The sequence below is a fragment of the Actinoallomurus sp. NPDC052308 genome (assembly GCF_040679195.1).
Lineage (GTDB): Bacteria > Actinomycetota > Actinomycetes > Streptosporangiales > Streptosporangiaceae > Actinoallomurus > Actinoallomurus liliacearum.
In genome coordinates this window covers 114,946-169,441 of record NZ_JBFAUM010000013.1, presented here as the reverse complement: position 1 = coordinate 169,441, position 54,496 = coordinate 114,946, and the positions used below count along the sequence as shown (strand labels likewise).

Genomic DNA, 54,496 nt, shown 5'->3' with positions numbered 1-54,496 from the left:
ACACCGCCATCAGGTGCCGGCGATACCCACGCGGCAGCAGCCGCGACGCCACCGGGAAATTCTCCCGGCGCGCTTTGTATATGACGCCCTCTGCCGATGACACGGCTTCACGATTTCCCTGGAGAGACGACGTAAACGACTAGGCGGCCGATATCAGCTAAGCAAACCGTAGATCCACGATGATTTGACTCTCCGGAGATCTTTAGGTTGCCCCGAACAGGGAGAACTTATACTGACGACCCCGCCGCCCAGCACGGAAAAGACCCGCCAACAATGACCCACGGAACCACAATGGGAAGCGCAGATATAGACCGCGATCAGGGCACGGAAAATGAATCCGAAAGGGGCCGCCGAGTGCTGCTCCTCAGCGCCGGGATGGGCGCCGGCCACGACGCCGTCGCCGGCGAACTCGCCGGGCGGCTGACGGCCGCCGGGCACCGCGCCGACGTCGTCGACGTGCTCGAGCTGCTTCCGCTGCGCCTCGGGCGCGCCCTGCGGTGGTGGTACGGCTGGATGATGCGGCGCGAGCCCTGGCTGTACGCGCTGATCTATCGGGTGTTCTTCGTGCCCGGCCGGGCGGGCGCCGCGGCGGGCGGACGCCGTCCGGCGTCGCCCGCGTCCCCGCGTCCGGCGTGGCTCGCGTCCCCGCGTCCGGCGTGGCTCGCGTCCCCGCGTCCGGCGTGGCTCGCGTCCCCGCTGACCGTGCTGGCCGCCGCGCGCCTGCACCGCCTGCTGCGACGGCACGCCCCGGACCTGGTCGTCTCGACGTTCCACCTGGCCGCGCAGGCGGCCGGGCACCTGCGCCGCACCGGGCGGTCGCGGGCGCCGGCCATGGTGCTGCTCACCGACTTCGCGGCGCATCGACTGTGGCTGCATCCGGGCACCGACCGCTACCTGTGCCCCTGCCCGGAGACGGCGCGGGAGGTCGCCGCCGCGTCCGGCCGTCCCGCCGTCTGCCACGCCCCGCTGACGCGCCCCGTCTTCCGGAGCACGCGGGCCGACGCGGCGGCCGTGCACGCCCGGCTCGGCATCCGGCCGGAGGACCGCCTGGTCCTGGTCTCGGCGGGCTCGTGGGGCGTCGGCGCCGTCGAGGAGACCGCCCGGGTGCTCGCGCGCTCGGGCCGGTACGTGCCGGTCGTGCTGTGCGGCCGCAACGACGCGCTGCGGGCCCGGCTCGGCGCCGTAGAGGGGACCGTCGCGCTCGGCTGGCGTCCGGATCTGCCGGAGCTGATGGCCGCCGCCCACGCCCTGGTCGACAACGCGGCCGGGCTGACGTGCCGGGAGGCGTTCGCGGCACGGCTGCCCGTCGTGTCGTACCGGCCGATCCCCGGCCACGGCCGGGACGGCGTCCTGGCGATGGCCCGCGCCGGGCTGAGCGTCCACGCCGCCGACGCCGAGCGCCTCCTCGCCGAGCTCGACCGGCTCGGTGACCCCGCCGCCCGGAGCGGTCCGGTCGCCCGCGCGGCGGCGCTGTTCGACGCGGCCCCGGCCGAGGACCTGCTCTTCGGTCCGTACGCGACGCCGGTCAGTGACCCAGACGGCTCTCGCTCTCCGGACCGGGCGGGTTGACCTGGGCGTGACCGCGGACCGGCGGTGACTGGGCCAGCAGCCTGCTGCCATAGAGGAGCAGGCCGACGCCGAGGAGCTCCAGGACCACCCACCCGCCGAGCCGGATCTCCTCACCGAACAGGCCGACCCCGTAGGCGATGCTGGAGACGGGATCGGAGACGTTCAGCGCGGGCTGCACGGCGACGAGCGTGCCGCTGTGCAGGGCGTTCTGCAGGAGGAACAGGCTGCCCAGCCCGGCCGCCACCATCGCCCACACCGCCCAGGAGGTCAGCAGCGCGACGGGACCCGCGGAGATGACCTCGGTCGCCTCCTTCATCAGCGCGGCGGTGAACGCGAACCCCAGACCCGAGGCGACGCCGAGCAGCACCGCGCGGCTCGTCCCGCTGGTGACCTTCGCCACCGAGACGAGGTAGCCGACCAGTCCGAGGGTCACCGCCGTCGCGATCGCCCACTCGATCCGGTCCGGGTGCCGGTGCCCCGGAGACGGGGCGGCGGAGGCCAGGAGGGTGGCCAGCCCGACGGTCAGCGCGCCGACGGCCCGCCAGGACTCCGTGCCGAGCCGGATGCGGAAGAGGCCGGCGAGCAGCAGCATCGTGATCGGCAGCTCGGTGACGAGGATGGGCTGTACCAGGGACAGCTCTCCGGTGGTCAGCGCGGCGGCCTGGAACAGGAAACCGAACATCAGCGCGACGATGCCGCCGAGCCACTCCGGGCGCCGGACCAGGTCCAGGATCAGCGCGAACCGGAACGCCTCATCCTCGGGCGCCGATCGTGCCGCGTGCCGCTGCAGCACGGACGCGAGGGCGTTGCTCGCCGCGGCGAGGACCGCGAACAGGACGGAGATCATCCCGACCCGCCGTCCTGCCGCACGGCCGATCCCGGCTTGTCGAGGAAGGACGAGCGGCCCAGCACGCCGATGCCGGTGACGATCATCAGCAGGCCGATGACCTCCGCCGTGATCGCGGCCCCGGTGAAACGGAGGTTCTCGGCGAAGACGAGCATCCCCAGGACGATGCCGATGATCGGCTCGACCGCCGTCATCGCGGGCAGCGAGATGCCGATCGGCGCGGCGTCGAACGCGCTCTGTGCCAGCAGCAGGGACAGCAGGGCGACGATGATCAGGGCGTACGGCTGCCAGCTCCGCATGGCGACCGGCAGCCCCTGGCCGAGTTCGAGCAGCGAACTCCGGGTCAGGGCGTCCTGGACGCCGAACAGCATCCCGGCCGCCGCTGCGAACAGCATCGCCTTGGTCCGCAGCGAGCGTGGAAGAGCGACCAGCACGAACCCTGCCGCGACCACCACCACGGCGCCGGCCGCGAGCCAGCGGGGCGAATCCGGTGCCGTGGTCCGCCCCCCGTGCGGCTGCCCGAACGCCAGAAAGATCACCGCTCCCCCCGTGACGAGCAACCCGCCCCACCAGACCTCCCGGCTGAGCGGCTCCTTGTAGACCGCGTGGGCGATGACGAGCGCGAAGATCAGGTTCGTCGCCAGCAGCGGCTCGACCCGGCCCAGGTCCGATTCGTCGAGCGCCACCGCACCCAACACCTGCCCGCAGATCATGGCGGCGATGCCCAGCAGCCACACCGGCTGGCGGATGAGGTGGGCGAGCAGCTTGAACCGCAGCATCTCGTCCAGCGGCTCGCGGTATGCCACGTGCTGCTGGGCGACGAAACCGATGCCGATGAAGCAGGCCGCCGCGAGAGCGAGGAACGTCTTCACCGGCCGCCCGCCGGACTCACGTAGGGGGTGGTACCCCTACGCCCCGCCTCCTACCGGCTGACCTGGGATTCCGCGGGTGGGTAAGATCGTCCGCATGAAGCGATGACCTCGGCGCACCGATTCACCTGACGCCGTCCGAGCCCTCTGCTCCGGCGTCCGCGCGGTGTGCCCGCGGCGCCCGTCATCCACTTCTCGCGATCGGATCCCCATGACCGACGAAACGTTCCTCGACCTCCTCGCCGACCGGCTCGCGGCCCTGCCCGCCGTACGGGCCGTCACCCTCGGCGGCTCGCGCGCTCAGGGCACCCACACCCCGGACAGCGACTGGGACCTGGCCGTCTACTACCGGGACGGCTTCGACCCGGCCGAGCTGCGCGCCGTCGGCTGGGACGGCGAGGTCTCCGAGATCGGCGGCTGGGGCGGAGGGGTCTTCAACGGCGGGGCCTGGCTCACGATCGACGGCCGGCGCGTCGACATCCACTACCGCGACCTCGACGTCGTCGACCACGAACTCGCCGAGGCCCGGCAGGGCCGCTTCCACTGGGAGCCGCTGATGTTCCACCTCGCGGGTATTCCGAGCTACCTGGTGGTCGCCGAACTCGCCGTCAACCGGGTGCTGCGCGGCACTCTGCCGCGCCCGGAGTACCCGCAGGCGCTGCGCGCGGCGGCCCCGCCGGTCTGGCGCGGCCGCGCGGCGATCACGCTGCAGTACGCCCGGGGCGCCTACGCTCGGCGGGGCCAGGTCACCGAGGTCGCGGGCGCGCTGGCCACCGCCGCCATGAACACGGCGCACGCGGTGCTGGCGGCACGCGGCGAGTGGATCACCAACGAGAAGCGGCTCCTGGAGCGCGCCGGCCTACGCGCCATCGACACGATCACCGCCGGCCTGCGGCCGGAGCCCGACGCACTCACGCAGGCGATCACCCAGGCGGAGGAGTCGTTCGACGCCGCCGTCTAGCGCGGGGGCGGAACGTTCGGTGAACGCGACGCACCATAAGTCGCAAAGTGGGATGAAACCGGCAACCAGGGCACGAATTCCGAGACTTCTGTACGGGCCACCGTTACCGCCCTGGATTTTCGTTGCTCACGGCACCGAAATCCTCGGCACAAGCCCAGGCGGAGATGCTCCCGGCCGGCGGGGCCGGGACGATCATTCCGTTCGGGGGTTATCCACTCGACATCGGCGTGGATCTCACCGCAAAGTAGTACGCATGCGCATCGCGTTAACGGGGATCGGAATCATCGGCGCGGGTCTGTTCATCTACTGGATCACGGGCCCGTACGGCGCCGTGGCGTTCACCTTCTTCGGCCTGTGGGCCCTGCTGCTGACGCTGTCGGCCGCGTTCGTCTCGGGGGCGGCGCTGGCGGACGAGGTACCGAGCGAGGAGCCCGCCGAAGAGGGGAGCCGCGTGACCGGCGGGTCGTGACGGGGGCTGCCGCGCCTCCGCGAGTCGGGGGCGCGGACGCTCAACCGCCGTGCCGCGACGTTCCGAAGGAGATCACCAGGTAGTCGTCCAGGGGCTGGAAGCCGATGCGCCGGTGGATCGCGTTGATCCCCGGGTTGGCCAGGTCGGCGAAGACCACGACGTCCTGTGCCCCTGCGTCGACCACGTCCCGGCCGACCGCGGCCGTCGCGGCCGCGCCGTACCCGTGGCGCCGGTGCTCCGGCGGCGTGTAGACGGGGGCGATCCGCACCATCCCGGCGACCATCCTGGTCCGGCCCGCGAGCGCCACCGGCACTCCGTCCCGCTCCCACAGCGTCAGCCCGCCGTACGCGATCCGGTCGTCGACCGCCGCTCCGTGGTCGCCGGGCCGCTCGCGGATCTCCCGCTCGGCGTCGTGGTACCAGCCGAGGAGCAGGTCGCGGTCGGCCGGCCCGGCGAGACGGGCGCGGCCGGGCGTGTCCGGGACGCACACCTCCTCGAGCCGGTAGAGCCGACGGCGCTCCCAGATCGTGAAGTCGGAGCCGGTCGCGGCCCGCCAGCGTTCGGCGAAGGACTCGGCGAGCTCGCGGCGGCCGGTGACCCCTCGCAGCCGCCGCCCCTCCCCGGCCAGGGTGTCCGCCAGCTCCGTCGCGGCCTTCTCCGACATGGCGCTGAGCAGCAGCGGGAACGGCGGCGTGTGCACGAACGCCCCGGCCACGCATCCGGTGGACAGCCAGGCCCCCATCGCCGCCGGCGCGTTCCCGTACGAGGCCGACCCCCGCGCCCGCAGCGACTCGACCACGGTGATCAGGACGGTGTTCTCGACCGGCCGGGACCGAAGGAAGCAGCCAGCGGTCGCGTCATATTCCGCAATATCTTCGGTCATAACCCAGCCCATGGGCCTCATACTGCCCAGTATTCAGCCAGGTGTGCAGGTCAACCGGCGATTGTGACCAATGCGTCACGCTCAACAACGGCGACCTCGACGCACGCACCGCCCTGATTCGTACTCCGGCTGCTCTTACGCCATGGCGAACTCATCACATGACCTCCATGATCTGTTTGATCATGTCCCGCGACGCACTCTCGGGCAATGCCTGGGATCCGATCCGCTCGTAGCGCAGGTCGAATGACGTCACTTCATCGGCATTCGGGACGAGCCGCCCTCCCCCCGGCGCCTCGACGTAGGCCACCTCACCGAACGGATCGGCCAGCCTGAGAATCATGAACGCCCCGTCGAGGCCCGGATGGTGCCCGACGGTCTTCGGGACGACCCGTACACCGATGTTGGGGCGTTCGGACAGATCGAGGATGTGGGCGAGTTGCGCTCGCATGACGTCCCGCCCGCCGCAGGGCGACTCCAAGAGTGACTCCGACAGCAGGGCCCACAGAACGGGGGCGTCTTCCTTGTCGAGGACGGCCTGGCGAGCCAGCCGGTGTTCGAGTGCCGCGTCCACGTCCTTGACTCCACCAGACGCGAGACCGGCCCTCGCGTAGTCGGCCGTCTGGAAGAGCCCGGGAACCAGGCTGAGTTCCCAGATTCGGATCACCTTGGCGCGGGCTTCGAGGTCTAGATACTGCTTGAACCAGTCCGGATCATGGCCGAGTGTGGCATACCAGACGAGGAGGGAGAATATCCCGCCAGTCTGCCATTTACGGTCGATCGCCTTGGCCCTCGTTTCGTCGAGTCGCATATCGCCGGTTTCCAGCCGTGAAACTGTCGCCTTGGAACCGCCGAGCACCTCCCCCATCAGCTCGCCGGTGAGCTTGCGCTGCTGGCGGCAGAACCGCAGGTAGTAGGCGATGAGCGCCCACATCGACGACTTCGGGTCGGGGGATTCCCGAAAACTCATGGCCTTCCTCCGGCGTTTCGCTGACTTGCAGGACTTGTCGGCAACCGAGACGACTTTAGGTCGAGAAAGGCACGGTGTTAACAGGAACACAGAAATTAACGACCAGCGAGGGCGGTAAAAATGGCGCATACCATGCAACCCGGATATATGGCCGCCGCAGAAATCGCCGAGGGCGGTGCGGTCGCGTGGCGGCTACCACCGGACCCGCGCTGCGCCTCGGTCGGCCGGTCCCTGGTCCACGACACCCTCACGGCGCTCCGGCTACCCGGCGACCTGGTCGACGCCGCGGTGCTGACCGCCAGCGAACTGACCACGAACGCCCTCAAGCACGGCCTCCGCGCCGGCCCGTACGAGCCCATCGTCCCGGCCGAACTCTGGATCTGGAGCCGTACGACCCCACGCCCGGAACTCGTCGTCGCGGTCTTCGACGTATGCCGGACCGCCTGGCCCGCCACGAGGCCGGGCGACCTGCTCGCCGAGCACGGCAAGGGCCTCGACATCGTCGGTACGGTCACCGGAGCCTGGGGCGCGTACCTGTCACGGTCCCGGCTGGACGCGAGGCCGGGGAAGGCGGTGTGGAGCGCCTTCCCCCTCGCCGAGGCCCGGCGGTTCGCCGCTCGGCCCGTCGCCCCTTCCGCCGCCGCGCAGAGCCTCGCCGCGGCGCTGTCCGCGCGCGGGATCGAGCACGTCGCCCACCGTCACGAGGCACGCGTGTCCCTGATCGGCGTCTCATTGTCCAGGAGCTGCACCCTGAACGTGTGGGTGCGCGCCGAGGGCTTCGACTTCGCGGCGCCCGGCGGCGTCCGCGTCCATCGCCCCATCACCGACCTGCAGGATGTCACCGAGTACCTCGTACGGCGCGTCGAGGAGCACGCCGCGCCGCGATGACGGCGCCTCGGCGCACGAACCGGCGTGATGCCTCCCGGCGCCGAAACCCTCGCCGGGGCGGGGCCTTGGCCCGGGTCGGTGACGGGATGGTCGCCGTCCGCCGGTCAGGTGATGCGGGAGGCGCGGGGAACCCCGTGGTGGTCACTCCTCCGGCGGAACGTCTTCGGTGTTGCCGTACATCGCCACCTGGTAGAAAGCCGCAAGCGCATCGTCGATGGGGTGCGGCCGCGGCCGGCCCGAGGAGCCGAGTCTGTTCCACCTCTGGAGGTTCACCGCGAGGGACATCTGCCGCTCGCCGTCGGCACGGGTCATGGCCAGCGCGCCGGCACCCCAGACCGTGCCGCCGTGGCCCCAGAAGGTGCTCTGACCCGGGGCCTTCATCGGGTGCAGGCCGAGGCCGTAGTCGATGGTCTTTCCCTCTTGGGAGATGACCGGGACGGTGCGTTGCATCTGCGCCAGCGACGACGGGCTGACGATCTCGCCGGCGAGCAGCATGCCGAAGAAGCGGTTGAGGTCCGCGACGGTCGATATCAGCGAGGCCGCCGGCCCCACGAATGACATGTCGAAGACGCTGTAGTCGCGCGGCGGGTCGATCATGCCCAACCACGCCTCGTACATCCGCGAGTGCGGCCCGTTGACGTACGGCCCGACCGGGAGTTCGGTGTCTCGGAGCCCGGCACGCTCGATGACGTTCTGGGTGATGTACTCCTCGGCCGTGGTGCCGGTCACCTGTTCCAGGAGCTGGCCGAGGAGCAGGTAGTTGGTGTTGGAGTACACCCCTGGAGTGCCGCCCGGGGCGCCGACCGCCGGTGCGGCGACCCCCATCTCGATCAGTTCGGCGGGGTGAAACCGCGTGAACCGGTTGTCGTCCATGCTCTGGGGGCCGGTGTTCGCGAGGGCGGGGAACGCCTTGAACGAGGGGTAGGCATACGGGAGGTACTCGGCGAGCCCGCTGGTGTGGTTGATCAGCATTCGGATGGTGATCGCGTCACCGCGTTCGCCGGGGACCAGCCTCGGCAGGTAGCAGCCGATCGGCGTGTCGAGACCGATCTGGCCGCTCTCGACCTGCTGCAACACCGCGGCGGCGGTGAAGGTCTTGGTGATGCTGCCGACGCGGTGCCGCATGTCGGCGGTGACGGGACGACCGGTGGCGACATCGGCGACCCCGGCGGCGCCGCGCCAGACCTGGTCGCCGTCACGAACCTCGGCGAACAAGCCGGGCATCCCGGCGCGGTGGACATCTTCCAGGGCGGCGTTCAGCGCCGCGGAATCCAGCGGGTTCTCCACGACCCATGTCCTTTCGTGTTCCCTACGGTGAGCTTTGACGTCCTCATTATGCACGCGGCGCGTGCAACGGCAAGTGCATAGGTTATGCTGAGTCCGGGTGAGAGGAGCGAGATGACAGGTCGAAGGCGCTGGTCGACCGAGGAGATCCTGGATGCGGCGGCGGAGCTGCTGCGCACGAGCGACGCCGAGTCGTTCAGTGTGCGCAAGCTCGCCGCGGCGCTCGGGACCGACTCCTCCAGCCTCTACCGGCACTTCCGCACCAAGACCGAACTGCTGCGGGCGGTCGCCGACCGGATCCTGCTGGCCGCCATGGACGGCTACCACGCCGAGGGTGACTGGAAACAGCGCGTCACCGCCCTGGCCCTGCGCTTGAGAGAGGCCTTCGGCCGGCAGCCCCAGCTCGCCGTGATCTGGGGACGCTATGCCTCAGGCGGCGCCGGTTCCCGGCTGGTCATGGAAGAGCTCCTGCAGGCCCTGCGGGCCTCGGGCCTGCCGGACGAGGAGATCCCGGCGCGCTATCACCGGATCATGATCCTCATCGCCGCGCTGATCGCCTCCGAGGCCGGCATCAGCACCATCACCCCGAAGGAGTACGAACAGGGCATGGAGCTGTTCCGCGTCGCAGTCCTGGGCGCGGACCCCGAACGCTTCCCCGCCCTGACCCACTTCGCCCGCGACCTCCGCCCCCTCGGGGCGGACCGCCGCGCCGCGTTCGAAGAGCTCCTCGCCGCCCACCTCGCCCAGATCGAGGCCGCGATCCCCTGACGCGCGCAAGCGGCTGTGCCGATCCGAGGACGTCGACGGCCCGTGGCCGGTGAACGCCGGGGATCAGCCGGGTTCGCACGGGGAACGGATTGAGCATGCGGCTGAGTGGGGCGCGGGTGCTGATCACCGGGGCGTCCTCGGGGATCGGGGCGGCGACCGCGCGGGAGATGGCGCGGGCCGGGGCCCGGCTCGTCCTGGCGGGGCGGGACCGGCAGCGGCTCGACGCCGTGGCCGCCGAGACCGGCGGGCGGGTGATCGCAGGCGATCTGGCCTGGGACGTCGCCCGGCTGGCCTCGCGCGCCGGACCGGTCGACGTCCTGGTGAGCAACGCCGGGGCGGGCTGGGCGGGGCCGCTGACGCGTATGCCGGGCAAGGCCGTCGATCGGCTCGCCGCCGTCAACCTCACCGCGCCGATCCAGCTGACCCGGCTCCTGCTGCCCGGCATGGTCGAGCGGGGCGGCGGGCACGTGGTGTTCGTCTCCTCCATCGCGGGTGCCGTCGGTGTACGGGAGGAGGCCGTGTACTCGGCGACCAAGGCCGGGCTGATCGTGTTCGCGGAGGGGCTCCGTCACGAACTGCGCGACGTCGGGGTGTCGGTGGTGCTACCCGGCGTCGTCGACACGCCGTTCTTCGTCCGGCGCGGCCGGCCGTACGCCCGCCGGTGGCCCCGGCCGGTCCCGCCCGAGCGGGTCGCGCGGGCGGTGGTGGCCGCGGTCGAACGGGACCGCGCGGAGTGCTACGTGCCGTGCTGGCTCCGCCTGCCCTCCCGGCTCCGGGGCGTGGCGCCGGGCGTCTTCCGCTCGCTCAGCGGACGGTTCGGCTGAGCGGCCGATCGGGCTGAAGGTGCGCTCGGCCGAGCGGTGCGAGGGTTTCGCGCGGCACGCCCGACCTGATAGGCCAGAGGGATGCAGAAACCCGCCACCGTTCTCCGTCGCCTGACCGTCGCGCTCGCGGCGCTGCTGACCGTTACCGCCGTGTCACCGGCGGCGCACGCGCGTACGGAGCCGAAGGCTCCCCAGGAGTTCGTCGCGCTCAGCGACGTCGATCCGACGATCATCCAGGAGATGCGCTACCCGACGAAGCACAACTTCGTCGGCCGGCCCATCGACGGATACCGCCAGCCGATCTGCATCCTGACCAGGCCGGCCGCCCAGGCCCTGCACAAGGTGCAGGGGAAGCTGCTGCGCCGGGGCTACTCGCTGAAGGTGTACGACTGCTACCGCCCGCAGCGCGCGGTGAACGACTTCTTCAAGTGGGCCGAGGACCCCAAGGCCACCCAGATGAAGGCCGAGTTCTACCCGCGCGTGGACAAGTCGCGGCTGTTCGCGGACGGCTACATCGCCGAGAAGTCCGGGCACAGCCGGGGCAGCACGATGGACCTCACGGTCGTGAAGCTGCCCGCGCGGCCGACGCAGCCGTACCACCCCGGGCAGCGGCTCGTGCCCTGCTACGCGCCGCAGCCCGAGCGGTTCCCCGACAACTCGATCGACATGGGCACCGGGTTCGACTGCTTCGACACGCTCGCCCACACGCTCGACCCGCGCGTCCAGGGCACACAGCACGCGAACCGGCTGCTGCTGAAGAACGCCATGGAGGCCGCCGGATTCGTCAACCTGGCCGAGGAGTGGTGGCACTACACCTACCAGCCCGAGCCGTTCCCGAACACCTACTTCGACTTCCCGGTCTCCCGCGCCTCCCTGGCCGGACGGCGCTGAGCGGCGCCCGTCAGACGGCGCAGCGCAGCGGGCCGCCGTTGTAGGCGATGGCGTCGGTGAAGGCGGCGATCAGGTCGAGATCGCCGCCTTCGGCGTCCGCGTACGCGCGGTGCAGGTTGAGGACGACGCGCTCGCGGTCCGGCCATCCCGCGAACGGGCCGAGGTCGCACGTACGGGCGGCCTCCAGAGGAGTGAGTCCCTCCGCCCGGCCGCGCCGCGCGGTGTCGAGGATGAGGCGGTAGTACGCCTCGTGCGCCGCCAGGACGGGCGCGAGGTCACCGGTGATGAGCGCCCCGTGGCCGGGCACGACCGTACGGGCGCCGAAGCCGGCCAGCCACTCCAGCGAGCGCAGCGCCCCCTCGACGGACCCCATGAAGACCAGCGGCGTCACCTCGTGGAAGATCAGGTCGCCGGTGAACAGCACCTGCTCCTCCGGCAGCCACGCGACCACGTCCCCGGCCGTGTGGGCCCGGTGTCCCGGGTGCCGGAGCTCGATCCGCCGCTCGCCCGTGAAGAGCGTCAGCTCGTCGTCGAGGACGACGGTCGGCGGCCGGATGTCCGAGACGCCCCAGTCGGGGGACGGCGACCAGATCGGCGGCGTGCCCTTGAGGATGAAGTCCGCCAGCAGCCCCTCGCGCGTCGCCCGGTGCCCGACCACCACGGCGGAGTCGGGGAGCAGCGCGTTGCCGTACGTGTGGTCCCCGTGGAGGTGCGTGTTGACCGCCATCCGTACCGGGTCGCCGCCGGTCGCCGCGTCGACCGCGGCGAGGAACCGCCGGGTGCGCTCGGCGGTCGCGCAGGTGTCGACGAGGATCACCCCGTCGGCCCCCCGCACCGCCCCGGCGTTGTTGATCCACCAGGAGCCGTCCGGCTGCACCCAGGCGTGCACGCCCGGCGCCACCTCGGTCAGTCGCGGCTCGGCGCCGTGGGCCATCGTCGTCTCCCCGCTCCGCACCCGGCCGATCTTAGAGGTGTCAGCCGATCCGGCGGTCGCGGCCCGCGACGAGGCCGGCCACGAGTTGCAGCACCATGAGGACGGCCATGAGGGTCAGCGGCGTCCGCCAGCCGCCGCTGTGCTGGTAGAGCACCCCGACGAGGACCGGCACGGGGATCGAGATGAGGTAGCCCGTGCTCTGCGCGAAGGCGGACAGCCGGGCCACCGTGGCGCCGTCCTGCCCCCGCATTCCGATCATGGCCAGGGCCAGCGGGAAGGCGCAGTTGGAGAGTCCGAGCAGCATCGCCCACAGCCAGGGCGCGCCGGCCGGCGCGGCCCAGAGCCCGGCGAATCCGGCCAGACCGCACACGGCGAGGCCCGCCGCCAGGGCGCTCTGGTCGCGCAGGCGGCCCGCGAGGGCGGACAGCGGGTAGGACAGGGGCACGCTGAGCAGGGAGGTGCCCGCGAACAGCAGGCCCGCCGTCTCCGCCGACAACCCGGCGTCGCGGAACATCTGCGGCAGCCAGCCGATGATGACGTACGCGCCGCCGGCCTGCAGGCCGAAGAACACCGCGAGCGCCCAGGCGGTGGGGTTCCGGCTGATGCGCACGCCGGACCCGCCGTCCGACACGGCAGGCCCCGGCGCGCGGACGGCGGACGCGCTCCGGCGGCGGCCGAGAACCAGCCACGCCGGAACGGCGGCGACGGCGAGCACCGCCCAGGAGCCCAGACCGGCCTCCCAGCGCCCGCCGAACGCCCGGACCAGCGGAACGGTGCCGGCGGCGGCCGCGCAGGCGCCGACGTTGAGCGCCGTCGAGTAGACGCCGGTCATCGCGCCGACCCGGTCCGGGAAACGCTGCTTGACCACCACCGGCAGCAGCACGTTGGTCGCCGCGATGCCGGCCAGCGCGACGGCGCTCAGCGCGATGAACACGAGGGTGCCCGACGCGAAGGGCCGCGTGACCAGGCCCGCCGCGAGCGCCACGGCGCCGATGGCGATGACTCCGTCGGTCCCGTACCGGCGGGCGAACCGGGGCGCGGCGAACCCGACGAGCGCGAAGCACACCTCCGGCAGCGAGGTGAGCAGCCCGGCGACGGTGGCGCTCATCCCGAGTGTGGAGCGCACCTCTTCGAGCACCGGGCCCAGGCTCGTGACGGCGGGGCGGAGGTTGAGCGCGGCCAGGACCAGGGCCACGGCCGCCAGCCGTCGGCCGGCGACGGGGGACGCGGTGAGGTCCTGCGGCGGTTCCGCACAATGCGGACGAACCGCCTCATGATTCGACATAGCGCTAATCGTAGAATGATGGGATGAATATCGCACCGGTCCCCCGTCGGGCCGCCCTGTCGGACCAGGTGATCGCGCGGCTGCGGCAGCAGATCACCTCCGGCACCTGGCCGGTCGGATCCCGCATCCCGACCGAACCGGAGCTGGTCGAGCAGTTGGGCGTCGCCCGCAACACCGTCCGGGAGGCCGTACGGGCGCTGGCGCACAACGGGATGCTGGACATCCGCCAGGGCTCCGGGACCTACGTCGTGGCGACCAGCGAGCTGTCCGGCGTGATGCAGCGCCGCTTCGCCGAGGTCGGCCGGCGCGACGTCATCGAGGTGCGAGGCGCGCTGGAGGCCGCGGCGGCCGGGCTGGCCGCCGAGCGGCGCACGGACGAGGACCTGCGGCGGCTCGACACCCTCCTGGAACGCCGGGAGAAGGCCTGGACGTCCGGCGACCGGGACGCGTTCGTCGACGCGGACGCGGCGTTCCACCTGGCGGTCGTCGCCGCGTCCCACAACGAGGTGCTGGCCGAGCTGTACGCGGACCTCGGACAGGTGATCCGGGAGTCGCTGCGCGAGCACTTCGGCGCCGAGCTGTCCCCCGAGGGCTACATGGACCATTCCCGGCTGCTCGCGGCCATCCGGGCCGGGGACGCCGCCACGGCCGCCGCCGAGGCCGCCTCCCACACCGCCCGCCGCTCCGGCCCCTGACCCCGGCCCGCCCCCCCGGATCTCGCCTTCGCCATACCGCGCCGCTCCCGGCGACGCCCTCGCGCCGAAGCCTCGGAAAAGGACCGCCGCACCCGCCCGGGCCGACCGATTTTCGCCCCTTTGAGGGCTGACGCGCCCGGCATTGACCGAGCGATACGCACACCCGACCTCGGCTCCGGCCATCCACGGGCCGCAGCCGTCCGGGGGCGGCCGAAACCGACGCCCGGTCGCTGCGCCTGCCGGACCGGCCGTTCCGCGTGGTGTCCAGCCCGCCGTACGGCATCTCCGGTCAGGTCATGCCGCCGTCGACGGCGATGCTCTGGCCGGTGATCCACCGGGCCCCGTCGGAGGCGATGAAACCGACGACATCGGCGATGTCCTCGGGCCGACCGATCCGGCCCATCGGGATCCTCCGGACGAGCTCTCCCGTGGGAGGACCTACGGTCGCCCTCAGTCCGTCGGTCTCGGTCAACCCGGCCAGCACGCTGTTGACGGTGATACGCCGGGCGGCCACCTCGCGGGCGAACGTGCGCGCCAGTTGCTCTCCAGCCGCCTTACTGGCCGAGTACAGCGCGGGCGGGTTGCCCGTGCGAGTGATCGACGAGGAGACGAACACGATCCGACCGCCGTCACGGACTCGGGTCGCGGCCTCCCGGAACGCCACGAACGTCGCGCGGGCGTTGGCGCCGAACGTGCGCTCGTAGTCATCGTCGCTCGCCTCGGCGATGGTGCCGAAGGCGGCTCCGTAGGCGTTGTGCACGAAGACGTCGAGTGCCCCATAGCGCTGTTCGGCGGAGTCGAACAGTGTGCGCAACTGGGCGGGATCGGTCACGTCGGCCTGCACGATGGCGGCCTTCCCGCCGGACTTCTCGATGGTCGAGGCGACATCCTCGGCGGCGCCGAGATCGCTCTTGTAGTTGATGACCACCTGCATTCCGTCCGCGGCGAGTCGCGAGGCGATCGCCCGGCCTATTCCGCGTGAACTCCCGGTGACGATGGCGACCTTGGCGGCCATGGCATCCTCCCTAATACGAGAACCATATTATATGACTCAGATACAATATCAGCCGCAGCGTGCGGTACGCGATGTGGGTGGTGTTCGGGCCGCGGCGCTGTATAGTCCCGTGGCGGAACGAACGCGAGGAGGTGAGCCCGATGACGATGACCGGTCCTTTCCGGGCGCTCCTCGCCGTCGCGGCCGTCTGATCCGCGCCGAGGGGTGTCCGTCCGTACACACTCCTCAGTGAAGGAAACATGACAGTCACGCCTTTCCAGATCTCCGTTTCCGACGACGTCCTCGACGACCTGCGCGCGCGTCTCGCGCGTACGCGGTTCACGACGGCGTCCGACACCACCTCGTGGGCGGCCGGCACCGATCCCGGCTACCTGCGCGAGCTCGTCGCGTACTGGGCGAACGAGTTCGACTGGCGTGCGGCCGAGAAGGCGCTGAACGCCTTCCCGCACTACCTCGCCGAGGTGGCCGGCCGGCGGGTGCACTTCGTGCACGTGCGCGGCGTGCGCCCCGAAGGCGGGCCCGAGCCGCTCCCCCTCGTGCTGACGCACGGCTGGCCGAGCAGTTTCGTCGAGATGCTGGGCGTCGCCCGGCGCCTCGCCGACCCGGCCGCGTACGGCGGCGACCCCGCCGACGCCTTCGACGTGGTCATCCCCTCGCTGCCCGGGTTCCTGTTCTCCGAACTGCCGGACGGTCCCTTCACCCGCCAGGGCACCGCCCGGATCTGGCACTCGCTGATGACCGAGACCCTCGGCCACCGGCGGTTCGGGGCGTTCGGCGGGGACATCGGGGGCGGCGTCACCCAGTGGCTGGGCGCGCTGTTCCCGGAGAGCCTGGTCGGCGTCCACGTGACGTCGGCGGTGGTCACCGCCGACTTCGGCGACCGGCCGCCGACCGCCGAGGAGCAGGCGTTCCTCGACGACCTGCGCGCGTACGACGAGCAGGACGGCGGATACAGCGAGATCATGTGCACCCGGCCGGACACGGTCGCCGCCGGTCTCATGGACTCCCCCGCCGGGCTCGCCGCCTGGATCATCGACAAGTACCGGGACTGGAGCGACTGCGGGGGTGACCTCGAGACCCGTTGGGACAAGGACACCCTGTGCACGATCGCGACCCTCTACTGGGCGACCGGCACGATCGGGTCGTCGTTCCGGCAGTACTACGACTACCCGTCCAACCCGCCGGTCCCGCGGGTCACGGTTCCGGGAGCGGTGACCCTGAGCAACGAGCCCGCGTTCCGGACCCTGCCGAAGAGCCTCGCGGAGCGGCTGTACGCGGACCTGCGCCACTGGCACCGGCCCGAACGGGGCGGGCACTTCATGGCGCAGGAGGAGCCCGAGCAGGTCGTCGATGACCTGCGTGCCTTCTTCCGGCCGCTGCGGACCGAGGCCTGACGTCCGCCGCCGTCAGCGGGGCGCCTGGGCGCGGATCAGGACCTCGCCGGCGGCGGTGCGATCGTAGAGGACGGCTCGTCCGGCGCGTCGGCGCCGGACGAGCCGGGCGTCGAGCAGGATCCTCAGATGACGGCCGACCGAGCCGAGCCCCTGGCCGGTCAGGGCGACCAACTGCGTCGTGGTCTTGGGCGTGTCCAGGAGGACGAGGACGCGCGCCCGCGCAGGCCCCAGCAGGGCGCCCAGAGCATCGGGTACCGGGGCGGGGTCGGGTTCGGCGAGCACGCCGGAGCACGGGTACATCACGGCGTACCGGTCGGCCGCCCAGGAGACCCAGCCGACGCCGGGCGTCACCGGGACGAACAGCAGCCGCGCTCCGGAAAGGTCCCGGGGTGGGAAGTCGTACCGGTTGACCTGCAGACGGCCCTCCCCCAGCCAGCGCATGCCCGGACGCATCGCGTCGAACGCGGCGGCCCAGCCCGCCTGGCCGAGCTGCGCGGTCCGCGCGACGACGTCGGCCTCGATGACGCGCCGGCGTCGCGCCCAGTCCGGCCGGACCAGCTCCATCCACAACCACTCGAGCAGGTCGGCGAGGCGCTCGGCCAGATCCGGCCGACGCAGTCCTGCCGGGACGGGGCCCCGCAGCGCGACCTCGAGGTCCGCATGGACCTGGTCGGCGGGTGTCTCGCGAATCGGTGCCAGTTCGTCGTGGAAGGCCGGAGCCGCCGCGCCGGAGGCCGGGGGGACCACGAAGTCCGCGATCCAGCCCGGGCGCAGCGCGGACCACACGAGCAGCGCGGTGATCGGGTCGGCGGCCAGCCGCGCCCGGTAGGCGGGAAGGCAGGCGTCGAGCCACTGGCGCTCGCCGGGGTGCGCGGCCACGTCCTTGTGCAGCGCCAGGAGGCACGCGGTGGTCTCGGCCAGCGCCGAGATCACGAACCGGCTCTCCGCCAGCGTGTCCGTGCTGATCCGCCACCAGCTCATGTTTCGCCTCCCCGCGAAACATTACCGGCCTCGTTCCGCCGGGCGTGAGACTCCCGACCATGCCGACCACCTACCGCGGGCTCTTTCGCACGCCCGAGTTCACGCCGCTGTTCGCGACCGCGTCGACGCAGGTCGCGGCGTCGACCGTCAGCGGCCTGGCCCTGGGCACGCTCGTCTACACGGCCACGGGCTCGCCGCTGTTGTCCGCGCTCAGCATGTTCGGCCCTTCTCTGGCACAGGTGATCGGGGCGACGGCGCTGCTGTCGGCGGCCGACCGGCTGCCGCCCCGCGCCGCGACGACGGGCCTGGCGCTGGCCTTCGGGCTCGGCACCGCCGTGCTGGCCGTCCCGGGCCTGCCCCTGTGGGCCGTCTTCGTCGTGATCATGTTGCTGGGGCTGGTGGGTTCGGTGGCCGGCGGGGTGCGGTACGGGCTGCTCAGCGAGATCCTTCCCAGTGAGGACTACCTGCTCGGCCGTTCGGTGCTGAACATGTCCGTCGGCGCCATGCAGATCTGCGGGTTCGCCGTGGGAGGCGGGCTGGTGACGGCCCTGTCCCCGCGCGGCACGCTGCTGACCGGCGCGGCCCTCTACCTCGCCACGGCGGCCGTCGCGCGGTTCGGTCTCGGCGACCGCCCGCCGCGGACCGCGGGCCGGCCGTCGATCGCCGCGACCTGGCGGACGAACGCGCGGCTGTGGTCCTCACCGCCCCGCCGGTACGTCTACCTGGCCCTGTGGGTGCCGAACGGCCTGATCGTCGGCTGCGAGTCGCTGTTCGTCCCGTACGCGCCCCGGCACGCGGGACTGCTGTTCGCGTTCGCGGCCGGGGGGATGCTGCTCGGCGACACGCTGACCGGCCGGTTCGTCCCCGCAGGCTGGCGGCGGCGGCTCGACGCCCCGCTGCGCCTGCTGCTCGCCGCGCCGTACCTCGTCTTCGCCGCGCACCCCGGCCTGGGCCTCGCCGTGGCGGCGATCACGCTCGCCTCGATCGGGTACTCGGCCACGCTCCTGCTGCAGGACCGCCTGATGACCCTCACGCCGAAGGACGTGCACGGGCAGGCACTGGGCCTGCACTCCGCCGGCATGCTCACCATGCAGGGCGTCGGCGCCGCCCTCGCCGGCGCGGTCGCCCAGCGCGTCTCCCCCGCGACGGCCATGGCCGTGATGGCGGCGGGCTCAGTGGCGGTCACCGCCCTGCTGGCCCCCGGGCTGCGCGGCGAGCCGGAGCCCGTACCGGAGCCGTCATCGCCGGAGCCGGCGGCCATGACGTCCGGCGATCGACCGTGAAACCGCATGACGGCGCTTGGCGGGGGCATGGACGACTCCGACCGGTACGGCGGAGGATGGGGCGATGAGCGGTGACGGCGAGCAGCGGGACGGCGTGACCCTGACCAACCTGGACCAGCCCCTCTTCGAGGGGGCCGGGGCGACGAAGCGCGAACTGGTGGACTACCTCGACGCGGTCGCCGACCGGATCATCCCGAACCTGCGGGAGCGTCCGCTGTCGGTGATCCGGGCGCTGCGCGGCCAGGCGCCGTTCATGCAGAAGAACCTTCCGAAGTACGCCCCGTCGTGGATACCGGCCGTACGGGTGTGGGCGGAGGCGTCCCACCGCCAGGTGACGTACGCGGTCTGCGAGGACCGGCGGACGCTGCTGTGGTTCGCCAACCAGCGCGCCGTCGAGTACCACCCCGCGCTCCTGCGCGGCGAGCAGGTCACCCACCTGGTGCTGGACATCGATCCGCCGGACGCGGGCGCGTTCGGCCTCGCCGTCCGCGCGGCCCGCCTCGTCCGCGAGGTCCTGACGGACGCCGGCCTCACCGGCGTGGTCAAGACGAGCGGCGCGAAGGGCGTCCACGTGTTCGTCCCGGTCGAGGGGCGGTTGACCGCGGAGGAGGCCGCCGCGGCGACCCGGGCGATCGGGGCGCGCGCCGAACGCCTGGACCCGGCGCTCGCCACCACGGCGTTCATCCGTGAGGACCGGGGCGGCAAGGTGTTCATCGACTCGACCCGGGCGGGCGGGGCGACGGTCGTGGCCGTCTACAGCCCGCGCGTACGGCCCGGGGTGCCCGTCTCGTTCCCCGTCGCGTGGGACGACCTGGACGAGGTGACGCCGGCGGACTTCACGATGCGGACCGCGCGCCGCCTGCTCGCCGAGGGCGACCCCTGGTCCGCGTGGATGCCCGGTCCGCAGCCGCTCGATCCGGGACTGGTCGCCGAGGGCCGTACGATCCCGGTCGCCCGGGTGCAGGCGATGCACGAGGGCAAGCGCCGCGCCCGCGCCCGCCGCGCCGGCTCCTGACACCGGAGAACGGCGCGCCCCGCCCCGCGAAGGTGACGGGGCGCGGTTGAAGGCGTTCGCCCGGTTCAGCGGACTGCGACCCGCGCGCGCCGGCGACGGGGCGTCAGACTGGGCGCATGAGCGATGCCGACGAGCCGTACGGTGATCCGTCCGCCGGGGACTCCGACATTCCGCGTTCTCTCGACCGCGTCCTGGCGGACGTCGCCGCCGAGCGCGCGGCGCAGGACGTGATGTGGGGTGTGCAGGACCTGCCGGACGGCACCGGGACCGAGCACGCCGCCGCGGCCGACGCCGCCAAGCGCGACTGCCGGGTGGCGTGGGCCGGGGCCCGGCTTACCTGGCGGCACATCCTCGCCGAGGAGTTCTGCGAGGCGCTGGCCGAGACCGATCCGCGGGCGCTGCGGACCGAGCTGATCCAGACCGCCGCCGTCGCGGTGAAGTGGGTGCAGGCGCTCGACCGGCGCGACGGGAATCTGACCCATCGGGGCCGGACCGGCCCCGGCCGCCTGGAGAAGCTCGTACGGGACCGCGTGCCCGACCTCATCCGCGCCGATGGCCGCGACCCCGACGTACGGACCGCCGGGGACGGCGAGTACCTCATGCTGCTGCGCGGGAAGCTGTACGAGGAGGTCGGCGAGTTCGCCGCGTCCGGTGACGTGGCGGAGCTCGCCGACGTCCTCGAGGTGGTCTACGCCCTCGCCGCCGCGCGCGGCGTCGACGCCGAAGAGCTGGACCGGATGCGCGCCGCCAAGGCCGCCCGCAACGGGGCGTTCACCCGCCGCCGGGTCCTCCGCCGCCCGGACTGATCACGGCACCCGCCCCGGCGTCCCCCTTCTCAGTCGTCGTCCCGGTGCCGCGAGTCCTCGGCGAGCTCGTCGACCGCGACGGCCACGGCCAGCACGAGCGGGACGTCGGGGTGGTAGACCTCGATGCCGTACGTGTCGCGGATCCGGAACCACTTGCGGGACGTCTCCGCGACGACGCCCTGGTCGCCCTCGATCCGGTAGTTCTTCTCGATGAGGTCGCCGGTCGCGGTCCACTCCTGCCCGTCGGCCAGCTCGATCTCCATCTTGTGCCGGAGCGGGCTGAACAGCTTCTTGTGCACCTTGGCGACGGTGCCGCCCTCGGCCTCGATGAGCATGGTGTCGCGGATGCTGACCATCTTCTTCCGGATGACGGCGAAGATCTCCCCGCCCGGTCCCTTCAGCTCGAACGTCTGGCGCAGTCGCAGCGCCTTGCCGTCGACGAGAAATACGCGCTGCCCCGCTTCATCCTCGATCCAGAAATCGTCGCCGATGCTGAACATCCGCTCGCGCATCACGAACTTCACGCCGCCTCCTCGGTCCGTCGTCGCGGGGAGGATCCCCGGCTTCACCATCCATCATTCCTCTAAAAAAGAGCGACTTTTCCGGCGGTGCGCCTATCGTGAGGTCGTGCTCACGGTCGGACTGGATCTCGCCGCGGAGGCCGGGAACACCGCGCTCGCCCGGCTGGAGTGGCACCGCGGCGGCTGCTCCGTTCGCGGGATCCAGCAGGCGTGCGAGGACGAGATGATCGTCGACGCGCTGCTGACGGCGGACAAGGCCGGGATCGACTGCCCGCTCGGCTGGCCGGTCCCCTTCGTCGAGTTCGTCGCCGCCCACCGGTCCGGGAACGTCGCCGTGCCGGTCGGTACCCGCGGCCGGGACTGGCGCCGGAACCTCGCGCTCCGGCTGACCGACCGGGTCGTCCACGAGCGGACCGGGCTGACCCCGCTGAGCGTCTCCGCGGACCGGATCGGCCACGCCGCGATGCGCTGCGCCGCGCTCCTGTCCCGCCTCGCGCGGGAGGGCCGCCCGGTGGACCGGTGCGGCACGGGCGTGGTCGTCGAGGTCTACCCGGCCGCCTCCCTGCGGCTCTGGGGCCTGCCGTACCGCGGATACAAGCGGGCGCACGACGTCGCGGCGCTCGGGCGGCTGGTCGACGGCCTCCTGACGGCCGCGCCCTGGCTCGACCTCGGAGCATGCGAGTCACTGTGCCGCCGCTCGCACGACGCGACGGACGCGGTCGTCGCGGCCCTCACCGCCCGCGCCGCCTCCCGCTGCCTCGCCACCTCCCCGGAATCGCATGAGCTCGAAACGGCGAGGTCGGAAGGATGGATCGCCCTCCCCACCGGCCCCCTCGACGACCTCCGGCCACCGGTTGTCAGAAAGTGAAGGTATCCGGATCGGCTGCGGACCACCCGTTGTCTCGGACGACGGTCACCAACGGTGAATCGTACGCCGCGAGGGAGGACACAATCGCACTTGCCCTGAAGTGCGCTCTAGGTGCTTGGGTGCAGACATGGACTACGTACAGCTGGGACGGACCGGGCTCAAGGTCAGTCGGCTGGTGCTCGGCACCATGAACTTCGGCCCGCAGACCGACGAGCCCCACAGTCACGAGATCATGGACGCCGCGCTCGACGCAGGGATCAACTTCTTCGACACGGCGAACGTCTACGGTGGGGCCCCGCACAGGGGCCGTACCGAGGAGATCGTCGGCACCTGGTTCGCCAAGGGCGGCGGCCGGCGGGACAAGACGGTCCTGGCCACCAAGGTGTACGGGAACATGAGCACGGACGGCGGCGTCTGGCCGAACCACGACAAGCTGTCCGCGGTGAACATCCGCCGTGCCGTCGACGCCTCCCTGCGCCGGCTCGGCACGGACCACATCGACGTCTACCAGTTCCACCACATCGACCGCGCGACGCCGTGGGAGGAGATCTGGCAGGCGATGGACGTCCTCGTCCAGCAGGGCAAGATCCTATACGTCGGGTCGTCCAACTTCCCCGGCTGGGGCATCGCCCGCGCGAACGAGCAGGCCGCCCGGCGCGGCTCCCTCGGCCTCGTCAGCGAGCAGTGCCTGTACAACCTGATCGAGCGGCGGGCCGAGATGGAGGTCATCCCGGCCGCCGAGGCGTACGGGCTGGGCGTGATCCCCTGGTCGCCGCTGCAGAGCGGGCTGCTCGGCGGGGCGATCCGCAAGGAACGCGAGGGCGGTGGCGCCCGCTCGACGTCCGGACGCGAGGCCGAGACGCTGGCCGACCCGGCCCGGCGCGAGCGGATCCAGGCGTACGAGGACCTGTGCGAGCAGCACGGTTTCGAACCCGGTGACGTGGGCCTGGCCTGGCTGCTGACCCGGCCGGGCGTGACCGGGCCGATCGTGGGACCGCGCACGCGGGAGCATCTCGACTCGGCCCTGCGGGCGCTCACCCTGGAGCTGTCCGATGAGTTCCTGAAGGCGCTCGACGAGATCTTCCCCGGGCCCGGCCCGGCTCCCGAGGCGTTCGCCTGGTGAGGACGCGCGGGGCCCGACGGTGACTCTCCCGCCGTGGACGGAACGTCCCCGTCCACGGCGGGAGGCCCGGTCCGGAGTGGGCTGGCCCTGACGTCGCGTCATGGAGGTATTTTTCCGGTTGCACGTGCTCGGAGTGGTTTGCCACCGTAGAGCCGCTGCGCCTCCTCGTCGCCGTCCCCCCGCAGAGAGAGTTCCGTGTGCTGATCCGACTTCTGCGCGCCCATCTGCGCCCGTATCGCTGGCCGCTCGCCCTCGTGGTGGCGTTCCAGCTGGTGCAGACGCTGGCCACGCTCTATCTGCCGACCCTCAACGCCGACATCATCGACCAGGGGGTGGTGAAGGGCGACACGGGTTACATCATGCGCACCGGTGGTGTCATGCTCGCCGTGTCCGTCGTCCAGATCGTCTGCTCCATCTGCGCGGTCTACTTCGGCGCTCGTACCGCGATGGCCCTCGGCCGCGACATCCGGGCCGCCATCTTCGCCCGGGTCCAGTCCTTCTCGGCCCGCGAGGTGGGCCGGTTCGGCACGCCGTCGCTGATCACTCGGACCACGAACGACGTGCAGCAGGTCCAGATGCTGGCCCTGATGACGTTCACCATGATGATCGCGGCGCCGATCATGGGCGTCGGCGGCATCGTGCTGGCGCTGAACCAGAACGTCACGCTGTCGTCGCTGCTGGTGGTCATCGTGCCCGTGCTCGGCACGGTGATCATGTTGATCATCAGGCGGATGCGGTCGCTGTTCCGGTTGATGCAGGACCGCATCGACACCATCAACCGGGTGCTCCGCGAGCAGATCACCGGCGTGCGGGTCATCCGGGCCTTCGTCCGCGACCTCCCCGAGCAGCGACGCTTCGCCACGGCCAACACCGAACTGCTCGACGTGTCGCTGGGCACCGGCCGGCTGATGGCGCTGATGTTCCCGATCGTGATGTTCGTGATGAACGTCTCCAGCGTCGCCGTCCTGTGGTTCGGCGGCCACCTGATCAACAGCAACTCGATGCAGGTCGGCGCGCTGACCGCGTTCCTCACCTACCTGATGCAGATCCTCATGGCGGTCATGATGGCGACCTTCATGTTCATGATGGTGCCGCGCGCGGAGGTGTGCGCCGAGCGCATCCACGAGGTCCTGGAGACCGACTCCAGCGTGGTCCCGCCGGCGGACGCGGTGCGAACGCTCAGCGTGCACGGCCACCTGGAACTGCGGGACGTGGAGTTCCGCTACCCGGGCGCGGAGGAGCCCGTCCTGTCCGGCGTCGACCTGACCGCCCGGCCCGGTGAGGTCACGGCGATCATCGGCTCGACCGGCAGCGGCAAGAGCACGCTGCTCAACCTGATCCCCCGGCTCATGGACGCGACCGGCGGCGCCGTGCTCGTCGACGGCGTCGACGTGCGCGAGCTCGATCCCGTGACGCTGTCGGACGCGGTCGCGTTCGTCCCCCAGCGGCCGTACCTCTTCTCCGGGACGGTCGCTTCCAACCTGCGGTACGGCAAGCCGGACGCCACCGACGAGGATCTCTGGCACGCCCTGGAGATCGCCCAGGCCAAGGACTTCGTGGAGCGCATGGAGGACCGCCTCGACGCCAAGATCGACCAGGGCGGCACCAACGTCTCCGGCGGCCAGCGCCAGCGGCTCGCCATCGCCCGCGCGCTCGTCCGCCGGCCCGAGATCTACCTGTTCGACGACTCGTTCTCGGCGCTGGACTACGCGACCGACGCGGCCCTGCGGGCGGCGCTGACCGCCGAGACCGCCGAGGCGACCGTGGTCATCGTGGCGCAGCGGGTCTCCACCATCCGGCACGCCGACCGCATCATCGTCCTCGACGAGGGCCGCGTCGTCGGCACCGGCACCCATCACGAGCTGATGGCCACCAACGACACCTACCGGGAGATCGTGCTCTCCCAGCTCACCGAGCAGGAGGCGGCGTGACATCCCCTTCAGGAGAACGCGCGGTACCGAGCCGAGGGCCCGGGCCGGGCGGGCCGGCCCACGGACCGGCCCGGTTCATGGCCGGGCGGTCGACCGAGAAGTCACTGGACTTCGGCGGGTCGAGCCGGCGGCTGCTGCGGATGCTGCGGCCGGAGCGGCCGCTCATCGTCGTGACCCTGCTGCTCGCCGTCGCGAGCGTCGCGACGACCGTGGTCGGCCCGCGGATCCTCGGCCACGCCACCGACCTGATCTTCGCCGGGGTCACCGGCCGCCGGTTCCCCGCCGGCACGAGCAAGGCCGAGGTGGTCGCCGGCCTGCGGAGCAGCGGCCACGGAACCCTCGCGGACATGCTGAACTCGATCGACTTCGTGCCCGGCCACGGCATCGACTTCGGCAAGGTCGGGATGGTGCTGCTGATCGCCCTGGCGCTGTTCGCGGTGGCCGCGGTCCTCGGCCTGGTGCAGGGACGCCTCACGACGACGATCGTGCAGCGGGCGATGTTCCGGCTGCGCGAGCAGGCGGAGCTGAAGCTGGCCCGGCTGCCGCTGAGCTACTTCGACCGCCAGCCGCACGGTGAGGTGCTCAGCCGGGTCACCAACGACATCGACAACCTCGCCCAGACGCTGCAGCAGACGCTCAGCCAGATGCTGACCTCGCTGCTCACCATCGTCGGCGTGCTGACCATGATGATCGTCATCTCGCCGCTGCTGGCGCTGATCGCGCTGGTGACCGTGCCGGTCTCGGTGCTGGTCGCGGCCAGGGTCGGCAAGAAGGCACAGCCTCAGTTCATCAAGCAGTGGGCCACCACGGGCCGGCTTAACGGCCACATCGAGGAGATGTACACCGGGCACTCCCTGGTCAAGGTCTTCGGCCGGCAGGAGGAGTCCCTGGAGACCTTCCGGGAGCACAACGACACGCTGTACACGTCGAGTTTCAAGGCGCAGTTCATCTCCGGCATGATCCAGCCGGCGATGATGTTCATCGGCAACCTGAACTACGTCCTCGTCGCGGTCGTCGGCGGCCTGCGGGTGGCCTCGGGCTCGCTGTCCCTGGGCGACGTGCAGGCGTTCGTGCAGTACTCCCGGCAGTTCACCCAGCCCATCACGCAGGTGGCCAGCATGGCGAACCTGCTGCAGTCGGGCGTCGCCTCCGCCGAGCGCGTGTTCGCGCTGCTCGACGCGGATGAGCAGGACCCGGACCCGCAGACGCCGGTCCGGCCCGAGGGCGTACGCGGGCGGGTGGTGTTCGAGAACGTGTCCTTCCGCTACAACCCGGACGCGCCGCTGATCGAGGACCTGTCCCTGTCCGTCGAGCCGGGCCAGACGGTCGCCATCGTCGGCCCGACGGGGGCCGGCAAGACCACCCTGGTCAACCTGCTGATGCGGTTCTACGAGGTCACGGGCGGCCGGATCACGCTCGACGGCGTGGACGTCGCCGAGATGACCCGCGAGGACCTGCGGTCCAAGACCGGCATGGTGCTGCAGGACGCCTGGCTGTTCGGCGGCACCATCGCCGAGAACATCGCGTACGGGGCGGCCGACGCGACCCAGGAGCGGATCGTGGAGGCGGCGCGCGCCACCCACGTCGACCGGTTCGTGCGCACGCTGCCCGACGGGTACGACACGGTCCTCGACGATGAGGGCTCCAACGTCAGCGCCGGTGAGAAACAGCTGATCACGATCGCCCGGGCGTTCCTCGCCAGGCCCACGATCCTCATCCTGGACGAGGCGACCAGCTCGGTCGACACCCGCACCGAGGTCCTGATCCAGCGCGCGATGAACTCCCTGCGCAAGGGACGGACCAGCTTCGTGATCGCGCACCGGCTGTCCACGATCCGCGACGCGGACCTGATCCTCGTCATGGAGTCCGGCAGCATCGTCGAGCAGGGCACCCACGACGAGCTCCTGAAGGCCGACGGCGCCTACGCCCGTCTCTACCAGGCGCAGTTCGCCCAGGCCGTCGCCGAGGTCGACTGAATAACACACTGCGGCCCTCCCCCGTTGAGAGGGAGGGCCGCCGCTGAGGGAGGGACCGGCCCTAAGCCGGTCCCTCCTTACCGCCGCTTACTCGGACCCCTTCCTGGTGTTGGTCACGGTGTGGGTCCCCTTGAACCGGTCCTGGTCGTCGTACTCCGGAGTGGCCCACGTGGCGCCGCCCCTCGCTGACAGTTCCTCCCGCACCCGCTGGACCTCACCTGTGGGGATGCCTGTGCGCTTGCTCTCGTGGTTGCCGTCCGAGTCGCCGGACTCGTGCACTCGCATGTGTTCTCTCCTTCGGATACAACGCCGCGATTTACCACGACGTCGGTGCGTACAAGATAACGTCCGGGAAATCCGTAAAACGGCCACAGGCGAAGACGACGAGCGCGTCACGGCAGCAGGACGATCTTGCCTCGGGTGTGACGCTTCTCCAGCTCGCGGAAGGCGTCCCGGACCTGGTCGAGCGGGTAGGTGCGGGCGATCGGGATCTCCAGCTCGCCCTTGTCGACCAGCGCGGCCAGCTCGGCGACCACCTCGGCGGTGGCCGCCTCCGCGTTGGCGTCGGTCTTGACGCCGTACTTCGCGGCGGCGTCCCAGTCCTTGATGGTGTCGATCCGCTCCGGAGCGACGCCGAGCCCGATCGCCAGGTCGACGTAGCCGTCGCCGAACGCGTCGACGAACGCGTCGGCCTTTCCGCCGGGAGCGGCGGCCCGGATCCGGTCGGCGACGCCCTCGCCGTACGCGACGGGGATCGCCCCGTGGTCCGTCAGCCACTGGTGGTTGGCCTCGCTCGCCAGCCCGATCACCGTCGCGCCGGCACGCCGCGCGAGCTGGACCGCGATCGTCCCCACTCCCCCGGCGGCGGCGGAGACCACCACCGTGTCGCCCGGTCCCGGGGCGACGGCCCGCACCGCCGCGTACGCCGTCGTCCCCGCGACGTACAGCGACCCGCCCTGCTCCCACGAGACGTTCGCCGGCCGGGGCATCAGGTTCGCGACCTCGACGAGGACGAACTCGGCGTGGCTCGCCCGGTCGTCGGTGAACCCGATGACCTCGTCCCCGGCGGAGAAGCCGGTGACGTCCGCGCCGACCTCCTCCACGATCCCGGCCAGATCGCTGCCCTCGCCGGAGGGGAACGTCGCGGGCCACTTCTCGTGCAGCACCCCGGTGCGGATCGATACCTCACCCGGGTTGATCGACGCCGCCTTCACCCGTACGAGGACCTGACCGGCCCCGGGGACCGGCCGGTCCACCTCCACGACCCGCAGCACCTCGATGGCGCCGTACTCGTCGAATCGCACTGCCTTCATCGCGCACTCCCTGAGCTGGAAGCCGGCCGCCGTTTCGGCCGGACACCGATGAGACTGCCAACGTGCCGCGGCGGTGACGAGCGGAGCGCTTTCCCTAGGATCGACGATCCCTGGCTGGGCATTCGGACGCGGTACGGGTCTCGGCGATGATTGGGGACATGCAGATGGACCGCCGTGAGCTCGCCGACTTCCTGCGTCGTTCCAGGGAACGGCTGCGCCCCCAAGAGGTCGGCCTGCCGGCCGGGCCACGCCGCCGTACGCCCGGGTTGCGGCGCGAGGAGGTCTCCCAGCTCGCCGGGATGTCCGCGGACTACTACATGCGCCTCGAGCAGGCCCGCAGCCCGCAGCCGTCGCCGCAGATCCTCGCCTCACTGGCGCACGCGTTGCGCCTGACCGAGGACGAACGCGACCACCTGTACCTGCTCTCGGGGCACCGGCCGCCCGCGGGCCGGCCGGCGGGCGACCACGTCCGGCCCGCCCTGCTGTACCTGCTGGACCAGCTCAAGGAGACCCCGGCCCACATCACGAGCGACATCGGCGACCTGCTCGCCCGCAACACCATGGCCGAGGCGCTCCTCGGCTGTATCTGCTCGGTCCGCGAGCAGGACCGCAACTTCATCTGGCGCTGGTTCACCGACCCGACGCTCCAGCCGATCTACCCGGCCGAGGAGCGCGAACCGCAGAGCCGCGCCTACGTCGCCGACCTGCGGGCCTCGGTCGCCCGGCGGGGCAACGACGCCGCCTCGACCCGCCTGGTCGCCCGGCTGCGGGAGGCCAGTCCCGAGTTCGCCGCGCTGTGGGAACTGCACGAGGTCGCCGTGAGCCGGAAGAGCCGCCTGCGCGTCGACCACCCCGTCATCGGCCCGATCGAGCTGGAGTGCGAGACGCTGCTGAGCCCGGCCGAGGACCAGCGGCTCACCATCTTCACCCCGCCGCCGGGTACCTCGAACATCGACCATCTCAGCCTGCTGCGCGTCCTCGGCCACGACGACTTCGTCCCCGCCGGGCCGGAACGCCGCTGAGCGATACTTGAGTCAGAGTTCCAATTCACGCTAGGTTGAGGGAGTGGCACGCACCAAGGGATTCGACCCGGACGCCGCCGTGGACAAGGCGATGGAGGTTTTCTGGGCCAATGGCTACGCGCACACCACGCCCCGGCAGCTGGGCGAGGCGCTCGGCATCGGTCCCGGCAGCCTCTACAACGCCTTCACCAGCAAGCACGCGCTCTACGAGCGGGCGCTGCGCCGTTACTACGAGCGGGAGACCGTCCGGCTGATCGAGTTCCTGGACGGGCCCGGGTCGCCGCGGGAGCGGATCCGGACCGCCATCGACCTGATCGTCACCGCCGCCCTGGACGACCGGGAGCGGCGCGGATGCATGGCCGCCAACGCCGCGATCGAGTTCACCGACGAGGACGACGTCGTGCACCACCTCGTACGACGGATCTTCGACCGGCAGGAGGCGGCGTTCCGCAGCACGATCGAAGAGGGCCAGCGCGCCGGCGAGATCGACCCAGCGGCCGATGCCGCCGCGCTGGCGGCCCTCCTGCTCGCGACGATCAACGGCATCCGGGTGCTGGCCAAGGCGGACCCGAGCCCGGCCCGGCTGTCGGCGATGGCCGACACCGCGCTGCGCGCACTCTGAGAAACCCCCGACGCGGCATGCCGTAAGCATGCCCTGATTCTGTATCTGTAGCTCAAGAATGGAGCGATCGTGGATCTGCGACTGACCGGAAAGGTCGCCGTCGTCACCGGCGCCAGCAAGGGCATCGGGCTGGCCATCGTGCGGTCACTCGCCGGCGAGGGCGCGCGGGTGGTCGCCGCCGCCCGTACGGCCGGCCCGGAGCCGACCGGACCGGCCGGCACGGTGACCGCGGTGCCGGTCGACCTCACCACCCCGGACGGCGTCGCGGCCCTCGCCGAACACGCCGGCGACGCCGACATCCTGATCAACAACCTCGGCGGCGTCGCCGAGGAGAGCATGCGGGCCGGCGGGTTCCTCGGCACCCCCGACGACGCCTGGCAGCGGACGTACGAGCTGAACCTCTTCAGCACCGTGCGGGTCACCCGCGCGCTGCTGCCGGGCCTGCTGCGGCGGCGTGGAGTCATCGTCAACATCTCGTCGATCGGGGCGCGGGCGGCGTTCCAGCCGGTCGACTACGGCACCGCGAAGGCGGCGATGACGAACCTGAGCAAGGCGCTCGCCGAGGAGTTCGGTCCGCAGGGCCTGCGGGTCCTGACCGTCAGCCCCGGACCGACGAGGACGCAGAACTGGGGCGACCCGGACGGTTTCGCCGGACACCTCGCCCGCGCGGCCGGGGAGTCCCTCGACGAGTTCCTCGCCCGGGTGCCCGAGCGCATGGGAATCACCACCGGCAGGCTCACCGAGCCGGAGGAGACGGCCGCGCTCGTCACCTTCCTCGCCTCCCCCCTGGCCGGAAACCTCACCGGCGCCGACTACCTCGCCGACGGCGGCGTCATCAAGACCGTCTGAGCGAGAGGCCGCTCGGCGGTGATCCCTGGCGATCGCGGTGCCCTACGGGCGGCGCATACCAGGGATCACCGCTCAGAGGCCGAAGAGCGGCAGGCAGGCGGCGAGGCCCTCGATCGTGACGGGCACCGTTCGCCGGGCCTGCCAGCCGGCGCGGTCGAGCCGCAGCCGGCGCGACACGACGGGACGGCCGCGGACGACATGGCGATCGATCCCGTCCTCCCGATAACCGAGCTTGCGGGAGACCGCGAAGGACGCCTCGTTGTCGGCGAAGGCGGCGGACAGGGCGTACTCCGCGCCCAGTCCATCGAACGCCAGGTCGAGCACTGCCGCGCGCATCTCGGTGCCGATCCCCTGCCCCTGGTACCGCCGGCCCAGCCAGGATCCCGTCGAGACCTCGCGGCGGATCGCGAAGTCCTTCGCGGTCATCCCCTGGGTGCCGACGATCACGCCGTCGAGGTCGACCACGAGGTTCAGGGCCCAGGCCGACGGCCGCCAGGCCGCCCACTCCGACCAGTGGTACTGCAGGGTCCCGCGCGCGCGTTCGGCCGGCGGAGCGTCGGTCCACGGCACCGTGAACGGCTGGACGTCGGGGTCGTGCACGCCTTCGGCCGCCAGCTCGGCCAGGGCGTCCAGGTCCTCCAGGGTGGGGACCCGCAGCCGGAGCCGCGGAGTGCTCACCCGGAGACCGAACAGGGGCCAGTGGGATGAGGTCATGCCGGCGATTGTGCAGCCGGCCTTCGCCCGCCGCACCCGCTTTTCTTCGGCGTCGCCCTCGTTCGGACGGGCGTCGGTCCAGACATTCGGTCAAAACGCTGGTCAACTGGGGACAATATGGCCGACATGGCTGTTCCAGGGCTAAGCTCCCGCGCGTGATGACCACCACACCGACCGCAAGAGACCTGTCGTGACCGCGGCGCAGCCGGAGTTCGAAGGCGCGCGTCTCGAGGCGGTGCCGCTGTACGGGCGGCGCTTCACCGACGACACCGAGGAGCTCTTCCGGGAGATGCGGCGCGACCACGGACCGGTCGTGCCCGTCCTGCTCGAGAGCGGTGAGCCCGCGTGGCTGGTCATCGGTTACCGCGAGGTCCACCGGGTGCTCACCGACGGGCAGTCGTTCGCGCGCGACCCGTACCGCTGCCACGGCCCGGACTACGTGCCGCCGCAGAACTCGGGGTACCTGCCCGGCATCCTGATGTTCCTGGACGGGCCCGTTCACGCGAAGCGCGTCGGCGCGATCGCGACCGCGCTCGCCGAGGTGGACCAGTTCGAGCTGCGCGGCGACTGCGAGCGGTTCTCCGACCGGCTGATCGACACGTTCGCCGCCGCCGGCGAGGCCGATCTCATCGAGCAGTACGCCTACCACCTGCCGATGCTCGTCATGGGGAACATGCTCGGCCTGCCCGACTCACAGCTGATGGCCGTCGCGCAGGACATGAAGATGATGAACGACGGGCGGGAGGACGCCATCGACGCGTTCGGCCGGTTCGTCGTGACGATGACGGAGCTCATCGCGCGCAAGCGCGAGCGGCCCGGCCCGGACGTGACGTCCCGCGTGCTCGCCTACTCCACCGAGCTCACCGACGACGAACTGATCGGGGACCTCCTCGTCGTGATGTCCGGCGGCCAGGAGAACACCGCCCACTGGATCGGCAACACGCTGCGTCTCATGCTGACCGACGACCGGTTCTCGCTGACCCTCTCGGGCGGTCGCCGCAGCGTCGGCCAGGCGCTCAACGAGGTGCTGTGGGAGGACTCCCCGATGAAGACCTCCCCACCCCGCTGGGCGGTCCGGGACACCGACCTCGGCGGCCAGGCCATCCGAGCCGGCGACGTGGTCATCGTCGGGCCGGCCGGCGCCAACGCCGACCCGCTGGTACGGCCCGCCATCGACGGTCACTCGGGCGGCAACCAGGCCCACCTGGCGTTCGGCGCCGGCGAGCACGGATGCCCGGACCCGGCGCCCGAACTCGCCGAGGTCATGGCGCACACCGCCATCGAGGTGCTCCTCGACCGGCTCCCGGACGTGCGGCTCGCGGTCCCGGAGGACACGCTCGAGTGGCGGCCGGCCTTCCACATCCGCGGCCTGTCGGCGCTGCCGGTGCGCTTCGAACCGACGTACGTCGTCCAGCGGGGCTGACCGGAGGACCGGGCAGGTGGATCGGCGAGGACCGGCGGTCAGCTTCCGGTCGCGCTGATCGCGTGGACCCCGCTGGCCACGGCGGACGGCAGGCCGGAGGCCGGAACGTGGGTCGCGAACGTCCACAGCCACTCGCCGGTGAAGCGGTTGTAGTAGCGCTTCGGCCCCAGGCCGGAGAACTCCTGAGCGGGCTGGTACCACACGTTCGGCTTGGTCGCCGTGTAGCGCAGCCCCTGGACCACGGCGCTCAGAACCAGCGCGCCGCCGTCGGTGGTCTTCAGGGCGTAGACGGGCTGCGGCCGGGCCTTCCACTCGGTACGGCCCTGCCACTGGTTGTCGCTGGTGATCTTCAGTACGGACCTGGCCCAGTTCTTGCCGAGCGTGGAGGTGAGCGGGCCGGAGGCGAACTTCTCCGGGGATTTCTGGCGGGTCGCGGTGTAGGTCAGGTAGGTGGCGAGCCGGGTGCCGACGTCCAGGGCCGGTCCGGTCGTCACCGCCGTCGCCGAGCCGTCCGCGCCGCGGGCGATCGACGGCAGCTTCTGGCCCTTCGCCAGCCAGGAGCCGGCGGCGGCCTTGTACTTGCCCCCGCCGGTGTCGACCATGACGAGGAACTCCTTGTCCTTACCGCCACTCACCGGAGCAAAGACCGCGAACCAGGCCGGGCTCACGTCACGCGGGATGAAGAACTGGGGGCTCTGGTAGTGGAATGCCTTGATCTTCTTTTCCTGCTTGGCCCGGATGCGCTTGTTGCCGACCAGATCGACCTCGAGCATCGGCCCGGTCTCGTTCTCGCGCAGCAGCGCGTCGGAGACCTTGGCGTTCGCCTCGTTGTTGACCCGTTCGTAGTTGCTGAAGATCGTTCGCGCCTGCGCCTCGGTCAGCGCGGGGGCCGCGTGCGACTTGGCCGACGCGGACGGGTGCTGCGCGGCCGGCTTGGTCTTACCGCCGCACCCCGCAGCGGCCAGCACGCTGAGGGCGACAGACCCGAGGACGATCCCTTTTCGCACTTAAGGCTCCGTAAAAAGACGGTAAAACATGGCCGATCATACTGAATGCCGCAGGTCGCCCTCGAGGCGGGGCCTCGGCGCCGCGCCGGGCTCGGGCGGAGGCCGTCCGAGCCCGGCACCTGATCACGGCCGGCGCCGCTTCAAGATCACGTCATACTGGAACCCGGCAGGTGGCGAGGAGGCGGAGCGGATGGTTCCCGAGCAGGCGGAGTACGACGTCGTCGTAGTCGGCGGCAGCGGGGTGGACACGATCGTCCGCGTCGGCTCCCTGCCGGTCCCGCTCGCGGACTCGGTCGCCGTCCCGCCCATCGAGGAGTGGCCCGGCCACACCGGCGGGAACGTCGCCCTCGGCACCCGGGCGCTCGGCCTGTCGGTCGCGCTGCTCGACTACATCGGCGACGACTGGATCGGCGCACAGGTACGCGCGCGGCTCTCCGAGGGGGACGTGGAGTTCGCTCCGATGATCTCCCCCGCCGGCACCCGCCGCGCCGTGAACCTGGTGGACGCGACCGGCCGCCGGATGTCCTTCTACGACGGCCGTGACCCGGCGGACCTGCGGATGCCGAGGGACCACTACCTCCCCTGGCTGAGCCGGGCCCGCCACGTCCACCTGTCGATCATGAACTTCGCGCGTTTCCTCTACGACGACATCGCGGACCTCGGGGTCCCGGTCTCCACGGACCTGCACGACTGGGACGGGCTGGCCGACCACCACCGGGAGTTCGCGCTCCGCTCCGACCTCGTCTTCTTCAGCGCCGCGGGCGCGGGCGAGGGCTTCACCACGGTGATGCGGGAGATCCTCCGCGAGGGCCGCGCGGAGACCGTGGTGGCCACGGCCGGCGCGGACGGCGCGTACGTCCTCACCCGAGACGGCGGCCCCACCCCGCGGCACATCCCGGCGACCGTCCCGCCCGCGCCGGTGGTGGACTCCAACGGCGCGGGCGACGCGTTCGTCTGCGGCTTCCTGTACGGCAGGCTCGCCGGCCGGGACGTGGAAGAGTGCGCCCGCCTCGGCGCGGTCGCGGGCGCCTACGCCTGTACGGCCCCGGGCTCCACCGCGCTCATCTCCGCCGAGGCCCTGCGCACGGCGTAGCCCACCTTCGGGTTCCGGAAGCAGGGGCCGGGGCACGCGCGACAGGCCGATCGGGAGCCTCCTCTTTCCCCGAGGCTTCGTAACACCCGTCCCCCGAGTTACACGAAGGAAATTCCGCCGCAACCGGCAGCGCGAAGATCGCTGGAACCCTTCTCGCCGATGGGGCTTTTGCCCCGCATCGTACGAGAAAGGTACTTGATGAGACTTTCGGCGAGATCTATCGCCTTCGGGGTGGCGTTCGCCCTCGGCGTCACCCTCCTGCCGACCGCCGCGACCGCGACGCCCGGCGCCCCCTCACCCGACGGATCCTGGTCCGTGACCCCGGTACACGGCGGCTACCGGGTCACGCTGCACCTGGACCGGGAACTGGAGGCCAGGGACGCCCTCCCCGAGATCGCGGTGAACGGCAGGTCGGTGGGGTACGCCCAGCAGTCACCCGACGGCCGCACGCTGACCGTGACCACCACCGACCGGACGGCGGCCGAGGCGTCCTCGGTCCAGGTCGCCTGGAACGGCACGGTACCCGGCTCGACGACGGGTACGACGTCCGCGAAGGCGACGCCGAAGCCTCACGCCTCCCGTACGTCGCCGCCGGTGGACCCGGCCGCGCCGGGCCCGTACGGAATCGATCGCGCCGACTACGACTTCGGCGACACCGCGCTGAAACTGTCCGGCCTCGGGGACCGCGTCGTCGAAGAGCGCGCCGCGGTGTGGGTGCCGAAGAACGCGCCTGGACCGCGACCGGTCGTGATCTTCCTCCACGGGCGCCACTCCGCCTGCTACGACCCGGTGGCCAAGAAGACCGACAACACGCACTGGCCGTGCGCCGACGGGTACCAGCCCATCCCCAGCCACCGCGGTTACGACAAGTCCGCCGAGGTCCTGGCGAGCCGCGGTTACGTCGTCGTCTCCATCAGCGCGAACGGCATCAACGCCCAGGACAACCCGTACAGCGACGACGCCGGCACGCTGGCCCGCGGTCAGCTGGTGCTGGACCATCTCGACCTGCTCGCGCAGGCGAACGACGGCCGAGCGCCGGGCATGAGCCCGCTGCTGAAGGGGCGGCTCGACCTGAAGGACGTCGGGCTCATGGGCCACTCGCGCGGCGGCGAGGGCGTGGTCAAGGCCGCGCTGCTCAACGCGGCGCTGCCGCGCCCGTACGGCATCAAGGCGGTGCTGCCGCTCGCGCCCATCGACTTCGGCCGCGAGACGCTGCCGGACGTTCCGATGGCGGTGATCCTGCCGTACTGCGACGGTGACGTGTCCAACCTGCAGGGTCAGCACTTCTACGAGGACACGCGGTACGCCCACACCTCGGACGGAGTGCTGCGCTCCTCGCTGCTGGTCATGGGCGCCGACCACAACTTCTTCAACACCGAGTGGACGCCGGGCGTCGCCGTGGCCCCGGCCAGTGACGACTGGTCCAGCCAGAGCGACGCCACCTGCGGGACGAACTCGCCGACCTCCATCCGCCTCACCGCGGCCGAGCAGTACCAGGTGGGCATCGACTACGTCGCGGGCTTCTTCCGGCTGGTGATGGGACACGAGACGGGCCTGGCGCCGATGTTCGACGGCAGCACGGGCACGGAGATCTCCGTCGGCGCGGCCACCGTGTACCAGGAGAGCCAGGCCCCGACCGGGGACCGGCTCGACCTCGCGCCGCTGCGCGGACCGGCGTCGAACGTCGAGTTCTCCCCGGCGGAGGCCGGGCGGTTCTGCGCGAGCATGAGCGGCCGATCGCCGCAGAGCGGGCTGCCGTCCTGCACGATGTCCACCTCGACGGGCCGGTTCCCGTCCTTCACTCCGGCGAACTACGGCGGGAACGTGACGGCGACGCCGCTGCTGCACCTGAGCTGGACCGCCCCCACGTCGATGAGCGTGGACCTGCCCCGAAGCCGCTCCAACGTCAAGAAGTACGCCGCCCTCACCCTTCGGGCGGCGCTGGACGACGCCGGCGTGTCCGCGGACCTGAGGATCACGGTCGTGGACGGCGCCGGCCGCACGCAGTCGACGACGGTGTCCGGACTCGGCGACGCCCTCACCTCGTTCCCCGGATCGGGCACCCTGCTGCCCAAGACCTGGCTGCGTACGATCCGGTGGCCGGTGGCGGAGATGACCGGCGTCAAGGTGAACGACCTCCGGCAGGTCGTCATCTCCACCGCGACGCCCACGGGCGGGGTGTTCCTCTCCGACCTGGCCTTCCAGGACTCCGGGGTCGGCGAGGGCGGTCCGAGCGAGCTCCCGCAGGTGTCCATCGTCGGCACGACCGTGAACGAGGGCGACGGCCCGGGCACCGCGACCGTCACCCTACGGCTGTCGGAGACCAGCAAGGTCCCGGTGACCGCGAGCGTGCAGACGCTGGCCGGAACCGGCACGCAGGTCGCCACCGGCGCCCAGCAGGTCGTCATCGAGCCGGGGCGGCGCGAGGTGGCGGTGCGGATCCCGGTCAACGGCGACACCGTACCGGCGGCGACGACCGACACGGTCTACAAGGTGTTCGTGGTCGATCCGACCGACGCGGTGGTCGGCCAGAACTTCGCGCACCTCACCGTGCACGACGACGACCCGGCCACATAGCCTCGGATCCTGACCGGAAAGGACCGCCAGGTGTCACCGGGCCCGCAGGCCCGCCGGCCTGCGGGCCCGGCGGGGCGACGATCCGGTCCCACCAACCCGCCGCCGTCCACCCGACCCGAGGATCACGAACGGTTCTGAGGAGAGTTCACGCGCGGAACTCCGGGTCCTCCGCCCGGAGCGCCCGGTCCTCCCAGTACGCGGCGCGATCCTGGGCGCGGGTCATGAGGTGGCTTCTGACCGCTACGACGATGTTCGCCGTGACGAAGGCTCCCACGATGCCCCCTGTGGCAACGCTCGCGGCGATCGTGATGAGGGCGTTCACGGCGATCCGCCCATGAGGGCGCGGTGTTCGGTCATTGGAGCTCGGGTTCCCTTCCGGTCGAAGCGTCGGAAGGGAGGCGCCTCCCTTGGGCAAGCACACCACGTCCATCCGGGCGCCTCCTGGTTGCAACCTGGTGATGGCCCGGCGAAAATCGGGATGTGCCGGAGGAATCGGGGACGCCAGACTTCGCGCGGCTGGTCGCCGATCTCAAACTCCTCCGCGAGAAAGGGCTGACCAGACTCCGCCGGATCAACGTCCCGGCACTGGAAGAAGCGACACGGCGGTGCCGGCCGAACTCCTCGGCCTCGGCGCAACCCGCGATCGAAGAACTCCTCAGATCGGCGGTGTCGGGAATAGGCGGCGGATTCCTCGGCGAGGCCGCCGAGTACACCTTCGGATTGGTCTCCGGCACGCGGGCCTGGCCGGCGCAGCAACGACGGCGAAAGGCCGCCGAGATCTGCGGCGTGACGACGGACCACTTCAGGAAGTCCTACGAGATCACGATCCTCGAACAGGTGGCCGAGGAGATGATCGCCTCCATCGAGCGGTCGCCGACACCTTCCGGCGGGGAACCGAAGGCTCCGGCGGCCGGCGACACGCCTGACACCGGGCACATCGTGATGCGCACGGTCGTCGGCGACGCCGTCTTCGTCGAACGCCTGGCCGAGGCCACCAGCGCCACGATCGTGGATCCGACCCACGAGGACCTGGCCGATCATCTGGAACGCGCGCTGGCCCGCAAGAGACGGAGGTCCGGCCCGGCCGCCTTCTGGGAGGAGCTTCGGATCGTCTTCCTGAACGACGACCTCCTCGGCCTCGTACGGGACGATCTGACCGTCCAGTTCCCCGACGCCGCGGAGGCGGCCCGCGAACGACGGCAGCGTGCGGGCCTCGCCAGGCGCACCGTCACGTCATTACTGCTGCGCCTCGGCACTCCCGGCCGGTGGAGCGTCCACTCGTACGCGGGGCTCGTCCAGTTCCCGGGCGCGGTGCTCCGGACGGCCGACGGTCACAACCTCGTTCACCTGACCGGAGCGCGCTCACATCGAACCGGGCCGGAGATGCTGCGTTTCGAGTTCGAGGATCGACCGGACCACTACTTCGAGTCGGTCTTCCAGGAGGTGGTGGAGAACAGCAGGGAAGAGCACGAGGTGGTGCTCGTCGGCTCTCCGACCGAAGCGGGATTCGCCTGCTCGGGCGCGCGGTTCCGGCGCGGGGTGATGATCCCGCAGCAGAACATCCACGACTGGCTGCCGGCGGTCGTGATAATCACCTGGCGACGAAAGGCCGGCACCATAGAGCCGCTTCTGGAGATCAATACCCCGAAGAACTCCACCAGGGAGCTCGGGAAGGCGTCGCATCTCAGCGGGTACGTGAATCAACGCGACCACGTGACACAGGACTCGGCGAACAGCACGGCCCCGAATTTCCTGATCGGACCGGCGACCGCCAAGGCCGCGGTCCTCCGCGAGCTGCGGGACGAGCTCCGCGTGACCGAACTGCCGCGGGAGCCACGGCTCACGAGCACACCCGGGTTCTACTACCCGGACAAGGAGAACCTCTTCTTCTACGTCTTCGAGGTCGAGATCCCCGCCGAGACGCGCTTCGCCCCGAGCACGCACATGTACCCCTGGTCCGTGGAAGAGGTACTGCAGGTCCGCGAGCACCAGGTCGTCAACAACACGATCCTCGCGTTGACGGAGGACGGGCTCACGCGCGGGCAGCGCAGAATGGCCCTCACGATCGCGGGCCTGAACCTCACCGTCCACGGCCACGACGACCTGGCCCGGCGCGTGTCCGAGCAGAGCCGGCAGGACGAGCTCGACCGCCGGCTCGTCGAGGAGCTCACCGAACTCGCCGCCCGCTCGCGCTTCAGCCGCTACGCCGCCGGCCGGGAGCTCTCCATCGAGGGCCTGGCGGGCCTGCAGTACCGCAACTTCTTCACCGACGTCCTTCCGGTGTACGCGCAGGTCGGCGTGCCCTCCGCCGCGAAGATCCTGGCCTCCCTGCACGCCGACCCGGCAAGGAGCCGGGCGATCGGCAGGCTGGCGGCCTCGTACGGTGACGAGCAGTTGATCACAGCGCTACCCATCGAGGTGTGAGGAGAGATCCGGGTGGACGTCGCGCAGTTCTTCCAAGCCGCCTACGGCCGGAACGAGCGGTACTGGTGGACGGTCCCCCAGCGGTACTCGACGGATCCGGAGGATCATCACGCCTCGGTCATCACCCGATCCGTGCTGCGGTACGCGCGGAGCCGGCCGCCGGGAAGGGCTCTCGATCTCGGCAGCGGCGAGGGCGCGGACGCGATCAGGCTCGCCCTGCTCGGCTGGCAGGTCGACGCGGTGGAGATCAGCGGCGCCGGCGCCGAGAAGATCGAACGCTTCGCCCGCGACACGGGCGTCGAAGTGACCGTGCACCACACCGACGCACGGGCGTACACCGCGCCCGCGCGCTATGACCTCATCGTCTGCAACGGCCTGCTGCACTACCTCCCGGACAAGGAGGAGGTGATCCGGAGCATGCAGGCGATGACTCACCCGGGCGGGGCCAACGCGATCTCGTGCTGGAGCACGTTCACGCCCGTTCCGCGGAGCCACCGGATCGTACCGACGTATCCCGACGACGAGGACGGCGTCATAACGCGGCTCTATCGGGATTGGCGAAGGCCGCTGCACTACTTCGAACGCAATCGGCTCGAGGCCAGTCACGACGATATGGGCGAGCACGTACACAGTCATATAAAGATGCTCGCCATCGCGCCGCCCAATGACCGATGAGCCGAGAACCGGGCGATCCCGGCCGACCTCTCAGGCCTATCGCCGCTCCAGCATCACAAGAGCCCTCTCCAGGAAACTCGTGACCTTCATCCGGGGCATCTCGCGACGCAGGCGGTCGATCGTGAAGAAATCGATCTTCTCTATCTCGCGCCGTTCGATCTCGTACGGCCCATCGTGGTACGCGAGGAAGGTCGCGACCATCTCCCGGTCCTCCACCGAGAGGTATTTCCCCAGGTAGCGGAGGGGCGCCTGGATGCCCAGCTCCTCGCCGAGCTCCCGGCTCGCCGCCTCCTCGTAGGACTCCCCGCTGTTGACGTGACCGGCCGCCGCGCCCGACCAGTAGAGCGGATAGGCCTTCTTACCGGCGGAACGCTGTTGCAGCAGCAACTCGTCCTTGGAGTTGATGATGACGACGAAGGCAACCCGGCTAAGGAGACCTTTCTCCTCGATCTCGCAATTATCGGCTTGACCGATTATCTCGTCATCTTCATTGATCACATCGCGCAACACCATGCCCAGCCCATCGCCGCTCATCCCATGCCCTTAATGAGCGCCATCCTAGGTCGGAGGCGCACCACCTCGAAGCGATTCAACAGATATTCTGTCCCGTGCGCTCGGGCCGATGTGCCGAACCGGCTCACCGCTCAGGGTGTTCTTCGGCAGGCGGGAGAAGCGGTGGGGATCGACTGGATGCGGATGCGGCCGGTGAGCGACCTTTCCCCCGAGTGCTGGGCTGCGCTCGTCGAAGCCCAGGCGACGGCGTTCAGAGCACTCGGCAACAGACGCGCGGGAGAGTTCGACCACCTGCTCGGCGGGCCGCCCCCGGGCTCAGGGTCGAACCGCATCGCGCGGCATGTGCAGGTCGACAGCGGCCCGGACTGCTACCGCCGGGTGGGCTCCTTCGTCTACAGCCCCGTCCTCCCGGCGGAGTGGCGGCTCGCGGCCTTCCGCAGCTTCCTGCCCGGCGAACTCGCCGACCACCTGCGACGATGGCGCACTCACCTGGACGAGGTCCGTGGTGGAGCCCATCGCGGTTACCTGCGAGCCTGGTATCACTACGACGTCACCGCACAGTACGCGGAGGCCTGGTCGCTCCTACGGGAGCGGGCGGAGCAGGCCCGGGAACGGACGAACAGGTGGGCGCTCGCCCCTGAGCTGCAAGCCGTCCGGGAGGAGATCCTCGCGATCCCGGCACCGACCGTCCCATCGGCCCCCTACTGGGCCGCGGAGCACCCTCCCGTTCCGCCCGACCTCGGTGACGACGAACCTGTTCCGATCACGCTGGCGAAGGCGTGGAATTACCGGGTTCCACGGAAGCACCGCGTATGGCTCCCCGGTCCCTGGACCTTCGAGAAGTACGTGCGGGAGGCGGTGGAGGATCCCGACCTGCACGACACCCTCGACTGGATGAGCCGGGCCGTCGATGACGGCCATGGCCTGCTGCTCGATTACTAGTCCTGAGGGTTCCCGCCGCCGCGTGAACACGGCCGGCTGGTTCCACTTCAGTATCGACAGGCGGCGGTCCGGGCATCGGCCCGGGCCGCCGTCTGTCGCGAACGCGCGTCAGACCGCGCGGATCCGACCGTCGGTGTCCGACACCGCCACCAGGTGGCCGCCGCGCCGGACCATGAGGACGGGCCGACCGCCTTCCCGTCGCACCTGCGTGGTGAGCCCGGTCGTGCCGCCCAGGTGGAGGCAGATCTGGCGGCGGGCGGGAAGCACCCCGTTCTGCGCGCAGGCCACCTTCAGGTGGTACGTGCCCGGGCTCGGGTTGAAGGGGTTGTACAGCGGCGGAGCCGACATCTCCCAGCCGCAGTAGCCGCCGCCGCGCAGGTCGACCGTCTGGCCGTTCGGGGTCGGCGTCGCCGTTCCGGAGGCGTTGAACCCACCGGCGGCGAACGCGTTGTCGACCCGGAACGGCGTGTCCTGCAGGTCGATGTTCCCCAGCCCGTCGGGCCGCGAGGTGCACGCCATCGCGACTCCGTACGGCATGCTGGTCACGGTCGCCGTACCGTGCCGCAGCGAGCCGGTGGACGCCGCGAAGGTCAGATCCCCGATGTCCACGGTCAACGTCTTGGGATCGACGCGCAGTCTCGTGAACTTCGTCCGGACGCTCGTACCGGGTGAGGCGCCGCCGGCGGTGTACTGCGAGAAGTTGAGGTCCGGCCCGGTCCTGGCGAGATCGAGGTACTCGCTGGGCGCCGTGGCCATGTGGGAGCAGTGGACCGTGAAGAGGTTGCCGTTGTTGTACAGCAGGTAGGTCCCGTCCCCCGCGATCGGAATCGCCCGGTGAACATCCTGGCAACTGCCGAACAGCTGGACGGGAGCGGCGTGAGCCGTCCCACCGGTTGCCGGGAGCGTGGCGCACAGCGCCGCCAGAAGAGCCGATATCCGAATTGACGATCCAGCCATTTAATCTCCCCTGTTCGCGATGAGATGCCGACTGCGATCAGGAGGCTAACAGCCGAGTTGAACGACGATCGATTGCTGCGTAGAACACGCGAGTTTCGGAGTGTCGGGGCAAAAGTCCAGAAAATAACCCCTCTACCGGTCATGCCAGATATAACCGCTAAACCGGTCAGGCCGTGGCTCGCACGTGCTCCCGCGCCCATTCCTCGAAGCCGGTGAGCGGGATGCCGAGGTCCCGCGCGTACTCCGGGCGGGCCGGCTGGCCGACCACGTTCAGCCACTCATGGGTGGCGCCCATGCCCGGCATTCCGGCGGCGAAGGCCTCCTCCTCGGTCATGTCCGGCGCGGACAGTCGCGTACCCACGGCGCGGGACAGGATCTCGGCGATCTCCGCCATCGACAGGTAGTCGCTCGCCAATTCCAACTCGATCCCGTCGAACCGCTCCGGCTCGGCGATGGCCGCAGCGGCGGCCCTGCCAATGTCGTCCACCGCGGCGAGGGACAGCCGGGTCTCGGGTTTCACGACGCTCACCAGACCACCCTCGATGCCACGCGGGAACAGGAACTTCATGGACGGCAGGAAGTTCTCCATGAAGAATCCCGGCTTGAGAAGCGTCCAGTGCGGAAAGCCGGCCGCGCGCACCCGGTCCTGAATCGCGCTCTTGGCGCCCAGGGTGGGTTCCATCGAAGCCCAGCGGCCTTCGACCCAGCCGGGAGCTTCGGTATGCAGACCGGCGCCACTGACGGACGTGTGCACGAACTGCGGCACTCCGGCGGCCTTCGCACCCTCGATGAGGTTGATGCCCTGGGTCACCTCTCCGGCGAAGTCAACGCTTTCCGCGGTCATCTCCGGCATCTGCACGGAGAAGACGGCGCGGGCGCCCTCGGCGGCCCGGATCACGGAGTCGCGGTCGCGGAGATCACCGGTGACCAGCTCGGCGCCGAGCGCCTCGACCGCCTTGGCCCGGTCGGTGGCCGGGTCGCGCACCAGGGCGCGTACGGGAACACCCGCCGCAAGCAGGGCGCGGGCGGTGGCCCCACCCTGCCTGCCGGTGGCGCCGGTGACCAGGACGGGCGCGGAATCTATGGACATGCTGCTCCTCGAGGTACTCCAACATTAAACGGCGGGGCCCGCCGTTTACTTCGCGATACGATACGGCGGGCCCCGCCACTTAGCAACACTTTGGAGATGACGCCATGCCCGACCGCCAGCGCGCGGACGCCCGGCGCAACTACGCGCGGATCCTCGCCGTTGCCGAGGATGAGGTCGCCGCCCACGGCGCCGGCGCCTCCCTCGAACAGATCGCCCGCACCGCAGGGGTCGGCTCGGCGACCGTGCGCCGGCACTTCCCCACTCGCCGCGCACTGTTGGAGGCGGTCTCCCGGGAACGGATCGAGGCCCTGTGCGTCCGCGCCGACGACCTGACCGGCAAGGGCGACAGCCGGAACGCGCTCCTGGAATGGCTGAGTGACCTCGTCGCCTACTGCGTCTCCGCCCGGGGACTGGCGGCCGCGCTGGCCTACGAGGGAGCCGAGCCCGACTCGGTGCACGAGAACACCTGCTCGGCGAAGATGGAACAGGCGGGCGAACCTCTGCTGCGCCGCGCCGTGCGGGACGGCGCGGTCACGCCAGACGTCACCGTCGCCGATCTGATCACGCTGATCGTCGGCATCGTCCTCGCGACCGAGCACCACCCGGACCCCGCCGCCGCAGCGGACCGGCTGTTCCAGCTGTCCGTGGCAGGACTGAGCCCGCAGCGCTGACCGAAGGCACGCGACCGGCAGGACCGTGAGAGGGCCTACGTCGCCGCAGTCCCCCTCAGCAGACGGGCGGCGGAGCAAGCGGAGTGATCTCCCGCGCGAAGTAGTCGAGCAGTGGCTCGGCGACGGCATGGAGGCCGGCGAGTTCCCTGCCGGCCTCCGCGACCACCACCGGATCGTCGATGCGACGAGCGCCGTACGCCGTTCCCTGCGCGTCGTACCGGACCTCGAAGAGGACGCGATTCCCGAGGACCACGATCTCCGGCAACAACCGCTCGGTTTCGAGACGCCGCACTGCGGAGGCGTCGAGCACCCGGAGATCCTCGCCCGCCTCGGCGAGGAGCCGGAAGTACTGCATCTCCCACTGGAGATACGGCGTGACCGGCTGCTCCACCACCCGGAGTCGCCGCGACTCGACCTTAAGACGCCGGTCGTCGGCGACCTTCGCGCTGACCGCGTCGCGTTCGCGCTCGTTGAGCTCCAGGGCACGACCCCAGTCGCCCGCCGCGAAGGCCTCCCAGCTCGGAACTCCCGGCTCCCGGAAGATCTGACGCCGTTCCAGCTTCCAGAAGACGATCCCCTGGTACGCCTCGTCGAAGGCGTCCGAGTAGGAGTCCAGACATAGTTCGTCCCCTGGCAGGTCGGCTATCCGGTCGAGCGTCATGAGTCGCGTTCCGGGAAACGGTTCGGGGCCGTGTTCGGCGAGCCGTGAAGGTAGGCGTGGAGCTCTTCGGCGGTCATCTCGTCGAACCGCGTCAGGGCCACCGCCAGGTACCGGAGCTGGTCCGCGTCCGTGGTCGCCACGCAGACCCGGCCGCTCGCCCACTTCCAAAGGGGAAGCCCGCCGGTGTCCCACGCCGACGACCAGCCCGGCGGCGCCGGCTGTTCCGGCTCGGTACGCTGCCGACGCTGAAGGCTCATCCGCGCGGCGGCCGGATACTTCCGGATCAGGAAGTCGAGCTGAAGGAGTTGTCGCGCCTCCGACGGTGACCGCCCCGCCATGGAGTCGACGAGGGCCCGCAGCGCCGGAAGCGAGCGCATGAGCCGTTCTTCGGGCGTAATCGTCACATCCCGCTCCGGCGCAGCGGGATGCAGACGACCTTGCTGATCACTCGGACCAGTTCCTGGACGTCGTCCACGGCGAGGAGCCGGGAGGAGTCGTCGATGCGGCCGATCGGCACACCCCACGACCAGTGCCACCGCAGGTCCCCTTGCGCGTCCGGCCTGCAGACGATCCGCTCGCTGAGGTGATTGCTGACACCGTGAATAAGGATTTCCGCCCCGTACTGCTCAGCCTTCAACCCGGCCGCCTGGCATTCCTGGGTCAGCCACTTCGCGTATGCGCGAATGTCTTCTGATGTGTACCGATTCATCCTCAGCTCTCCGTTGATTTCTCGCCCGGATTTTCGATGACCAGGCTCACACGGTGAGTTACCGTGAGCTACGACCCTCCATCCCCCCACACGTCACCCGCGCGACAGGAATCGCGATCAATGGGTGTCGAGACCAGGAGGCATTCAATGCCTGCTCACCGCGGCCAGGACCCTCTCGTCGAGACGTTCGCTGACGAGCTACGTTTTCGACGCGAAGAAGCCGGTCTGTCCCGAAACAAGCTCGCCGAAGCGCTCGGCTGCACTCCTCAGTGGATCTACAAGGTCGAAACTCACGAGAAGCCGCCATCCGAAGCCTTCGCCCAGGACCTCGACACGTTCTTCGACACGACCGGGATGTTCCACCGGCAGTGGGAGAAGATCCGGAAGTATCGTCGTACCCGAGTTCTCCTGCCGGGCTTTCCCAGTTCATCGAACTGGAGGCGCAGGCAACCCTCGTCCGGGCGTTCGCTCCGCAGATCGTTCCCGGGCTGCTACAGACGGCTGACTACATACGAGCGCTCACGGAAACAGGTCAGAGTCCTGCCGCGATCGACGAGAGGGTGTCTGCTCGCATGGAACGCCAGGCCGCTGTGTTCGATCGCGAAACCCCTGCGCACGGGTGGTTCGTCCTAGACGAGGCCGTCCTGCACCGCGCAGTCGGTGGCCCCGAAGTCATGCGAACACAGTTGAAGAAGCTGTGCGGGCTTGTCAGCTCACCCAACGTCCACGTGCGGGTGCTCCCATTCGAATCCATCATCGGAGCCGGTCTCGACGGAATGTTCATCATTCTCACCCTCGCCGACGGCACAGAGATCGCTTACCATGAGGGACCGGGCGTTAATCAACTCTCGCAGGATCCGACCACAGTGAACGAGTACCGTATGCGGTTTGACCTCGTCATGGGCGAGTCCTATCCGCGGAGTGAGTCCCTCAAAATGATCAGCAAGTCGTTGGAGAACCTGGGGTGATGATGGCAGACGAGTTCACCGCCGCACAATGGCGCAAAAGCACCCGCAGCGCTCAGGGCGGTGCAGACTGCGTCGAGATTGCCACCTTGACAGTTGCAATCACCGAGCCGGACAGCACCTTGACCAACGACGCGTAGCCATCCGGGCCCGCTGCGCGACGGACTCGATCTGTCAGCTGAAGCATCACAAGGTCTCGGCTGCCGCCTGCGCGTGAACACAGCCCGGTTTCAGCCGCTCCCAACTGGTTCGAATATGGCATCCTAAACGAGTCGACGCATGAGCGATGAGCGCTACCAATGCTACCGTTCACATATCACCAGGCCACTTCGGAACAGGAGCGGGGCACATGAGGGCAGTTCGTCGCCTCGGCAGGACCCCGGCCGAGCTCGGCACCACCACAGGCGTAAGCGGATCCCCCGATATTCTGGAGTTGGACGATGGCGCCTTCGCCGTGATCGGCGTGGACATCACGGAACAGGTCAGCGATCTCAGTCTGTTCGGGGCTCGCTGCGCCCCGAACGAACGAGTGGTACGGATTCCACGGAAAACGCTCACTGCGGTGAAAGCCGACATTCCGGAAGGGTGAATGTGCCACCGACGTGGGCGCTCAGAGGAAGCACCCGGCTTGATCTCGACGACTTCGGCACCGCATTCGCGGACGCTTGGTCACGTATCGAGTCGCGGTTCTTGAAGCTCGAATGTTGGCAGGCCTACCAGGAACGGGAAGCGAGCGAGTCGCAAGCGGCGTACGAGCAGGGCGATATCCATGCTGCCCAAAAATTGCTGTACCGTGAGGCACAGGCCGACCGCCCCCTGTACGAGGACGTCAAAAAACAGGGAATCGAATATGCACGAGTGCGCCTCATTCAGGAACCGCTGACCGCTTACTTGAGATATGAGCTTCTGAGTTACCAAATCCGCGCCGACATGGGCGAGAACATAGAAGTTGTCGTCTGCGATCCGGCGCTGCCCCTGCCAGATGAGCAGTATTTCGACTTCCTCCTCTTCGATCGACACACCGCCCTCATCCATGACTATGGCTACGGCGAGACCGGCCTGCAGACCGGCGGCTGGCTTACGCAAGAGTCAAAGGTCATCGCCCTACTGGAAGACTCCATTGGGACACTTCGACAGAAGGCCATCCCGCTCCGCGACTATCTGATGTAGGCGCGGCTCGTTCGGTCCGCCTCGACACTGTCGGACATGACCTGGGGCCAGACTCCCCACCATCCGGACTGCTATGGTCTTGCAGTGAGTCACCGGTGGACGAGGCCGATAGGCATCGGTGTCGCCTTGCTGGTCGGCCTAGGACTGGTCACCGCCAGCGTGGTCATACCCGTCGCTCTGCTCCTGCGTGTCGACGACCATACGCTGAGTCGCTGGTCACTCATAGGACAGGCACTCGAGCCTGTCGGCGTTTTCTTCTCCGGCGTGGCCTTCATCGGTATCGCCCTCACACTTTTCCTTCAGCGACGCGAGCTCCAGAATCAGCGGGAGGAGCTGACCATCACGAGGGAAGAGCAGCAGCGAAGTGGCGAAATCGCGCTTCGTCAGCTTCATACCGACCTTATCAAAATGGCCATCGATGACCGTCAGCTACGGGAAGTATGGCCGCCCCTCGCACCAGGGGTCGCGGAGACGAAGAAGGACCACTATTGCAACCTCATCCTTAACCTCCAGAAGGTCGCCTACGAAGCGCAGACGATCGAACTTGCCGAGTTGCGCGGTGCACTGCGCCATCTGATGGCCAGCCGTGACATGCACCGGTTCTGGAAGAAGGCTCGCACCGCACGCGGTGCGATCACTGGCGGGGACGAGGCGGAGGACTTTTTCACCGCGGAGGTGGATAGAGCCTTCAACGAGACCGCACCGCCGCGGCCCAGAAGCTTGATTCCGACACTGACTGAAGCCGCTGGTGAGTGGTTTGACGGTCGGTATTCGCGTCGCCCCAAAAAGCACTAACCATCTGTTCCGAACGACTCGGCCGTCGCCCATACCCTGTGCCAGCCGAGCGCCGAGTCCCCAGATCCCTGGTCGTAGTTGATCCGGCTGGCGGACCACCGCGACGGTCACCCGAGACGGAGGCGGGCGAGCATGTCGTGGACCTCTTGGCTGTCTTTGAACGCCATGATTCACGACTCCATCAACAGGGGAAACAGCGTCATAGCCGCAGTTGACGGCAGAACTCGCAACAGCGACCTTTGACTCACTCGCCGCGCTCCTCCGTGACCACCCGGGAGTGAACGCCAAGCTCAGCCAGTCGTCGGCGCCGGTGATGGTCCGGCAACTGGCCGCGGGCGAGGTCGACGTCTGCCTCGCATCGCAGCCGCTCCCCGGGCCGCACCTGCGTTCGGTGGAGATCCGGCGGGAGGGCGTGCTCCTCGCCGTCTCCCCGCGCCACCCGCTGGCAGGCCGGTCCGAGGTCGGCATCCCCACACTGGCCGGCGAACCGTTCGTCACGACGCGGCCCGGTTACTGGCAGCGCAGCCTGTTGGACCGCCTGTTCGGCGACGCCGGACTGGAACCCGTCATCGCCTGCGAAGGCGACGAGCCCGCCGGCATCTGCAGCCTGATCAGCGCCGGGCTCGGCATCGGGCTCCTTCCCGCCGTCGCGTACGAGGCGGCTTCGGGCTCGTCCGTCGCCTGGCTGCGAATCGATACCCCGGACTGCCATCGCGTCCTGCGTCTCGTCCGCCGCGACGACGACGGCTACTTCTCCGCTACGGCGCGCAGTTTCCGTGACGTCGCCACCGAGCACTTCCGCACCACCGGCTGAGGGGTGTACAGCCGAATCAACTGTCGGTGACGCGGCCGGATCCGGCCTAGCGTTCGTACGCGCATTGCCTTCAACGCTGACGACACCCATACTCCTGAAGTTGTGTGTTTACTGTACGAAGCCACACATAACTGAACGTAGAGGCACGATCGAGGGGGCATCATGAGGCTCACCAGGGGAACGGCCGCCGGAGTCGCGGTCTGTCTGGCCGCAGCGGCGCCGGTGTTAGCGGGGATGGCCCCGGCCGCGCACGCCGTCGGGCTGGACCAGGTCTGCACGCTCAGCGAGGTCGTCACCTACAGTCCGCCGCTGACCACCAGCCCGCAGACAGTGACGTTCACCGTGAGCGGCCAACTGTTCAACTGCACCAGCAGTTCGGCCCCCACCGGTTACTACGCCGAGTCGGGTACCGCGTCGGGCGCGACGTGCACCAGCGTGCTGTCCGCGGGCAGCGGCACCCGGGTGTTCCATTGGAACAACAGCGCCCTCGCACCGAGCACGTTCTCCTACAACAGGGTCGTCAGCCGGGTCAACGGCGACATCGTCGTCACGGCCCTGGGTGCGATCACCTCGGGAACGTTCACCCCCGACCCGACGAAGTCGGTGGGCACCGGGCTGGAGCCGGACCTGACCGCCTGTGGCACCACGGGAGTCTCCCAGCTCACCGACGTGGGCACCGTGACCATCGGCCTCTGACGCCGTACTCATCACCGGCCGCTCGCCGAAGTGAGCGGCCCGGCGGTGCTCCCGGCCGCTGCGCGCTCCGGTCACCGTTGCGTAGGATCTGCGACGGTCACCGGAACGCGGGAGATGCGATGGCGATCGAGTGGACCACGTTGGTCGCGACGGGCAGCGGCGCGGTCATCGCCCTCGCCGGCACCCTGCTGAACGACCACCTGCGCGACCGCCGCGAGACCCGGCGCGGCCGCCAGACGCGATCTCGTGACCTGTACGCCCAGTTCATCGTCGCGGCTGGCGCCTGTCACACCCGGCTTCGGCAGATCGCGCAGGAGCCGGGCGGACAGCCGGACCTGGACGCGGTCACCCGGGACGCACTGACCGAGGCCGGGATTCACGAGATCAGAGAACGCCTGTTCATCGACGCCACCGAGAACGTGGCCGCCGCCGGTCAGACCCTGTACGAGCGGCTCCGTGACCTACGACGAGCCGTCGCCGAAGGCGCCTCCTGGTCATCCCGAGAGTTCCACGACGTCTACCACCCCTACCTCGACGCCGCGTGGGGATACCGGGCGGCCGTGCGGAAGGAGTTGGGCTCGGCGCCCTTCGTGCCCTCGGCCTTCGGCTGGGTCACTCTCAACGGCGCCGCGACCTGCCCCGTCTGCCAGAGCATCGAGACCTGACCGTCCGTCGGTGCGGCGACGGGGAATGATCCCTGGCGAACACTGCGGTTAGAGAGCAGTAATCGCCAGTGGATTCCAACGGCGGCGTCTCGTGGTGGCACTCGGCCGCCATCGTTGTCACCTTGGCGCCGCCGTGGACCTGGCTCGGTCCTTTTCGTCCCATTCGAACCGGCGATATCGACGGCAATGACCAGACCACAGGGGTGACCCCCTGCGGGACCGCCCGCCTCCCGACGCGGAGAGGCAGGGGGTCCCGCGCCGGGATCAGCTCCCCGCGGTGAAGGTGACGGGGCCGGAGCCGGTCTTATAGACCGTGCGGCCGGCGGTCTGGCCGACGTAGTCGGCCGCGCCCTTGACCTTGACCTTGCCGGTGGTGGGCAGGTCGATCTCCGCGGTCACGTTGACCGGGACGTCGACGGACACGGTGAGCTTGCCGCCGGACCGGTGCCAGGACACGTGGACGTCGCCGCGCTGGGTCGGGACCGTGCCGGAGGCCGAGGTCAGGCCGGAGGCCGGCGGGCGTACCCGGATGGCCGCCGCGCCGGGCGCGGTGACCGCGACGCCGAGCAGGTCCTGCTGGACGTCGATCACCGGGGAGGCGCCCCAGCCGTGCGACAGGCTGTCGCCGGTCTCCGGGGCCTCCCACGACTCCCACGTGAACGTGCCGCCGGACGCCAGGATCCTGCCGTAGCCGATGCCGTTCGCGTCGGTGAGGCGGGTGACGAGGTCGTCCGGGCGGTCGGCCAGGGCGGCCATCAGCCAGTGGACGGTCATCGGGCTCATCTGCAGGCCGAGGCTCGCCACGTAGTCGCCGACCTTGGGGTCGGACGTGAGGCCGAACGCGACCGCGTAGGCGTTGGCGATCTGGGAGGCGTGCGTGCTCTGCGAGCCGTCGGACTCCAGGCCGTCGATGTAGACGCCGTCCGCGCGGCGCAGCCTGCCGTTGATCGCGGTGGTCAGCGTGGCGGCGTCGCGCTCGTACGCCGACGGGTCCTTGCCGAGCGCCTTCGACGCGCGGGCGGTGGCGTTCAGCACGTCGACCGCGAGCTCGTTCACCGTCGTCCGGGCCACCGCCGCGGTGTCGTAGCCGTACCGGTTCGGCCAGTCGATGATGCCGTTCAGGTACGAGCCGGAGCCGCCGGCCAGCTTGGTGACCAGGCCCGTCGACGGGTCGATGTAGCGGCGGACGTAGTCCGCCACCGCCGTCATGACCGGGTAGGACTGGTCGAGCGTGGCGGTGTCGCCGGACTGGAGGTAGTACTCCCACACCCAGCCGGGGAACATCTCGGTGTAGTCCGGGATGTCGCGCTTGCCGTCGCCGTTCGGGTAGACGGCGTTCAGCCGGCCGTCCGTCCAGTAGCGGGTCTGCGACTGGATGAACTCGCGGATCGCCTTGCGGGTGAGGCGGCGTTCGCCCCAGCCGGACATGGTGGCGAGGGAGATGTCGACCGAGTCGCCGAGGAACTGTCCCTTCTCCCGGGTCGGGGTGTCGAGGAACTGCTCCTGCGAGTCGTACAGCGCCGACCGCTGCATCAGGTCGTACACCGCGTTCACGGCGCTGTTGGAGGTGCGCAGCCGGGTCTTGGACGGCACCGCGGTGTGCTGGACGACGGCGCTGATGTCGTCGGCGGGCACGTCGGCGTTGATCTGCAGGTAGCGGAAGCCCTCGTACGTGTAGTAGCGGACCGTCTGGTCGCCGTCCCGCTCGGTGTAGCCGTAGGTCAGGTCGGTGGTCTGGTTGTCGTGCTTGGAGTTGGAGACCGTGCCGTCGGCGGCGAGAAGGTAGCCGGCGGTCATCGTCACCGCCGTGTCCTTGGACCCGTCGCGGAGGCGGACGACCGGCACGGCCGGGATGATCTTGCCGAAGTCGGCGACGACCGCGCCGGAGGCCAGCCTGGTCACCTTGACCGGGTGGACCGTCTCGTGGGCGAGCGCGGACTCCTGGCCCTGGAGGTGGGTGAAGACGCCGGCCGGGTGCGCGCCGACGACCTGCGGCGCGGCCCAGGTGGAGTCGTCGAAGCCGGCCTTGTCCCAGCCGATCGGCTCGGTGGTGCCGTCGATGTCCTCGATGTAGTCACGGCCGTCGCCGTTGCGGTACTTCGTCGTCTTCCAGTTGGCGCGGGCGACCTTCCAGGAGCCGTCGGTGACGATCACCTGCCGCGTGCCGTCGGCGTGGTCGACGACGACGCGCATCAGCAGGCCGGGCTCGCCGGACGGGCGGCCCTGGCCTGCGCCGTACCAGTGGTACAGCGCGCCGACGGCCGCCGTCTTCCCCGGCTCGAGCAGGCGGGTGATGTCGACCGCCTTGTAGTAGCCCTCGCCCGGGTAGGAGAACGCCGCGCCGCGGTCGACGAGCCTGCCGTTGACGTGCAGGTCGTACTGCTGGCTCGCGGCGACGTAGGCACGGGCGCGGACGATCGGGCTGCGGCCGACCGCGAACTCCTTGCGGGCGTAGGTGTAGTCGTCCTTCTCCCCCGTCGTACGGCGGATCCAGCTCGCCTGCCAGTCGGCGTCCGCGAGGCCGGTGTCGAACGCGGCGGGCTTCGCCCAGGGTGAGGCCGCGCCGGCGCGGTCCCAGGTGCGGACGGTCCAGGTGAAGCTCGTCCCGTGCGGCAGGGTGCTCGGCCCGGCGACGTACGACTCCTGGGAGGAGGCGACCTTGCCGCTGTCCCAGACGGTCCGGTCGCCCTGGGCGACCTTGATCTCGTACGCGGTCTGGACCTCGCCGGCGTCGACGTCGCGGGGCAGCCAGCCGAAGGCGGGGCCGCCCTCGACGTTCAGCGGCCGGGTCTGGTCGCCGACGGTCAGGCCCGTCGGGTCCTGGGGCGCGTGGTTCGCGCCGGCCCAGGCCGGTGCGGGCATCAGCGCGGCCACCGCGGTGGTCGCCGCTCCGGCGGCCGTCAGGGCCGCCAGGAAACGCCTTCTCATCGTGACTTCCTCCTTGTGAACACAGGGCCGGCCGGCCGCTGTGGTCCTGGTGGTGCGCCGCTCCCCACCCGCGTCCGGACGGGGAGCCGCGCTCGGATCACTTCGAGGGGAAGACCCAGACGCCGGAACCGACCTGGTGGACCTCACCGGAGCC

General features: G+C 70.3%; 59 protein-coding genes and 1 pseudogene (2 of these 60 running past the window's edge). 35 read left to right on the top strand and 25 right to left on the bottom strand.

The annotated features are described in order from the left end of the window. Positions 1–103, bottom strand: partial view of a squalene synthase HpnC gene (hpnC, locus tag AB0L00_RS27585; RefSeq protein WP_345363360.1) — the beginning only. The gene continues 728 nt to the left of window position 1, outside the view; 103 of the gene's 831 nt are visible here — the first part of the coding sequence; the start codon lies at positions 101–103; its stop codon lies off the left edge, out of view. Positions 104–354: 251 nt separating this feature from the next. On the opposite strand from hpnC, the gene AB0L00_RS27580 reads away from it, so the two are divergent. Beyond that, the gene (locus AB0L00_RS27580) at positions 355–1,569 is read left to right on the top strand and encodes a hypothetical protein (RefSeq protein WP_364439959.1); all 1,215 of its coding nucleotides are present in this window, start codon (positions 355–357) and stop codon (positions 1,567–1,569) included. On the opposite strand, the gene AB0L00_RS27575 is transcribed toward AB0L00_RS27580, so the two are convergent. Then, complete coding sequence (locus tag AB0L00_RS27575) at positions 1,526–2,416, bottom strand: DMT family transporter (protein ID WP_364439956.1); 891 nt, start codon at positions 2,414–2,416, stop codon at positions 1,526–1,528. The two genes, AB0L00_RS27580 and AB0L00_RS27575, sit on opposite strands and share 44 nt — an antisense overlap. Further along, positions 2,413–3,288, bottom strand: coding sequence for a DMT family transporter (locus AB0L00_RS27570; RefSeq protein WP_364439954.1), 876 nt, complete (start codon positions 3,286–3,288; stop codon positions 2,413–2,415). The genes AB0L00_RS27575 and AB0L00_RS27570 overlap by 4 nt, the downstream gene beginning before the upstream one ends. 208 nt (positions 3,289–3,496) lie before the next feature. On the opposite strand from AB0L00_RS27570, the gene AB0L00_RS27565 reads away from it, so the two are divergent. Together AB0L00_RS27565 and AB0L00_RS27560 are read left to right on the top strand one after the other, a co-directional pair. Then, positions 3,497–4,246: a nucleotidyltransferase domain-containing protein gene (locus tag AB0L00_RS27565; RefSeq protein ID WP_364439951.1), complete on the top strand. Its 750-nt coding sequence runs from the start codon at positions 3,497–3,499 to the stop codon at positions 4,244–4,246. A 253-nt stretch (positions 4,247–4,499) separates the two neighbouring features. Beyond that, positions 4,500–4,715: a hypothetical protein gene (locus tag AB0L00_RS27560; protein WP_364439948.1), complete on the top strand. Its 216-nt coding sequence runs from the start codon at positions 4,500–4,502 to the stop codon at positions 4,713–4,715. A 40-nt stretch (positions 4,716–4,755) separates the two neighbouring features. Here the strand turns inward: AB0L00_RS27560 and AB0L00_RS27555 are convergent, their stop codons facing one another. Genes AB0L00_RS27555 through AB0L00_RS27545 form a run of 3 tightly spaced genes read right to left on the bottom strand, consistent with a single transcriptional unit; the run spans position 4,756 to position 6,565 of the window. Then, on the bottom strand, positions 4,756–5,598 hold the full coding sequence (locus AB0L00_RS27555) for a GNAT family N-acetyltransferase (RefSeq protein WP_364439945.1): 843 nt from the start codon (positions 5,596–5,598) through the stop codon (positions 4,756–4,758). A gap of 50 nt (positions 5,599–5,648) precedes the next feature. Continuing rightward, positions 5,649–5,753 carry a DUF397 domain-containing protein gene (locus AB0L00_RS27550; RefSeq protein WP_364439942.1) on the bottom strand — a complete coding sequence of 35 codons (105 nt, stop codon included), beginning with the start codon at positions 5,751–5,753 and terminating at the stop codon, positions 5,649–5,651. Beyond that, the gene (locus AB0L00_RS27545; protein WP_364439939.1) at positions 5,753–6,565 is read right to left on the bottom strand and encodes a Scr1 family TA system antitoxin-like transcriptional regulator; all 813 of its coding nucleotides are present in this window, start codon (positions 6,563–6,565) and stop codon (positions 5,753–5,755) included. Before AB0L00_RS27545 ends, AB0L00_RS27550 begins: the two co-directional genes overlap by 1 nt. A gap of 147 nt (positions 6,566–6,712) precedes the next feature. Here AB0L00_RS27545 and AB0L00_RS27540 point away from each other — a divergent pair, with 147 nt between their 5' ends. After that, positions 6,713–7,453, top strand: coding sequence for a hypothetical protein (locus AB0L00_RS27540; protein ID WP_364439936.1), 741 nt, complete (start codon positions 6,713–6,715; stop codon positions 7,451–7,453). A 141-nt stretch (positions 7,454–7,594) separates the two neighbouring features. Here AB0L00_RS27540 and AB0L00_RS27535 read toward each other — a convergent pair whose 3' ends face one another. Then, positions 7,595–8,740: a serine hydrolase domain-containing protein gene (locus tag AB0L00_RS27535; RefSeq protein WP_364439933.1), complete on the bottom strand. Its 1,146-nt coding sequence runs from the start codon at positions 8,738–8,740 to the stop codon at positions 7,595–7,597. Positions 8,741–8,851: 111 nt separating this feature from the next. On the opposite strand from AB0L00_RS27535, the gene AB0L00_RS27530 reads away from it, so the two are divergent. The 3 genes from AB0L00_RS27530 (at position 8,852) to AB0L00_RS27520 (ending at position 11,220) form a co-directional block, all read left to right on the top strand. Further along, positions 8,852–9,505 carry a TetR/AcrR family transcriptional regulator gene (locus tag AB0L00_RS27530; RefSeq protein ID WP_364439930.1) on the top strand — a complete coding sequence of 218 codons (654 nt, stop codon included), beginning with the start codon at positions 8,852–8,854 and terminating at the stop codon, positions 9,503–9,505. Between the two features lie 95 nt (positions 9,506–9,600). After that, complete coding sequence (locus AB0L00_RS27525) at positions 9,601–10,329, top strand: SDR family NAD(P)-dependent oxidoreductase (RefSeq protein ID WP_364439927.1); 729 nt, start codon at positions 9,601–9,603, stop codon at positions 10,327–10,329. An 81-nt stretch (positions 10,330–10,410) separates the two neighbouring features. Next, positions 10,411–11,220, top strand: a complete 810-nt coding sequence (locus tag AB0L00_RS27520; RefSeq protein WP_364439924.1) for a M15 family metallopeptidase — start codon at positions 10,411–10,413, stop codon at positions 11,218–11,220. A gap of 10 nt (positions 11,221–11,230) precedes the next feature. Here the strand turns inward: AB0L00_RS27520 and AB0L00_RS27515 are convergent, their stop codons facing one another. Together AB0L00_RS27515 and AB0L00_RS27510 are read right to left on the bottom strand one after the other, a co-directional pair. After that, positions 11,231–12,154 carry an MBL fold metallo-hydrolase gene (locus AB0L00_RS27515; protein ID WP_364440043.1) on the bottom strand — a complete coding sequence of 308 codons (924 nt, stop codon included), beginning with the start codon at positions 12,152–12,154 and terminating at the stop codon, positions 11,231–11,233. A 40-nt stretch (positions 12,155–12,194) separates the two neighbouring features. Beyond that, on the bottom strand, positions 12,195–13,439 hold the full coding sequence (locus AB0L00_RS27510) for an MFS transporter (RefSeq protein ID WP_364439922.1): 1,245 nt from the start codon (positions 13,437–13,439) through the stop codon (positions 12,195–12,197). 23 nt (positions 13,440–13,462) lie between these two features. On the opposite strand from AB0L00_RS27510, the gene AB0L00_RS27505 reads away from it, so the two are divergent. After that, positions 13,463–14,134, top strand: coding sequence for a FadR/GntR family transcriptional regulator (locus AB0L00_RS27505; RefSeq protein WP_364439919.1), 672 nt, complete (start codon positions 13,463–13,465; stop codon positions 14,132–14,134). 289 nt (positions 14,135–14,423) lie between these two features. On the opposite strand, the gene AB0L00_RS27500 is transcribed toward AB0L00_RS27505, so the two are convergent. Next, the gene (locus AB0L00_RS27500; protein ID WP_364439917.1) at positions 14,424–15,149 is read right to left on the bottom strand and encodes an SDR family oxidoreductase; all 726 of its coding nucleotides are present in this window, start codon (positions 15,147–15,149) and stop codon (positions 14,424–14,426) included. A gap of 239 nt (positions 15,150–15,388) precedes the next feature. Between AB0L00_RS27500 and AB0L00_RS27495 the strand changes: the two genes are divergently transcribed. Next, the gene (locus AB0L00_RS27495; RefSeq protein ID WP_364439914.1) at positions 15,389–16,543 is read left to right on the top strand and encodes an epoxide hydrolase family protein; all 1,155 of its coding nucleotides are present in this window, start codon (positions 15,389–15,391) and stop codon (positions 16,541–16,543) included. Positions 16,544–16,555: 12 nt separating this feature from the next. Here AB0L00_RS27495 and AB0L00_RS27490 read toward each other — a convergent pair whose 3' ends face one another. After that, positions 16,556–17,524 carry an ArsR family transcriptional regulator gene (locus AB0L00_RS27490; RefSeq protein WP_364439911.1) on the bottom strand — a complete coding sequence of 323 codons (969 nt, stop codon included), beginning with the start codon at positions 17,522–17,524 and terminating at the stop codon, positions 16,556–16,558. Between the two features lie 59 nt (positions 17,525–17,583). On the opposite strand from AB0L00_RS27490, the gene AB0L00_RS27485 reads away from it, so the two are divergent. The 3 genes from AB0L00_RS27485 (at position 17,584) to AB0L00_RS27475 (ending at position 20,628) form a co-directional block, all read left to right on the top strand. Further along, positions 17,584–18,807 carry an MFS transporter gene (locus AB0L00_RS27485; RefSeq protein WP_364439909.1) on the top strand — a complete coding sequence of 408 codons (1,224 nt, stop codon included), beginning with the start codon at positions 17,584–17,586 and terminating at the stop codon, positions 18,805–18,807. A gap of 64 nt (positions 18,808–18,871) precedes the next feature. Continuing rightward, a complete protein-coding gene (locus AB0L00_RS27480) occupies positions 18,872–19,822 on the top strand; it encodes an ATP-dependent DNA ligase (protein WP_364439906.1) in 951 nt (316 codons plus the stop codon). A gap of 116 nt (positions 19,823–19,938) precedes the next feature. Beyond that, positions 19,939–20,628 (top strand): nucleoside triphosphate pyrophosphohydrolase, encoded by a 690-nt coding sequence (locus tag AB0L00_RS27475; RefSeq protein WP_364439903.1) that lies wholly within the window; start codon positions 19,939–19,941, stop codon positions 20,626–20,628. Between the two features lie 29 nt (positions 20,629–20,657). On the opposite strand, the gene AB0L00_RS27470 is transcribed toward AB0L00_RS27475, so the two are convergent. Then, positions 20,658–21,152 (bottom strand): LURP-one-related family protein, encoded by a 495-nt coding sequence (locus tag AB0L00_RS27470; RefSeq protein ID WP_364439900.1) that lies wholly within the window; start codon positions 21,150–21,152, stop codon positions 20,658–20,660. Positions 21,153–21,255: 103 nt separating this feature from the next. Here AB0L00_RS27470 and AB0L00_RS27465 point away from each other — a divergent pair, with 103 nt between their 5' ends. The 4 genes from AB0L00_RS27465 (at position 21,256) to AB0L00_RS27450 (ending at position 27,047) form a co-directional block, all read left to right on the top strand. Next, a complete protein-coding gene (locus AB0L00_RS27465) occupies positions 21,256–22,017 on the top strand; it encodes a DUF429 domain-containing protein (RefSeq protein WP_364439897.1) in 762 nt (253 codons plus the stop codon). Between the two features lie 127 nt (positions 22,018–22,144). After that, positions 22,145–23,140 (top strand): aldo/keto reductase, encoded by a 996-nt coding sequence (locus AB0L00_RS27460; protein WP_364439894.1) that lies wholly within the window; start codon positions 22,145–22,147, stop codon positions 23,138–23,140. Between the two features lie 197 nt (positions 23,141–23,337). Further along, complete coding sequence (locus tag AB0L00_RS27455; RefSeq protein WP_364439891.1) at positions 23,338–25,071, top strand: ABC transporter ATP-binding protein; 1,734 nt, start codon at positions 23,338–23,340, stop codon at positions 25,069–25,071. A gap of 77 nt (positions 25,072–25,148) precedes the next feature. Then, the gene (locus AB0L00_RS27450) at positions 25,149–27,047 is read left to right on the top strand and encodes an ABC transporter ATP-binding protein (protein ID WP_364439888.1); all 1,899 of its coding nucleotides are present in this window, start codon (positions 25,149–25,151) and stop codon (positions 27,045–27,047) included. Between the two features lie 87 nt (positions 27,048–27,134). Here AB0L00_RS27450 and AB0L00_RS27445 read toward each other — a convergent pair whose 3' ends face one another. Next, entirely contained in the window at positions 27,135–27,332 is a 198-nt protein-coding gene (locus AB0L00_RS27445) for a hypothetical protein (protein WP_364439885.1), read from the bottom strand. A gap of 107 nt (positions 27,333–27,439) precedes the next feature. Then, positions 27,440–28,360: an NADP-dependent oxidoreductase gene (locus AB0L00_RS27440; RefSeq protein ID WP_364439882.1), complete on the bottom strand. Its 921-nt coding sequence runs from the start codon at positions 28,358–28,360 to the stop codon at positions 27,440–27,442. A 158-nt stretch (positions 28,361–28,518) separates the two neighbouring features. Between AB0L00_RS27440 and AB0L00_RS27435 the strand changes: the two genes are divergently transcribed. The 3 genes from AB0L00_RS27435 (at position 28,519) to AB0L00_RS27425 (ending at position 30,853) form a co-directional block, all read left to right on the top strand. Next, the gene (locus AB0L00_RS27435; RefSeq protein ID WP_364439879.1) at positions 28,519–29,382 is read left to right on the top strand and encodes a helix-turn-helix transcriptional regulator; all 864 of its coding nucleotides are present in this window, start codon (positions 28,519–28,521) and stop codon (positions 29,380–29,382) included. Between the two features lie 43 nt (positions 29,383–29,425). After that, positions 29,426–30,004 (top strand): TetR/AcrR family transcriptional regulator, encoded by a 579-nt coding sequence (locus AB0L00_RS27430; RefSeq protein ID WP_364439876.1) that lies wholly within the window; start codon positions 29,426–29,428, stop codon positions 30,002–30,004. A gap of 69 nt (positions 30,005–30,073) precedes the next feature. Then, entirely contained in the window at positions 30,074–30,853 is a 780-nt protein-coding gene (locus AB0L00_RS27425) for an SDR family oxidoreductase (protein WP_364439874.1), read from the top strand. A gap of 72 nt (positions 30,854–30,925) precedes the next feature. Here AB0L00_RS27425 and AB0L00_RS27420 read toward each other — a convergent pair whose 3' ends face one another. Next, complete coding sequence (locus tag AB0L00_RS27420) at positions 30,926–31,567, bottom strand: GNAT family N-acetyltransferase (protein ID WP_364439872.1); 642 nt, start codon at positions 31,565–31,567, stop codon at positions 30,926–30,928. A gap of 190 nt (positions 31,568–31,757) precedes the next feature. Here AB0L00_RS27420 and AB0L00_RS27415 point away from each other — a divergent pair, with 190 nt between their 5' ends. Further along, complete coding sequence (locus AB0L00_RS27415; protein WP_364439869.1) at positions 31,758–32,990, top strand: cytochrome P450; 1,233 nt, start codon at positions 31,758–31,760, stop codon at positions 32,988–32,990. A gap of 38 nt (positions 32,991–33,028) precedes the next feature. Here the strand turns inward: AB0L00_RS27415 and AB0L00_RS27410 are convergent, their stop codons facing one another. Further along, complete coding sequence (locus tag AB0L00_RS27410; RefSeq protein WP_364439866.1) at positions 33,029–33,997, bottom strand: hypothetical protein; 969 nt, start codon at positions 33,995–33,997, stop codon at positions 33,029–33,031. Positions 33,998–34,187: 190 nt separating this feature from the next. Here AB0L00_RS27410 and AB0L00_RS27405 point away from each other — a divergent pair, with 190 nt between their 5' ends. Both AB0L00_RS27405 and AB0L00_RS27400 read left to right on the top strand, forming a co-directional pair. Continuing rightward, entirely contained in the window at positions 34,188–35,090 is a 903-nt protein-coding gene (locus tag AB0L00_RS27405; protein WP_364439863.1) for a PfkB family carbohydrate kinase, read from the top strand. A gap of 198 nt (positions 35,091–35,288) precedes the next feature. Continuing rightward, entirely contained in the window at positions 35,289–37,667 is a 2,379-nt protein-coding gene (locus AB0L00_RS27400) for a hypothetical protein (RefSeq protein ID WP_364439860.1), read from the top strand. 145 nt (positions 37,668–37,812) lie between these two features. On the opposite strand, the gene AB0L00_RS27395 is transcribed toward AB0L00_RS27400, so the two are convergent. Further along, positions 37,813–37,989 (bottom strand): hypothetical protein, encoded by a 177-nt coding sequence (locus tag AB0L00_RS27395; protein WP_345363432.1) that lies wholly within the window; start codon positions 37,987–37,989, stop codon positions 37,813–37,815. A 158-nt stretch (positions 37,990–38,147) separates the two neighbouring features. On the opposite strand from AB0L00_RS27395, the gene AB0L00_RS27390 reads away from it, so the two are divergent. Next, on the top strand, positions 38,148–40,091 hold the full coding sequence (locus AB0L00_RS27390) for a hypothetical protein (protein ID WP_364439856.1): 1,944 nt from the start codon (positions 38,148–38,150) through the stop codon (positions 40,089–40,091). 12 nt (positions 40,092–40,103) lie between these two features. After that, complete coding sequence (locus AB0L00_RS27385) at positions 40,104–40,766, top strand: class I SAM-dependent methyltransferase (RefSeq protein WP_364439853.1); 663 nt, start codon at positions 40,104–40,106, stop codon at positions 40,764–40,766. A 36-nt stretch (positions 40,767–40,802) separates the two neighbouring features. Here AB0L00_RS27385 and AB0L00_RS27380 read toward each other — a convergent pair whose 3' ends face one another. Then, a complete protein-coding gene (locus AB0L00_RS27380) occupies positions 40,803–41,300 on the bottom strand; it encodes an NUDIX domain-containing protein (protein WP_364439850.1) in 498 nt (165 codons plus the stop codon). A 141-nt stretch (positions 41,301–41,441) separates the two neighbouring features. Here AB0L00_RS27380 and AB0L00_RS27375 point away from each other — a divergent pair, with 141 nt between their 5' ends. Then, a complete protein-coding gene (locus AB0L00_RS27375) occupies positions 41,442–42,221 on the top strand; it encodes a hypothetical protein (RefSeq protein WP_364439847.1) in 780 nt (259 codons plus the stop codon). Positions 42,222–42,329: 108 nt separating this feature from the next. Here AB0L00_RS27375 and AB0L00_RS27370 read toward each other — a convergent pair whose 3' ends face one another. Together AB0L00_RS27370 and AB0L00_RS27365 are read right to left on the bottom strand one after the other, a co-directional pair. Next, positions 42,330–43,178, bottom strand: coding sequence for a GON domain-containing protein (locus AB0L00_RS27370; protein WP_364439844.1), 849 nt, complete (start codon positions 43,176–43,178; stop codon positions 42,330–42,332). 166 nt (positions 43,179–43,344) lie between these two features. Further along, positions 43,345–44,268: an NmrA family NAD(P)-binding protein gene (locus AB0L00_RS27365; RefSeq protein WP_364439841.1), complete on the bottom strand. Its 924-nt coding sequence runs from the start codon at positions 44,266–44,268 to the stop codon at positions 43,345–43,347. A gap of 104 nt (positions 44,269–44,372) precedes the next feature. On the opposite strand from AB0L00_RS27365, the gene AB0L00_RS27360 reads away from it, so the two are divergent. Beyond that, on the top strand, positions 44,373–44,939 hold the full coding sequence (locus tag AB0L00_RS27360; protein ID WP_364439838.1) for a helix-turn-helix domain-containing protein: 567 nt from the start codon (positions 44,373–44,375) through the stop codon (positions 44,937–44,939). A 55-nt stretch (positions 44,940–44,994) separates the two neighbouring features. Here the strand turns inward: AB0L00_RS27360 and AB0L00_RS27355 are convergent, their stop codons facing one another. From AB0L00_RS27355 to AB0L00_RS27345, 3 genes are read right to left on the bottom strand one after another with little or no spacing between them, the layout of a single operon-like run. After that, positions 44,995–45,600, bottom strand: a complete 606-nt coding sequence (locus AB0L00_RS27355; protein WP_364439835.1) for a DUF6879 family protein — start codon at positions 45,598–45,600, stop codon at positions 44,995–44,997. Further along, complete coding sequence (locus AB0L00_RS27350; protein ID WP_364439832.1) at positions 45,597–45,977, bottom strand: hypothetical protein; 381 nt, start codon at positions 45,975–45,977, stop codon at positions 45,597–45,599. Before AB0L00_RS27350 ends, AB0L00_RS27355 begins: the two co-directional genes overlap by 4 nt. Positions 45,978–46,000: 23 nt before the next feature. Continuing rightward, complete coding sequence (locus tag AB0L00_RS27345) at positions 46,001–46,237, bottom strand: hypothetical protein (protein WP_345363449.1); 237 nt, start codon at positions 46,235–46,237, stop codon at positions 46,001–46,003. Between the two features lie 192 nt (positions 46,238–46,429). Here AB0L00_RS27345 and AB0L00_RS27340 point away from each other — a divergent pair. The 9 genes and pseudogenes from AB0L00_RS27340 to AB0L00_RS27300 all read left to right on the top strand — a co-directional run. Then, positions 46,430–46,651, top strand: a pseudogene (locus tag AB0L00_RS27340) (helix-turn-helix transcriptional regulator); the annotation flags it as partial. A gap of 26 nt (positions 46,652–46,677) precedes the next feature. Further along, the gene (locus AB0L00_RS27335; protein WP_364439828.1) at positions 46,678–47,277 is read left to right on the top strand and encodes a DUF5753 domain-containing protein; all 600 of its coding nucleotides are present in this window, start codon (positions 46,678–46,680) and stop codon (positions 47,275–47,277) included. Further along, positions 47,277–47,414, top strand: a complete 138-nt coding sequence (locus AB0L00_RS27330) for a DUF397 domain-containing protein (protein ID WP_364439825.1) — start codon at positions 47,277–47,279, stop codon at positions 47,412–47,414. Before AB0L00_RS27335 ends, AB0L00_RS27330 begins: the two co-directional genes overlap by 1 nt. A 209-nt stretch (positions 47,415–47,623) precedes the next feature. Next, the gene (locus AB0L00_RS27325) at positions 47,624–47,863 is read left to right on the top strand and encodes a hypothetical protein (RefSeq protein ID WP_364439822.1); all 240 of its coding nucleotides are present in this window, start codon (positions 47,624–47,626) and stop codon (positions 47,861–47,863) included. Continuing rightward, positions 47,860–48,444, top strand: a complete 585-nt coding sequence (locus AB0L00_RS27320) for a DUF6879 family protein (RefSeq protein ID WP_364439819.1) — start codon at positions 47,860–47,862, stop codon at positions 48,442–48,444. Before AB0L00_RS27325 ends, AB0L00_RS27320 begins: the two co-directional genes overlap by 4 nt. A 36-nt stretch (positions 48,445–48,480) precedes the next feature. Further along, entirely contained in the window at positions 48,481–49,239 is a 759-nt protein-coding gene (locus AB0L00_RS27315) for a DUF6082 family protein (protein ID WP_364439816.1), read from the top strand. A 211-nt stretch (positions 49,240–49,450) separates the two neighbouring features. Further along, the gene (locus AB0L00_RS27310; protein WP_364439813.1) at positions 49,451–50,053 is read left to right on the top strand and encodes a LysR substrate-binding domain-containing protein; all 603 of its coding nucleotides are present in this window, start codon (positions 49,451–49,453) and stop codon (positions 50,051–50,053) included. A 162-nt stretch (positions 50,054–50,215) separates the two neighbouring features. Beyond that, a complete protein-coding gene (locus AB0L00_RS27305; RefSeq protein ID WP_364439810.1) occupies positions 50,216–50,749 on the top strand; it encodes a hypothetical protein in 534 nt (177 codons plus the stop codon). Positions 50,750–50,868: 119 nt separating this feature from the next. Further along, positions 50,869–51,414 carry a hypothetical protein gene (locus AB0L00_RS27300; RefSeq protein WP_364439807.1) on the top strand — a complete coding sequence of 182 codons (546 nt, stop codon included), beginning with the start codon at positions 50,869–50,871 and terminating at the stop codon, positions 51,412–51,414. A gap of 264 nt (positions 51,415–51,678) precedes the next feature. Here AB0L00_RS27300 and AB0L00_RS27295 read toward each other — a convergent pair whose 3' ends face one another. Both AB0L00_RS27295 and AB0L00_RS27290 read right to left on the bottom strand, forming a co-directional pair. Next, positions 51,679–54,342: a family 78 glycoside hydrolase catalytic domain gene (locus tag AB0L00_RS27295; protein ID WP_364439804.1), complete on the bottom strand. Its 2,664-nt coding sequence runs from the start codon at positions 54,340–54,342 to the stop codon at positions 51,679–51,681. Positions 54,343–54,439: 97 nt separating this feature from the next. Then, positions 54,440–54,496: the final stretch of a family 78 glycoside hydrolase catalytic domain gene (locus AB0L00_RS27290; RefSeq protein ID WP_364439801.1), read on the bottom strand. 3,069 nt of this gene lie beyond the right edge of the window; 57 of the gene's 3,126 nt are visible here — the last part of the coding sequence; the start codon falls outside the window, past its right edge; it ends in the stop codon at positions 54,440–54,442.

Excerpts from the sequence above, each read along its gene's own strand:
- AB0L00_RS27575 (WP_364439956.1), bottom strand. The coding sequence starts at position 2,416 with ATGATCTCCGTCCTGTTCGCGGTCCTCGCCGCGGCGAGCAACGCCCTC.
- AB0L00_RS27565 (WP_364439951.1), top strand. The coding sequence starts at position 3,497 with ATGACCGACGAAACGTTCCTCGACCTCCTCGCCGACCGGCTCGCGGCC.
- AB0L00_RS27560 (WP_364439948.1), top strand. The coding sequence starts at position 4,500 with ATGCGCATCGCGTTAACGGGGATCGGAATCATCGGCGCGGGTCTGTTC.
- AB0L00_RS27555 (WP_364439945.1), bottom strand. The coding sequence starts at position 5,598 with ATGACCGAAGATATTGCGGAATATGACGCGACCGCTGGCTGCTTCCTT.
- AB0L00_RS27550 (WP_364439942.1), bottom strand. The coding sequence starts at position 5,753 with ATGAGTTCGCCATGGCGTAAGAGCAGCCGGAGTACGAATCAGGGCGGT.
- AB0L00_RS27545 (WP_364439939.1), bottom strand. The coding sequence starts at position 6,565 with ATGAGTTTTCGGGAATCCCCCGACCCGAAGTCGTCGATGTGGGCGCTC.
- AB0L00_RS27540 (WP_364439936.1), top strand. The coding sequence starts at position 6,713 with ATGGCCGCCGCAGAAATCGCCGAGGGCGGTGCGGTCGCGTGGCGGCTA.
- AB0L00_RS27530 (WP_364439930.1), top strand. The coding sequence starts at position 8,852 with ATGACAGGTCGAAGGCGCTGGTCGACCGAGGAGATCCTGGATGCGGCG.
- AB0L00_RS27525 (WP_364439927.1), top strand. The coding sequence starts at position 9,601 with ATGCGGCTGAGTGGGGCGCGGGTGCTGATCACCGGGGCGTCCTCGGGG.
- AB0L00_RS27520 (WP_364439924.1), top strand. The coding sequence starts at position 10,411 with ATGCAGAAACCCGCCACCGTTCTCCGTCGCCTGACCGTCGCGCTCGCG.
- AB0L00_RS27515 (WP_364440043.1), bottom strand. The coding sequence starts at position 12,154 with ATGGCCCACGGCGCCGAGCCGCGACTGACCGAGGTGGCGCCGGGCGTG.
- AB0L00_RS27510 (WP_364439922.1), bottom strand. The coding sequence starts at position 13,439 with ATGTCGAATCATGAGGCGGTTCGTCCGCATTGTGCGGAACCGCCGCAG.
- AB0L00_RS27505 (WP_364439919.1), top strand. The coding sequence starts at position 13,463 with ATGAATATCGCACCGGTCCCCCGTCGGGCCGCCCTGTCGGACCAGGTG.
- AB0L00_RS27500 (WP_364439917.1), bottom strand. The coding sequence starts at position 15,149 with ATGGCCGCCAAGGTCGCCATCGTCACCGGGAGTTCACGCGGAATAGGC.
- AB0L00_RS27495 (WP_364439914.1), top strand. The coding sequence starts at position 15,389 with ATGACAGTCACGCCTTTCCAGATCTCCGTTTCCGACGACGTCCTCGAC.
- AB0L00_RS27490 (WP_364439911.1), bottom strand. The coding sequence starts at position 17,524 with ATGAGCTGGTGGCGGATCAGCACGGACACGCTGGCGGAGAGCCGGTTC.
- AB0L00_RS27485 (WP_364439909.1), top strand. The coding sequence starts at position 17,584 with ATGCCGACCACCTACCGCGGGCTCTTTCGCACGCCCGAGTTCACGCCG.
- AB0L00_RS27480 (WP_364439906.1), top strand. The coding sequence starts at position 18,872 with ATGAGCGGTGACGGCGAGCAGCGGGACGGCGTGACCCTGACCAACCTG.
- AB0L00_RS27475 (WP_364439903.1), top strand. The coding sequence starts at position 19,939 with ATGAGCGATGCCGACGAGCCGTACGGTGATCCGTCCGCCGGGGACTCC.
- AB0L00_RS27460 (WP_364439894.1), top strand. The coding sequence starts at position 22,145 with ATGGACTACGTACAGCTGGGACGGACCGGGCTCAAGGTCAGTCGGCTG.
- AB0L00_RS27450 (WP_364439888.1), top strand. The coding sequence starts at position 25,149 with ATGGCCGGGCGGTCGACCGAGAAGTCACTGGACTTCGGCGGGTCGAGC.
- AB0L00_RS27445 (WP_364439885.1), bottom strand. The coding sequence starts at position 27,332 with ATGCGAGTGCACGAGTCCGGCGACTCGGACGGCAACCACGAGAGCAAG.
- AB0L00_RS27440 (WP_364439882.1), bottom strand. The coding sequence starts at position 28,360 with ATGAAGGCAGTGCGATTCGACGAGTACGGCGCCATCGAGGTGCTGCGG.
- AB0L00_RS27435 (WP_364439879.1), top strand. The coding sequence starts at position 28,519 with ATGCAGATGGACCGCCGTGAGCTCGCCGACTTCCTGCGTCGTTCCAGG.
- AB0L00_RS27420 (WP_364439872.1), bottom strand. The coding sequence starts at position 31,567 with ATGACCTCATCCCACTGGCCCCTGTTCGGTCTCCGGGTGAGCACTCCG.
- AB0L00_RS27405 (WP_364439863.1), top strand. The coding sequence starts at position 34,188 with ATGGTTCCCGAGCAGGCGGAGTACGACGTCGTCGTAGTCGGCGGCAGC.
- AB0L00_RS27400 (WP_364439860.1), top strand. The coding sequence starts at position 35,289 with ATGAGACTTTCGGCGAGATCTATCGCCTTCGGGGTGGCGTTCGCCCTC.
- AB0L00_RS27380 (WP_364439850.1), bottom strand. The coding sequence starts at position 41,300 with ATGAGCGGCGATGGGCTGGGCATGGTGTTGCGCGATGTGATCAATGAA.
- AB0L00_RS27370 (WP_364439844.1), bottom strand. The coding sequence starts at position 43,178 with ATGGCTGGATCGTCAATTCGGATATCGGCTCTTCTGGCGGCGCTGTGC.
- AB0L00_RS27365 (WP_364439841.1), bottom strand. The coding sequence starts at position 44,268 with ATGTCCATAGATTCCGCGCCCGTCCTGGTCACCGGCGCCACCGGCAGG.
- AB0L00_RS27360 (WP_364439838.1), top strand. The coding sequence starts at position 44,373 with ATGCCCGACCGCCAGCGCGCGGACGCCCGGCGCAACTACGCGCGGATC.
- AB0L00_RS27355 (WP_364439835.1), bottom strand. The coding sequence starts at position 45,600 with ATGACGCTCGACCGGATAGCCGACCTGCCAGGGGACGAACTATGTCTG.
- AB0L00_RS27350 (WP_364439832.1), bottom strand. The coding sequence starts at position 45,977 with ATGCGCTCGCTTCCGGCGCTGCGGGCCCTCGTCGACTCCATGGCGGGG.
- AB0L00_RS27330 (WP_364439825.1), top strand. The coding sequence starts at position 47,277 with ATGATGGCAGACGAGTTCACCGCCGCACAATGGCGCAAAAGCACCCGC.
- AB0L00_RS27325 (WP_364439822.1), top strand. The coding sequence starts at position 47,624 with ATGAGGGCAGTTCGTCGCCTCGGCAGGACCCCGGCCGAGCTCGGCACC.
- AB0L00_RS27315 (WP_364439816.1), top strand. The coding sequence starts at position 48,481 with ATGACCTGGGGCCAGACTCCCCACCATCCGGACTGCTATGGTCTTGCA.
- AB0L00_RS27305 (WP_364439810.1), top strand. The coding sequence starts at position 50,216 with ATGAGGCTCACCAGGGGAACGGCCGCCGGAGTCGCGGTCTGTCTGGCC.
- AB0L00_RS27300 (WP_364439807.1), top strand. The coding sequence starts at position 50,869 with ATGGCGATCGAGTGGACCACGTTGGTCGCGACGGGCAGCGGCGCGGTC.
- AB0L00_RS27295 (WP_364439804.1), bottom strand. The coding sequence starts at position 54,342 with ATGAGAAGGCGTTTCCTGGCGGCCCTGACGGCCGCCGGAGCGGCGACC.